Origin of the sequence: Brevibacterium sediminis, assembly GCF_013623905.1 — a bacterium.
Lineage (GTDB): Bacteria > Actinomycetota > Actinomycetes > Actinomycetales > Brevibacteriaceae > Brevibacterium > Brevibacterium sediminis.
Window position 1 is genome coordinate 1 of the sequence record NZ_JABKDD010000018.1, and the last position, 57,671, is coordinate 57,671.

General features: G+C 64.6%; 50 protein-coding genes (1 of these 50 running past the window's edge). 32 read left to right on the forward strand and 18 right to left on the reverse strand.

All coding sequences use genetic code 11. The annotated features are described in order from the left end of the window. Positions 1-413 precede the first annotated feature (413 nt). Positions 414-827, forward strand: a complete 414-nt coding sequence (locus tag HK108_RS16370) for a VOC family protein (protein WP_181272292.1) — start codon at positions 414-416, stop codon at positions 825-827. A gap of 26 nt (positions 828-853) precedes the next feature. Here HK108_RS16370 and HK108_RS18700 read toward each other — a convergent pair whose 3' ends face one another. Further along, positions 854-2,923, reverse strand: coding sequence for an MFS transporter (locus HK108_RS18700; protein WP_219922509.1), 2,070 nt, complete (start codon positions 2,921-2,923; stop codon positions 854-856). 459 nt (positions 2,924-3,382) lie between these two features. Between HK108_RS18700 and kdpA the strand changes: the two genes are divergently transcribed. The 6 genes from kdpA to HK108_RS16410 all read left to right on the forward strand — a co-directional run bounded on the left by kdpA (position 3,383) and on the right by HK108_RS16410 (position 11,917). Beyond that, on the forward strand, positions 3,383-5,143 hold the full coding sequence (gene kdpA / locus HK108_RS16385; RefSeq protein WP_181272293.1) for a potassium-transporting ATPase subunit KdpA: 1,761 nt from the start codon (positions 3,383-3,385) through the stop codon (positions 5,141-5,143). A 1-nt stretch (position 5,144) separates the two neighbouring features. Further along, positions 5,145-7,322: a potassium-transporting ATPase subunit KdpB gene (gene kdpB, locus HK108_RS16390; RefSeq protein WP_181272294.1), complete on the forward strand. Its 2,178-nt coding sequence runs from the start codon at positions 5,145-5,147 to the stop codon at positions 7,320-7,322. Between the two features lie 87 nt (positions 7,323-7,409). Further along, on the forward strand, positions 7,410-7,982 hold the full coding sequence (locus tag HK108_RS16395; RefSeq protein ID WP_181272295.1) for a potassium-transporting ATPase subunit C: 573 nt from the start codon (positions 7,410-7,412) through the stop codon (positions 7,980-7,982). After that, positions 7,982-10,774 (forward strand): DUF4118 domain-containing protein, encoded by a 2,793-nt coding sequence (locus HK108_RS16400; protein ID WP_181272296.1) that lies wholly within the window; start codon positions 7,982-7,984, stop codon positions 10,772-10,774. The genes HK108_RS16395 and HK108_RS16400 overlap by 1 nt, the downstream gene beginning before the upstream one ends. Beyond that, positions 10,771-11,451, forward strand: a complete 681-nt coding sequence (locus HK108_RS16405; RefSeq protein ID WP_139470444.1) for a response regulator — start codon at positions 10,771-10,773, stop codon at positions 11,449-11,451. Before HK108_RS16400 ends, HK108_RS16405 begins: the two co-directional genes overlap by 4 nt. Positions 11,452-11,461: 10 nt before the next feature. Next, positions 11,462-11,917, forward strand: coding sequence for an NUDIX hydrolase (locus tag HK108_RS16410; RefSeq protein ID WP_139470443.1), 456 nt, complete (start codon positions 11,462-11,464; stop codon positions 11,915-11,917). Positions 11,918-12,182: 265 nt separating this feature from the next. On the opposite strand, the gene HK108_RS16415 is transcribed toward HK108_RS16410, so the two are convergent. Genes HK108_RS16415 through HK108_RS16425 form a run of 3 tightly spaced genes read right to left on the reverse strand, consistent with a single transcriptional unit; the run spans position 12,183 to position 15,073 of the window. Further along, entirely contained in the window at positions 12,183-12,851 is a 669-nt protein-coding gene (locus HK108_RS16415; RefSeq protein ID WP_181272297.1) for a response regulator, read from the reverse strand. Continuing rightward, the gene (locus tag HK108_RS16420; protein WP_181272298.1) at positions 12,848-14,080 is read right to left on the reverse strand and encodes a sensor histidine kinase; all 1,233 of its coding nucleotides are present in this window, start codon (positions 14,078-14,080) and stop codon (positions 12,848-12,850) included. Before HK108_RS16420 ends, HK108_RS16415 begins: the two co-directional genes overlap by 4 nt. A 51-nt stretch (positions 14,081-14,131) precedes the next feature. Next, positions 14,132-15,073, reverse strand: a complete 942-nt coding sequence (locus HK108_RS16425) for a CPBP family intramembrane glutamic endopeptidase (RefSeq protein WP_139470440.1) — start codon at positions 15,071-15,073, stop codon at positions 14,132-14,134. 128 nt (positions 15,074-15,201) lie between these two features. Between HK108_RS16425 and HK108_RS16430 the strand changes: the two genes are divergently transcribed. Beyond that, positions 15,202-15,759 (forward strand): dihydroxy-acid dehydratase domain-containing protein, encoded by a 558-nt coding sequence (locus HK108_RS16430; RefSeq protein ID WP_180345704.1) that lies wholly within the window; start codon positions 15,202-15,204, stop codon positions 15,757-15,759. A 37-nt stretch (positions 15,760-15,796) separates the two neighbouring features. On the opposite strand, the gene HK108_RS16435 is transcribed toward HK108_RS16430, so the two are convergent. Further along, positions 15,797-16,534: a MerR family transcriptional regulator gene (locus HK108_RS16435; RefSeq protein WP_139470438.1), complete on the reverse strand. Its 738-nt coding sequence runs from the start codon at positions 16,532-16,534 to the stop codon at positions 15,797-15,799. Between the two features lie 140 nt (positions 16,535-16,674). On the opposite strand from HK108_RS16435, the gene HK108_RS16440 reads away from it, so the two are divergent. The 5 genes from HK108_RS16440 to HK108_RS16460 all read left to right on the forward strand — a co-directional run bounded on the left by HK108_RS16440 (position 16,675) and on the right by HK108_RS16460 (position 21,952). After that, a complete protein-coding gene (locus HK108_RS16440) occupies positions 16,675-17,712 on the forward strand; it encodes a hypothetical protein (RefSeq protein WP_139470437.1) in 1,038 nt (345 codons plus the stop codon). A 103-nt stretch (positions 17,713-17,815) separates the two neighbouring features. After that, positions 17,816-18,454 carry a TetR/AcrR family transcriptional regulator gene (locus tag HK108_RS16445; protein ID WP_139470436.1) on the forward strand — a complete coding sequence of 213 codons (639 nt, stop codon included), beginning with the start codon at positions 17,816-17,818 and terminating at the stop codon, positions 18,452-18,454. Next, a complete protein-coding gene (locus tag HK108_RS16450; protein ID WP_139470435.1) occupies positions 18,451-19,287 on the forward strand; it encodes an NAD(P)H-dependent oxidoreductase in 837 nt (278 codons plus the stop codon). The genes HK108_RS16445 and HK108_RS16450 overlap by 4 nt, the downstream gene beginning before the upstream one ends. A 245-nt stretch (positions 19,288-19,532) precedes the next feature. Continuing rightward, the gene (locus tag HK108_RS16455; RefSeq protein ID WP_139470434.1) at positions 19,533-20,933 is read left to right on the forward strand and encodes a hemolysin family protein; all 1,401 of its coding nucleotides are present in this window, start codon (positions 19,533-19,535) and stop codon (positions 20,931-20,933) included. Beyond that, a complete protein-coding gene (locus tag HK108_RS16460) occupies positions 20,930-21,952 on the forward strand; it encodes a CNNM domain-containing protein (protein ID WP_139470433.1) in 1,023 nt (340 codons plus the stop codon). The genes HK108_RS16455 and HK108_RS16460 overlap by 4 nt, the downstream gene beginning before the upstream one ends. A 51-nt stretch (positions 21,953-22,003) precedes the next feature. On the opposite strand, the gene HK108_RS16465 is transcribed toward HK108_RS16460, so the two are convergent. Further along, positions 22,004-23,479: an MFS transporter gene (locus tag HK108_RS16465; RefSeq protein ID WP_219922510.1), complete on the reverse strand. Its 1,476-nt coding sequence runs from the start codon at positions 23,477-23,479 to the stop codon at positions 22,004-22,006. A gap of 199 nt (positions 23,480-23,678) precedes the next feature. On the opposite strand from HK108_RS16465, the gene HK108_RS16470 reads away from it, so the two are divergent. Further along, positions 23,679-24,350, forward strand: coding sequence for a GntR family transcriptional regulator (locus HK108_RS16470; protein ID WP_181272299.1), 672 nt, complete (start codon positions 23,679-23,681; stop codon positions 24,348-24,350). Between the two features lie 8 nt (positions 24,351-24,358). Continuing rightward, positions 24,359-25,717, forward strand: a complete 1,359-nt coding sequence (locus HK108_RS16475) for an MFS transporter (RefSeq protein ID WP_229664239.1) — start codon at positions 24,359-24,361, stop codon at positions 25,715-25,717. Positions 25,718-25,814: 97 nt separating this feature from the next. On the opposite strand, the gene HK108_RS16480 is transcribed toward HK108_RS16475, so the two are convergent. Then, positions 25,815-26,582, reverse strand: coding sequence for an enoyl-CoA hydratase (locus HK108_RS16480; protein WP_181272300.1), 768 nt, complete (start codon positions 26,580-26,582; stop codon positions 25,815-25,817). Continuing rightward, on the reverse strand, positions 26,579-27,784 hold the full coding sequence (locus HK108_RS16485; RefSeq protein ID WP_308423789.1) for a CaiB/BaiF CoA transferase family protein: 1,206 nt from the start codon (positions 27,782-27,784) through the stop codon (positions 26,579-26,581). The genes HK108_RS16480 and HK108_RS16485 overlap by 4 nt, the downstream gene beginning before the upstream one ends. 55 nt (positions 27,785-27,839) lie before the next feature. Here HK108_RS16485 and HK108_RS16490 point away from each other — a divergent pair, with 55 nt between their 5' ends. From HK108_RS16490 to dld, 3 genes are all read left to right on the forward strand, one after another. Continuing rightward, positions 27,840-28,634 carry a GntR family transcriptional regulator gene (locus HK108_RS16490; protein WP_181272301.1) on the forward strand — a complete coding sequence of 265 codons (795 nt, stop codon included), beginning with the start codon at positions 27,840-27,842 and terminating at the stop codon, positions 28,632-28,634. A gap of 58 nt (positions 28,635-28,692) precedes the next feature. Then, entirely contained in the window at positions 28,693-30,057 is a 1,365-nt protein-coding gene (locus HK108_RS16495) for a GntP family permease (protein WP_181272302.1), read from the forward strand. A gap of 106 nt (positions 30,058-30,163) precedes the next feature. Then, positions 30,164-31,873, forward strand: a complete 1,710-nt coding sequence (gene dld, locus HK108_RS16500) for a D-lactate dehydrogenase (RefSeq protein WP_181272303.1) — start codon at positions 30,164-30,166, stop codon at positions 31,871-31,873. A gap of 58 nt (positions 31,874-31,931) precedes the next feature. Here the strand turns inward: dld and HK108_RS16505 are convergent, their stop codons facing one another. The 4 genes from HK108_RS16505 to HK108_RS16520 form a co-directional block, all read right to left on the reverse strand. After that, positions 31,932-32,675 (reverse strand): dienelactone hydrolase family protein, encoded by a 744-nt coding sequence (locus HK108_RS16505; RefSeq protein WP_181272304.1) that lies wholly within the window; start codon positions 32,673-32,675, stop codon positions 31,932-31,934. A gap of 274 nt (positions 32,676-32,949) precedes the next feature. After that, the gene (locus tag HK108_RS16510) at positions 32,950-33,525 is read right to left on the reverse strand and encodes a hypothetical protein (RefSeq protein ID WP_181272305.1); all 576 of its coding nucleotides are present in this window, start codon (positions 33,523-33,525) and stop codon (positions 32,950-32,952) included. Next, positions 33,522-33,734, reverse strand: a complete 213-nt coding sequence (locus HK108_RS16515) for a helix-turn-helix transcriptional regulator (protein ID WP_181272306.1) — start codon at positions 33,732-33,734, stop codon at positions 33,522-33,524. The genes HK108_RS16510 and HK108_RS16515 overlap by 4 nt, the downstream gene beginning before the upstream one ends. Positions 33,735-34,129: 395 nt before the next feature. Further along, positions 34,130-35,371 (reverse strand): MFS transporter, encoded by a 1,242-nt coding sequence (locus HK108_RS16520; RefSeq protein WP_181272307.1) that lies wholly within the window; start codon positions 35,369-35,371, stop codon positions 34,130-34,132. 323 nt (positions 35,372-35,694) lie between these two features. Here HK108_RS16520 and HK108_RS16525 point away from each other — a divergent pair, with 323 nt between their 5' ends. After that, positions 35,695-36,735: an LCP family protein gene (locus tag HK108_RS16525; protein WP_139469966.1), complete on the forward strand. Its 1,041-nt coding sequence runs from the start codon at positions 35,695-35,697 to the stop codon at positions 36,733-36,735. A 177-nt stretch (positions 36,736-36,912) separates the two neighbouring features. Here the strand turns inward: HK108_RS16525 and HK108_RS16530 are convergent, their stop codons facing one another. The 3 genes from HK108_RS16530 to HK108_RS16540 all read right to left on the reverse strand — a co-directional run bounded on the left by HK108_RS16530 (position 36,913) and on the right by HK108_RS16540 (position 39,861). Beyond that, on the reverse strand, positions 36,913-37,383 hold the full coding sequence (locus HK108_RS16530) for a hypothetical protein (protein WP_181272308.1): 471 nt from the start codon (positions 37,381-37,383) through the stop codon (positions 36,913-36,915). 421 nt (positions 37,384-37,804) lie between these two features. Next, positions 37,805-39,445 carry a phosphoglucomutase (alpha-D-glucose-1,6-bisphosphate-dependent) gene (pgm, locus tag HK108_RS16535; protein ID WP_181272309.1) on the reverse strand — a complete coding sequence of 547 codons (1,641 nt, stop codon included), beginning with the start codon at positions 39,443-39,445 and terminating at the stop codon, positions 37,805-37,807. Positions 39,446-39,564: 119 nt separating this feature from the next. Beyond that, positions 39,565-39,861 (reverse strand): hypothetical protein, encoded by a 297-nt coding sequence (locus HK108_RS16540; RefSeq protein WP_181272310.1) that lies wholly within the window; start codon positions 39,859-39,861, stop codon positions 39,565-39,567. 245 nt (positions 39,862-40,106) lie between these two features. Between HK108_RS16540 and glsA the strand changes: the two genes are divergently transcribed. Both glsA and HK108_RS16550 read left to right on the forward strand, forming a co-directional pair. Continuing rightward, positions 40,107-41,123: a glutaminase A gene (gene glsA, locus HK108_RS16545; RefSeq protein WP_229664240.1), complete on the forward strand. Its 1,017-nt coding sequence runs from the start codon at positions 40,107-40,109 to the stop codon at positions 41,121-41,123. Next, entirely contained in the window at positions 41,123-42,751 is a 1,629-nt protein-coding gene (locus HK108_RS16550; protein WP_229664241.1) for an MFS transporter, read from the forward strand. The genes glsA and HK108_RS16550 overlap by 1 nt, the downstream gene beginning before the upstream one ends. Positions 42,752-42,821: 70 nt before the next feature. Here the strand turns inward: HK108_RS16550 and HK108_RS16555 are convergent, their stop codons facing one another. Then, on the reverse strand, positions 42,822-43,151 hold the full coding sequence (locus HK108_RS16555; protein ID WP_181272312.1) for a rhodanese-like domain-containing protein: 330 nt from the start codon (positions 43,149-43,151) through the stop codon (positions 42,822-42,824). A gap of 287 nt (positions 43,152-43,438) precedes the next feature. On the opposite strand from HK108_RS16555, the gene HK108_RS19155 reads away from it, so the two are divergent. From HK108_RS19155 to HK108_RS16590, 7 genes are all read left to right on the forward strand, one after another. After that, entirely contained in the window at positions 43,439-44,563 is a 1,125-nt protein-coding gene (locus HK108_RS19155) for a pyridoxamine 5'-phosphate oxidase family protein (protein ID WP_308423790.1), read from the forward strand. Positions 44,564-44,753: 190 nt separating this feature from the next. After that, the gene (locus HK108_RS16565) at positions 44,754-45,044 is read left to right on the forward strand and encodes a DUF4287 domain-containing protein (RefSeq protein ID WP_181272313.1); all 291 of its coding nucleotides are present in this window, start codon (positions 44,754-44,756) and stop codon (positions 45,042-45,044) included. Next, complete coding sequence (locus tag HK108_RS16570; protein WP_219922511.1) at positions 45,041-45,385, forward strand: cupin domain-containing protein; 345 nt, start codon at positions 45,041-45,043, stop codon at positions 45,383-45,385. The genes HK108_RS16565 and HK108_RS16570 overlap by 4 nt, the downstream gene beginning before the upstream one ends. A gap of 62 nt (positions 45,386-45,447) precedes the next feature. Next, positions 45,448-46,761: an FAD-dependent oxidoreductase gene (locus tag HK108_RS16575; RefSeq protein WP_181272314.1), complete on the forward strand. Its 1,314-nt coding sequence runs from the start codon at positions 45,448-45,450 to the stop codon at positions 46,759-46,761. A gap of 71 nt (positions 46,762-46,832) precedes the next feature. After that, positions 46,833-47,690 carry an ABC transporter permease gene (locus HK108_RS16580; RefSeq protein ID WP_092009006.1) on the forward strand — a complete coding sequence of 286 codons (858 nt, stop codon included), beginning with the start codon at positions 46,833-46,835 and terminating at the stop codon, positions 47,688-47,690. Continuing rightward, positions 47,683-48,510: an ABC transporter ATP-binding protein gene (locus HK108_RS16585; RefSeq protein WP_181272315.1), complete on the forward strand. Its 828-nt coding sequence runs from the start codon at positions 47,683-47,685 to the stop codon at positions 48,508-48,510. The genes HK108_RS16580 and HK108_RS16585 overlap by 8 nt, the downstream gene beginning before the upstream one ends. A 50-nt stretch (positions 48,511-48,560) precedes the next feature. Continuing rightward, complete coding sequence (locus tag HK108_RS16590) at positions 48,561-48,905, forward strand: hypothetical protein (protein ID WP_101546405.1); 345 nt, start codon at positions 48,561-48,563, stop codon at positions 48,903-48,905. 51 nt (positions 48,906-48,956) lie between these two features. On the opposite strand, the gene HK108_RS16595 is transcribed toward HK108_RS16590, so the two are convergent. Beyond that, a complete protein-coding gene (locus HK108_RS16595) occupies positions 48,957-51,485 on the reverse strand; it encodes an excinuclease ABC subunit UvrA (RefSeq protein ID WP_181272316.1) in 2,529 nt (842 codons plus the stop codon). A gap of 256 nt (positions 51,486-51,741) precedes the next feature. Between HK108_RS16595 and HK108_RS16600 the strand changes: the two genes are divergently transcribed. Next, the gene (locus tag HK108_RS16600; RefSeq protein ID WP_139469992.1) at positions 51,742-53,013 is read left to right on the forward strand and encodes an MFS transporter; all 1,272 of its coding nucleotides are present in this window, start codon (positions 51,742-51,744) and stop codon (positions 53,011-53,013) included. 228 nt (positions 53,014-53,241) lie between these two features. Here the strand turns inward: HK108_RS16600 and HK108_RS16605 are convergent, their stop codons facing one another. Beyond that, positions 53,242-54,150, reverse strand: coding sequence for a sulfite exporter TauE/SafE family protein (locus tag HK108_RS16605; protein WP_181272317.1), 909 nt, complete (start codon positions 54,148-54,150; stop codon positions 53,242-53,244). A 396-nt stretch (positions 54,151-54,546) separates the two neighbouring features. Between HK108_RS16605 and HK108_RS16610 the strand changes: the two genes are divergently transcribed. From HK108_RS16610 to HK108_RS16620, 3 genes are all read left to right on the forward strand, one after another. Beyond that, complete coding sequence (locus HK108_RS16610; protein ID WP_181272318.1) at positions 54,547-55,422, forward strand: sirohydrochlorin chelatase; 876 nt, start codon at positions 54,547-54,549, stop codon at positions 55,420-55,422. Positions 55,423-55,550: 128 nt separating this feature from the next. Beyond that, complete coding sequence (locus tag HK108_RS16615; RefSeq protein WP_181272319.1) at positions 55,551-57,278, forward strand: nitrite/sulfite reductase; 1,728 nt, start codon at positions 55,551-55,553, stop codon at positions 57,276-57,278. Further along, positions 57,275-57,671: the 5' portion of a phosphoadenylyl-sulfate reductase gene (locus HK108_RS16620; RefSeq protein ID WP_181272320.1), read on the forward strand. Its footprint extends 326 nt past the window's final position; the window shows 397 of its 723 coding nt (coding positions 1-397); its start codon is at positions 57,275-57,277; the stop codon falls past the right edge of the window. The genes HK108_RS16615 and HK108_RS16620 overlap by 4 nt, the downstream gene beginning before the upstream one ends.

Genomic DNA, 57,671 nt, shown 5'->3' on the forward strand with positions numbered 1-57,671 from the left:
ACAATGGACATAGCGGTTCGAAGCTCCCTGTTTGACCGATAGGTTGTGCGGCCGCTTGCGGCCGGTACCGGTCCGGGATGAGGTCACTTCGGAACAACACTGTGATGAGTCACGCCCCCGGCAAGGGGCGGACAACCTTCTGATCAAGTTACCGAGGTGGGCCGAGTCGGTGCCGGCCGCACCACCCATGTGATCGGACAAATCGGCCCGAAGACACCACCAAAAGGGGGTGGGTCACCGCCAGGTTGAGTCACGACCACGGGATGGAGAGGCCAGCACCTACTCTGCCAGCCGGTCCCAGACCAGCCACTACCAAGACTCACAGCCGTCAGGTGTGTCTGAGGGGTGTCGCGCCGAGGCAACAGGCGGGCTGAGAGTTGTCGGCGGCATCGCGGCACCATACACTCCCGGTTATGGCCCTCAACGTGGAACGGATCGACCACATCGTGCTCAACTGCCGCGATGTGACGGCAACGGCGGAATGGTACGAACGAGTCCTGGGCATGCGCGCCGAACGGTTCGGCCCCGCACAGCGAGTCGCGCTCGCCTTCGGTGATCAGAAGATCAACCTCCGCCCGATCGGCGCGGCCGACGATGATCCGGACTGGGTGACGGGCAGCACCGAAGCTGCCGGGTCAGAGGATCTCTGCTTCATCACGACCACCACTCCCACCGCCGTCGCCGATCATCTCACCGACTGCGGAGTCGAGATCGTCAACGGACCGGTGACGAAGGTCGGTGCCCTCGGGCCGATGACCTCGCACTACTGCCGCGACCTCGACGGGAATCTCATCGAAATAGCGGTGTACCCCACTGCTGGGCCCTGAGCCGCCGACGGGCAGCAGAGCGAGGGTCACGCGAGTACGGACCCGACCGGCACCCGTTCACGCAGGTACCCCGCGACGGCCATCCGGTTGATCGCCGAGCGGCTGACGATGCCGACCATACGTCCCTCGGGGCCGTCCACCACCGGCACCTTCTTCAGCTTCGCATCGGAGAGGGCGGCGACGGCATAAGCGATCGAGGCGTCGACGTCGATGGTGACGACCTCACGGTTCGCCAGGCGCATGACCTCGAGATTCGCAAGATCGGCCATGGCCTGGCTCAGATCATCCTCGGCGCCGATTGCGAACGAGTAGATCGATGTCGACGAAGGGCGGGCAGCCGACAGATAGCGCATCACGTCACCGTCGGAGAGGAAGCCGACCAGGTCGCCGTCGGCGTCGACCACCGGTGCTCCCGAGATGCCGCGATCGGTGAAGGTCCGCAGCGCCTCGAGCACGCTCTGGTTCGCCGACAGAGTGAACACCTCGGACTTCATGATCGCCGCGACGGTGGTCGGATCGACCGATCCCACCGTGATGTTCGCCGAGGTGGCCGACCGGTCGACCGGAACCGCCGAGGCGGCCGATAGTTCCGTCGCGTCGCCCATGGAAGCTGCGCCCGGGCCGGGTACGCCCGGGTCGGCGTCATCCGCCGAGTCACCCTGACTGTTGCGACCCGCCCGACCGCCGCGGTCATGCCTCACCGAACGGTAGGCGAGGAACGCGAGCACGATGCCGATCACCGAGGTGGCCACCACAAATGCAACGGCACCGCGGAAACCCAGGAGCAGCGACGAGAGTTCGCTGCCGCCGGAGTTCAGGCGTGCCTTGCTCAGGGCACCGTAGACTCCGGCGGCCAGTGACGTACCGACGCAGCCGGCGATCTGGAAACTGATGGACACGACGGTGACACCATGCGGACTGGTCTCGTGATCGAGGTGGGACAAGGCGAAGGTCTGCGCGGGCCCGATGACGAACGCCGTCGCCAACACCGCCGGGACGTAGAGCGCGCCGAAGATCACGAGAGACGTCTGCCCTGCCGCCAGTCCGACCAGGCTGACGAAGACGGCCATGACGAGGAAGCCGATCGGGATCGACCACCGACCACTGTGGCGATCGAACAACCGTCCGGCTACGGGACCCAGAGCCACTGTGAGCAAGATGCCCGGGGCTAATGTCAGCGAGGCGCCCAGCGGCGGAACATCGCGTGCTGCCTGCAGAAACAGGGGGATGATGACGTTCATCGCGAAGACGAACACAAGTCCGAGCATCGTCATCACCACACCGAGCACGAACGGGGTGCTCGAGAACGGCCGCAGGTCGAGAAGCGGATGATCGATCCGCCGCTGGCGGGCGATGAACGCCCACAGTGCCAGCAGTCCGATCACTCCGGACGTCGCTGCCCACACGGCGGAGCCGCCGAATGCCGCGGTGACACCGTAGAGGATGCCGACGAGCGCCACGGCAACGAGCAGGAACGAGAGGGTGTCGAGGCGGGGTCGGCCGAGCTCGGCGACGGTGCGCAGGACGAGAGTTCCGGCGATGAGCACGATGAGACACAGACCGCCGAAGACCCACATGAGCGTCGTCCACGGGGCGACGGTGAGCAGAGCTCCGGAGAGGACGATGGCCAGCGACGGTCCCAAGGTGGTCATCGCCGCCATGATGCCCATGTTCATCCCGAGCTTCTCGCGCGGGGAGACAGCCAGGGTGGTGTTCATGCCGATAGGGGTGAGCAGGCCAGTGCCGATCGCCTGCAGCAGTCGTCCGATGAGGAGGACGCCGAAGTTCGGCGCGAAGGCTCCGACGAGCGACCCGATGACCATGACCGCGACGACGCTGACGAACAGACTGCGGGTGGGGAACCGGTGATAGAGGACATTGGCGACCGGGACGAAGACCGCGGCGACGAGAAGGTAGGCCGTGGTCAGCCACTGGACCGTGGTCACGGCGACGCCGAAGTCGGCCATGATCGGGGTGAATGCGACATTGAGGAAGGTTTCGTTGAACGTGGCAAGGAACGCTGCGGCGGCGGCAACCGCGATCATCGGTCCCACACGTTCGGTCGCGTGCGGACGGGAATGGGCAGGTGAGGTCATGGAATCTCCTGACAGTCGGCGGATGTCAGCTGCTTGACCGTGCCGTGTCAGAAGTTGCTCGAGTGAACCTCGCGTGTCGTGTCATCGAAGCGCTGTGGCCAATGGGCCGTGATCGAATGTAGCAGATTTCGCCGATCTTCGTAAGCCGAGCCGGACCGATCGCTCCCGCCCACTCCCCCAATTACTACCCGACGGCGGCCCAGCAACCTTGCGCAAGGTTGCTGGGCCGCCGTCGGGTAGTAATTGGGGTGTTGGGGTTGTGTTGGGAGGTGTGAAGATCGCGTTAAGATCGCCCGCCGACCGGCCCCTGCGGCGGTGGGATGGACGCATGTCATTCACTTCATCGCCGAGGCGGCCGACCGGACCGTCGCACGCTGCGTCCCGTACGGGGCAGGTCCGCTCAATGCGTTCTGAGCACTGCCCGTGCACCGAGTTCCGCTCCTCCCGGGAGGGCCGGTCATGAGCTGGTTCGCTGGCATCACGCAGATCCTGCTTGTCCTCGCTCTTCTGGCCGCGGCCCACGTTCCGCTCGGCAACTACATGGCCCGCGTGTTCCTCTCGGAGACCGACACCCGCGCCGAATCCGTCCTCTACCGCCTCACCGGCGTCGACTCGTCCTCGCAGCAGCGGTGGCGCACCTACTTCCTCTCGGTCCTCGGGTTCACGGCCGTCTCGCTTGTCGTCCTCTTCGGCTTGCTCCGCCTCCAACACGTCCTGCCACTGTCGAACGGCAAGTCGGATGTGCCCGTCGACCAGGCGATCAACACTGCGGTCTCCTTTGTCACGAACACGAACTGGCAGTCCTACTCCGGTGAGACGACGATGGGCTTCCTCGCCCAGATGGCCGGGCTCGCCGTCCAGAACTTCGTCTCCGCGGCCGTCGGCATCGCCGTAGCCGTCGCCCTCATCCGCGGGCTCATGCGCTCGAACTCCCTGTTCATCGGCAACTTCTGGGTCGACCTCACCCGCTCGACACTGCGTATTCTGCTTCCGCTCTCGGTGCTCTTCGCGATCATCTACATGGGACTCGGCGTCATCGACAATCTCACCCCTGACCAGGTCGTCCACACCGTCACCGGCGGCACCCACGCCGCCGACGCAGCCCAAGCCGGCAGCACCATCACCCAGACCATCCCCGGTGGTCCCGATGCCAGCCAGGAGGTCATCAAACACCTCGGCACGAACGGCGGCGGCTTCTTCAACGCGAACTCCGCGCACCCGCTCTCGGCTCCGAGCGCCCTGGTCAACCTCGCGAACATCTTCCTCATCCTCCTCATCCCCTCGGCACTGCCGCGCACCTTCGGCATCATGGTCGGCAGCCGCAAGCAGGGCTGGGCGATCCTTGTGGCCATGGCCACCTTCTTCGTCCTCTCACTCGCCGCCGTCATCGCCCTTGAAACGACGACCACCACCCCGGCTTCCCACGCAGCGGGAGCCGCAATGGAAGGCCGCGAAACCCGTTTCGGCGTCATCCCCTCGGCTTTCTTCGCCGTGGCCACGACTCTGACCTCGACGGGAGCGATCGACTCGGCCCACTCGAGCTACTCAGGACTCGGGGGAGCGGTGCTCATGATCAACATGATGATCGGAGAGATCGCCCCCGGCGGCGTCGGCTCCGGCCTCTACGGCATGCTCATCGTCGCAATCGTTGCCGTCTTCGTCTGCGGACTCATGGTCGGTCGCACTCCGGAGTTCCTCGGCAAGCGCATCGGCCGGACCGAGATCACCTTGGCGAGCACCTTCATCCTCGTCTCCCCGGCGCTGACCCTGATCGGCACCGCCGTGGCCACGCTGTGCCCGGGCACGCTCGACTCGGTCCTCAACACCACCTCGGCGATCCAATCCTCCGGCCACGCAACCGCGCAGACCGCACAAACCGCGACCCAACTCAACCCTCACGCCCTGTCCGAGATCCTCTACGCCTTCACCTCGGCGGCAAACAACAACGGATCCGCGTTCGCCGGCCTTGACGCGAACACCCCGTTCTTCAACATCGCCCTGGCGATCGCGATGCTGCTCGGCCGCCTCGTGCCGATCGGCGCCGTGCTCGCGCTCGCCGGAGCGTTGGCCAAACAGACCCCCGCCGAGGCGAGCCCGGGCACCCTGCCCACCCACCGACCCCTGTTCGTCGGGGTCGTCGTCGGCAGCGGCTTCGTCATCAGCGCCCTCACCTTCCTCCCCGTGCTCGCACTGGGACCGATCAACGAAGGACTCATGTGAGATGAGAACCATCACCGCTCCCGCCCTCCTCCAGGCAAGCCTGCTCGGGCTCAGAAAGCTCGACCCCCGCACCGCCTGGCGCAACCCCGTGATGTTCCTCGTCGAGATCGGCGCGGCCATCACCCTCATCCTCGCGATCGCCGATCCCAGCCGTTTCACCTGGGCGATCAGCATCTGGCTGTGGCTGACAGTCGTCTTCGCCAACACCGCCGAGGCGCTCGCCGAGGGCCGCGGCAAGGCCCAGGCCGACTCCCTTCGGGCCAGCCGGGTCAGCGTCGACGCAACCCGCGTGCTGCCGGGCGGGGGCACCGAAACCGTGCCCGCCTCCCAGCTGCAGGCCGGGGACCGGGTGCTCGTGACCGCAGGTGAGACGATCCCCGGCGACGGCGACGTCATCGAGGGTGCGGCCACCGTCGACGAGTCCGCCATCACCGGCGAATCCGCGCCCGTCATCCGTGAGGCCGGCGGCGACCGCTGCGCCGTCACAGGCGGGACGAAGGTGCTCTCCGACTCGATCACCGTGACCGTCACCGCGAGCCCCGGAGAGAGCTTCCTCGACCGGATGATCACGATGGTCGAGGGTGCGAACCGGCAGAAGACCCCCAACGAGGTGGCCCTCGGCGTCTTCCTCTCCGTGCTCACCCTCATCTTCATCCTGGTGGTGCTCAGCCTCGCCCCGATCGCCTCCTTCTCCGGCGCCCCGCAGTCGCTGACCGTGCTCATCGCCCTCCTCGTCTGCCTCATCCCGACGACGATCGGCGCGCTGCTCTCGGCAATCGGCATCGCCGGCATGGACCGGCTGGTCGCGGCGAACGTGCTCGCGAAGTCCGGCCGCGCCGTCGAGGCCGCCGGTGACGTGTCGACGCTGCTGCTCGACAAGACCGGCACGATCACGATGGGCGACCGGCAGGCCACCGACTTCGTGCCCTTGGGATCGACGACACCGGAACGGATCGCCGAGGCGGCCCGGCTGTCCTCGTTGGCCGACGACACCCCCGAGGGCAGGTCCGTCGTCACCCTCGCCGAGACGGAATTCCGCATCGACGCCGCCGGCCTCGAGGCCTATCCCGAGGCCGAATTCATCTCGTTCTCGGCGACGACCCGCCTGTCGGGGATCGTCCTGCCGGTTCGTGAGCAGGTCACTGAGCAGGATGGGGCGACTTCCCCCGCCGAGGTAGGCGCACATCGATCCGCGCGTACGCGGTCGACCGTCGTCGAGGTAGTCGGAAGGACTGGTGCGGGTGCGTCGTCATCCGCCGCGGTGGGGTTGGCCGCGGGAGTGGCACCGTTGCGTCGCACCGTGGTCAAGGGTGCGGCCAAGGAGGTCATCGCGTGGGCCCGCGACCGCGGGGCCGAGGTCCCCGAGGCCGCGACCGCCGAGGTCGAACGCATCAACACGGGGGGCGGCACGGCACTCCTCGTCGCTGAGGCTGTCGGGTCCTCCGCACGGGTGCTCGGGGTCATCGACCTGCGCGACATCGTCAAACCGGGCATGGCCGAGCGCTTCGCGACGCTGCGCGAGATGGGGATCCGGACGGTGATGATCACCGGCGACAACGAGCTCACGGCCCGCGCGATCGCCCGGGAAGCCGGGGTCGATGACTTCCTCTCCGAGGCCACGCCCGAGGACAAACTCGCCCTCATCAAGACCGAACAGGCCGGCGGTCGGATGGTCGCGATGACCGGGGACGGGACGAACGACGCGCCCGCGCTCGCGCAGGCCGACGTCGGGGTCGCAATGAACACGGGCACGACCGCGGCGAAGGAGGCCGGCAACCTCGTCGACCTCGATTCGGATCCGACGAAGCTCATCGACATCGTCGCGATCGGTAAGCAGCTGCTCATCACCCGTGGGGCGCTGACGACGTTCTCGATCGCCAACGATGTCGCGAAGTACTTCGCGATCATTCCGGCGATGTTCCTGCTCGCGTTCCCGGGGCTCGGGGCGCTCAACATCATGGGTCTGCACAGCCCCGCCTCGGCGATCCTGTCCGCGGTGATCTTCAATGCCCTCATCATCGTCGCCCTCATCCCGGTCGCGCTGCGCGGGGTGCGGTTCCGGGCGCGGACGGCCTCGTCGCTGCTGCGGATGAACCTGCTCGTGTTCGGCATCGGCGGACTCATCGTCCCGTTCATCGGCATCAAACTCATCGACCTCGTCATCGCGCCGCTGCTCTGAGCAATTCACCACTGCGGGTGGTGCACCGCTCTGAAGCGCCCGCCTGACCTCGTCGTTCACACTGACTACTCTGAAAGGACCCTCATCATGCTCCCCATCTTCGGCCGACAGCTCCTCACCGGGGCACGGATGCTTCTGGTGCTCACCCTCGTCGTCGGCCTCGCGTACCCGCTGGCGATGGTCGCGATCGGTCGTCTCATGCCCGCCCAAGACGCGTCGATTCGCAACAGTGCCGGCGAGGTCGTCGGCAACGCCCGCCTCGCCCAGCCCGTGAGCGGGGACGAATGGTTCTTTCCTCGGCCTTCGGCCGGTGACTATGACGGACTCGCCTCGGGGGCGTCGAACCTCGCGGCGAACAGTCCCGAACTGCTCAAACAGATCGCCGACCGTCGCTTCCAGATCGCTGAGCGAGAGCACGTCGACCCGGCGAGCATTCCTGCGGATGCGCTGAGCGCGTCCGCGTCCGGTCTCGATCCGGACATCAGCCCTGAGTATGCTCGACTCCAGATCCCTCGCGTCGCGCGGGAGACGGGACTGAGCAGGAAGGACGTGACCGCGATGGTTCAGGCGAACACGCAGGATCCGCTGTTCGGCTTCATCGGTGAGCCTCAGGTCAACGTCGTCACTCTCAACAACGACCTCGCGAACGGCGGGCGCTGATGGACTCACCTCGGCGGGGCACGCTCACGGTCTTCCTCGGCTACGCGCCCGGGGTGGGCAAGACCGTCGCGATGCTCGAGGCTGCGGCGACTGCGGCAGACAACGGCCGCGACGTCGTCATCGGCATCGTCGAGGACCACGGACGTGCCTTCACCCGGTCCCTGGCCGAGGGATTCGAGACCATCGCCCGGCGCCCGGCCGACTACCGCGGTCGGACGTTTCACGAACTCGACACCGAGGCGGTGCTCACCCGGGCGCCCGAACTCGTCATCATCGACGAACTCGCGCATACGAATGTGCCGAGCGATGATTCGGTCGGTGGCGACGGCACGGAGACCTACCTCGGCGGCGGAACCACGCCCACCCCGACCCGCACCAAACGTTGGGAGGACGTCGAGGCGATCCTCGCCGCCGGCATCGACGTGTTCACGACGGTGAACATCCAGCACCTCGAATCCCTCGGCGACGTCGTCGGTGCGATCATCGGCCGCAACCAGGCCGAACGCGTCCCCGACCCCTTCCTCCGCGCCGCCGACGAAGTCGAACTCATCGACATCAGCCCCGCCGCACTGCGCACCCGACTGGTCGACGGGCGGATCTATGCAGCGGAGAAGGTCGCTGCCGCGATGTCGAACTACTTCCGGCTCGGCAACCTCACCGCGCTGCGCGAACTCGCCCTCCTGTGGCTGGCCGACCGGGTGGACGAAGGCCTCGAGAAGTACCGCGACGAAAAGGGTATCCGCGCCACCTGGGCCGCCCGCGACCGGATCCTCGTCGCCGTCACCGGCGGCCCGGAATCGACGACGCTCATCCGCCGCGGACTGCGCATCGCCGGCCGAGTGGCCGGGCGCGAACTCCACGTCGTCCACGTCATCGAACCCGACGGCACCCGCCGCTCCGGTGCCCCGCACCTGCTGTCGGCCCGCGAACTCGCCGAGGCGAACCACGCCGTATGGCACACCGTGGTCGGTGGCGATGTCGCCAAGGCCCTCATCGAGTTCGCCCGCACCCTCAATGCCTCACAGATCGTCCTCGGGGTCTCGCGCACCCCGTGGTACCGGCGCATGTTCGGCCCCGGCGTGGCCAACCGCGTCATCAGCGCCGCCGCTGACATCGACGTGCACCTGGTCACCCACGCCCAGGCCGCCCGATTCTGGCGGCCGGATCGAGAACGCACCCGAGACAATCCCCTCTCGCGTCTTCGTCGCATCCTCGGCTGGATCATCGGTGCGCTCGCCCCGCTCGTGCTCACCGGCCTGTTCGTCGCGCTCGGCCCCGGGTCGACCTCGCTGGGCATGAACTTCCTCGCCTACATCACCGTCGTCGTGCTCGTCGCCCTCATCGGCGGGTTGTGGCCGGCGGTGATGACGGCCGTGTTCGGAGCCGGACTCATCAACTTCTTCTTCACCCATCCGGTGAATTCGTTGTCGGTGAGGCAGATTGAGAACATCCTCGCGCTCGTCATCTTCGTCGCGGTCGCCGTGGCCGTGGCCACCGTCGTCGACCAAGCCGCCCGCCGCTCGAGGCAGGCTCAGGCGGCCGAACACGAGGCGGGAGTGCTCAGTGAGCTCGCCGGATCGATGATCGCCGAGGGTGACAGCCCCGAGGCGATGGTCGCGGGCATCCGCACGAGCTTCGCCCTCGACGGGGTCACCCTCTTCGTCCGCGGGAACGGGGCGGGCGGCGAAGACCGCACCGACGCTGTCGGTCGTGCCGGTGACGGCGACCGGGCGGGCAATACGAACCGCGCGGGCGGCGGGGACGTGGCGGCCGCCTCGGCGGGGGAACCGATCAGGTCACGGGCCGAGGCGAGCGAGGTCATCGACCTCGACGAGGACACCTCACTGGCGCTGAAAGGGCGGCCGCTCAGTGCCGGAGAACAGCGGATCCTCGACGCTTATGCCGGCAGGCTGCTGCGGGTGCTCACGGAATCGGCCCTGCAGCGCAGCCGCACCGAGGCCAGGGAACTCTCGGCCGGCAACGCCGTGCGCACCGCCCTGCTCACCGCGGTCTCCCACGACCTGCGCACGCCGCTGGGCGCGATCACCACGGCGACCTCGACGCTGCTGCTCGACGAGATCGAGCTTTCGGATGCCGACCAGCGGCTCATGCTCGAGACCATCGAGCACGGAGCCCAGCGCCTCGAGAAGCTCATCGACAACCTCCTCGACATGAGCCGGATCCAGTCCGGGGCGGTGACGATCGCGACGGCACCGGTGCTCGTGGCCGATGTCGTCGCCTCGGCGCTGGATGAACTCGACGGGGATTCGGCGGGGATCGCGACCGGCGATGACGGGGGCCCGGCGGGGACCGCGGCCGGCGATGACGGGGACTCGGCGGGGATCGCGGCCGGCGATGACGGTCGCTCTTCACAGCCGAAGATCACCGTCGATGTCGACCCCGAGACGTGGATCGACGTCGATGCGGGGCTCGTCGAACGCGTGCTCGTCAACATCATCGAGAACTCCGTGAAGTACGGCGAGGGCGCACCGATCACGATCGATGCCTCCACCGGCGCCGAGGCGGTCCACCTCCGCGTCGCAGACTCCGGTCCCGGAGTGGCCGAGGAGGCACTCGAGTCCGTCTTCACCCCGTTCACCAGGCTCGATGAGTCCAACACGAAGGGTCTCGGGCTGGGGATGGCGGTCGCGTTGGGTCTGTGCCGGGCGATGGACATCGAGCTGAGCGCCGAGCCGACCCCGGGCGGCGGATTCACCGCGGTGCTGACGATTCCGCGCCGAGGTGGGGCGCCGGCAGCACCCGAGGAGACGAGGAAGGGCGACGCGTTGTGAAGCACGTGCTCATCGTCGAAGACGACACCGACATCGCCCGCGCCGTGAGTGTGGGGCTGCGGGGCAAGGGCCATGAGGTGACGATCACCGGCAGCGGGCGGCAGATGAATGAGGCGCTCGCCGAGGCGACCGTCGATGTCATCCTCCTCGACCTCGGACTGCCCGACGTCGACGGCATCGAACTCATCTCGCAGGTGCGCAAGTGGAGCCAGGTGCCCATCGTCGTCATCTCGGCCCGCCATGACGCGCGTGGCAAGATCGCCGCCCTCGACGCCGGGGCCGATGACTATGTGACGAAGCCGTTCTCCCTCGGCGAGGTCCTCGCCCGCCTGCGCGCGATCGAGCGGCGCTCGGGTACGGCGGCCGATTCGAGTGTTGTGCGCACCGGTGATGGGCGGGTCGTCATCGACCTTGCCGCTCATGTCCTTCAGGTCGAAGGTGCCGAGGTGCATCTCACGCCGATCGAATGGAACATGCTCGGCGTCTTCGCCAAGCATCGGGGTGCGCTCGTCGATGCGACGACCCTGCTCACCGAGGTGTGGGGCCCTGAGTATGCCGGGGAGCGCGGCTACCTGCGGGTCTATATGTCCCAGCTGCGGCAGAAACTCGAGGCCGACCCTGCCCGACCGCAGTACCTGCACACGCAGATGGGCATGGGCTACCGCTTCACCCCGTAGTGTGGGCGACATGCCCAACCCCACACGAGTCGCCGTCCGCATCGTCCTGCTCGATTCCGATTCTCGCGTCCTGCTCTTCGAAGGGCGCGACCTCGCCGATGCTCAGGACAGCATCCGCTTCTGGTTCACCGCCGGCGGTGGCAGCGAAGCCAGCGAAACCCTGCAGGAGACCGCGGAACGCGAGCTGGAAGAGGAGACAGGTCTGTCCGGCATCGATCTGGTCGGCCCGTTCCATCGTCGTGAATTCGACTTCCTCAACCACGGAGAACCTCAGCACCAGGTCGAGCATTTCTTCGCCGCACGGACGGATGTGACGGATCTGAGCGACTCGAACTGGACCGCGCTCGAGCGAACGGCCATGACCACATGGCGCTGGTGGAGCGCCGACGATCTCGAGGACGCACCGATCCGGTACTTCCCGGAGAACCTGTCGGAGCTGATCAGGGAAGCGGCCGACTTGGTCTAGACTGAATCGCCCCGGGAACAATGGAGACAGTGAAGCCACGGAAAGGACTTCCCTGTCATGCTCCAAAAGAAATACCCGCTCGAGCTTCGTGAACGAGCCGCTTCCTGTGTTGCGTGAGTGGTTTCTAGACAGCTCCACTCTCGCAACCGGAGGCCTTCACCCATACACAGATCAACTGCGATTCACGCAACAACTTCATGGCCAGCAACACCTAGTCCCATCTCGGACCCACTTTCCTCTGCGGTCTCAGTCTGCGTCCGAGACGCTAGGCGTCCTGCACGGTGACGAGGTGATTCTGGTACGCCCAGACGACGGCCTGGAGGCGGGAACGAACTCCCAGCTTCGGCAGCATCCGAGCGAGATGAGATTTGACCGTTGCCACCTCGATCACCAGTTGGTCCGCGATCTCACTGTTAGTCATTCCCTGCGCCAATAACATGAGAATCTCACGTTCACGGGTCGTGACGGCCGAAAGGGCGCGAGAGGCAACGACAGGCTGCAGTTGGCGGCGCTGGGTGTATTCGCTGACGATCCTCCGCGTCAGTTTCCGATCGATTGTCCCGTAGCCCTCCGCTATACTGCGCAGAGCGCTGAGGATCTCCTCGGGTTCGGAGTCCTTGAGAAGAAATCCGGAGACGCCGACCTCGAGAGCACGGAAGACATAGTCGTCGATGTCGAATGTCGTGAGTATGAGGACGGGGATCGGGTCATCGAGCTGCGGTGCCGATATTCGAGCCGCGACCTCGATGCCGTCCAGACCCGGCATTCGGATATCGAGGCAGGCGACATCTGGACGCAGTTCGAGGGCAAGGTCGAGTGCTTGGTCGCCGTCGGCAGCCGTTCCCACGACCTCGATGTCATCTTCGGCCCCGAGTAGTGCGGCCAGCCCGCCGCGGGCGAGCGGTTGGTCATCGGCGATCAGTGTGCGGATCATCGGTTTCCTCTGTCAGGATCGAAGGGGATTCTCATGTGTGTGACCCACCCATTGTCGTCGGTGGGGCCGAAATCGAGTGAACCCCCGACCAGCGCCGCGCGTTCGCTCATGCCGAGGATCCCGAGGCCGCTGCCCCCGGCGCCGGAATCGTGCCTCTGCGTCGGTGATGTGTTGCGGACGGTGAGATGAAGGGCATCGGAATCGCCGGCATCGACGATGACTGTGGAGTCGGCACCCGGCGCATGTCGCCCGACGTTGGTCAGGGATTCCTGAACCATGCGATATCCGGCCAGCTGCGCGAGCGGACTCAAGAGTCGTCCGGGATCGCGTTCGCCGTCGGGAAGGACGGTGAGGTCGACACGCCTCCCATTCCGGTTGGCGGTGTCGACGAGGCGTTCGATGCTGGCCAAGGTCTTGATCTGCTGATCGTCATCCTCACGCAGCAGTCCAACGAGTTGGCGCAGATCGTGGAGGACCGCGCGGCTCTGCTGTCGGATTTCGAGCGCACCGTCCTTTGCCGCCTCGGGATGACTCTCGCACTGCCGGGCAATGCTCGCGGCCATCAGTGAGATCCCCGAGAGATGATGTGCCGCAATGTCGTGGAGTTCACGTGCCATTGTCGATCGCTCGTGGGCGATGGCCTCGCTGATCTGTGCCTCTCGCTCTCGGGCGAGCGCGTTCAGCATCTCACGCTGGGCCGAGGTGGCCGCTCGATGGGAGGAGAGGACACAGGCGGGGAGGAGGGGGCCGATCACGACCACCAGTGCCTGAGCAAGAGCGGCGACCACCGTCTGAAGGACCTCGTCGTCACCGAGTCCAAGACGGTTGATCAGCTGTCCCAGAGCGACGCACGTGACGACGGCGATCGACCAGCGGATCGTTCGAGTGAGTGTGAAGTGCAGACCGGCGAGGAATACGGAGGCCGTGACCGGAATGATCGTGACAGTGAACGCAGAATTCGGTGCGAGCGCTGCCAGTGCCAGGGGGAGTGCAGAGACGATGAGCATGGAGCGAAACGGCCAGCGGTCCCTCCCCGCAAGCGCGCCGGCTTGGAGGAGGAGCGTTGCTGCGGTGAGGAGCCATGATGACGTTGTCATCGGTTCATCGAGCATTGTCGGGTCATGGGCGAAGAGTCCGGCGGTGATCGCCAGAAACGCCAGAGCCGCGCAACCAGTCGCCAACGGCACGGTCGGGTTCGCTCGCACTGTGGAGATGCTGTCTCTGGGCATGGCAGCCTCAATCGCGATCGTGCTGTCGGGCGCCGCCGTGCTCAGCGAACATCATCTGAGGTCCTGACCAGGGGCGTTTTCTACAGGATGGTATCCCAGTCGGCCTTTTGTTGTCACGACGATGAGTATGGCGGCGACAGTGGAGCCCATCGCCATGGCGGTCCACATCAGATCGCCGTCGCCTTCGAGAGTGGGGAAGATCTCCGACCACATGACAGAAGCGAAGTTGTTGGCGCTTACGTGCATGAGCATGGACAGCGGGAGGCTCTCTCCGGTGCGATTGAATACCCACGACATGACGATATTGAAGGAGCAGCAGAAGACGGAGAAGGCCGCAAGGCGGACCCACGAGGCATCAGGGTAGCCGCCCCATTCGGTGAGGAAGAGGGGCAGGTGCCACACGGTCCAGAGGGGACCGAGGATGAAGGCGGACTTAAGTGGGGAGTGGACCTTTTGAAGTCGGTGAAGGGCGAAATCGCGCCAACCCGGTTCTTCGGCGAGGCCGGTGGTGATGAACTGGAAGGCGAGCATGGGCAGGTAGGCAGCCAGGACGGCGACCGACGGTGCGATGATGTTTCCGGCTGAGAATGCCAAGCCTGTCAGCACCATGCCTGCCGGAACTGCCAGCACGGCGATGAGGTACCAGATAGGAGCGGCCCTCCATCGAAGCAGGCGCCCCATCCAGGCCTTCAGCCCCTGACGTCCGTCAATGACGGCAGTGAGCAGGAAAGCGGATCCGATCGGGCCGATGTAGGCTCCGGGCAGCACGCCCAGCAGTTGGCTGGTTCCCAAGATCTCCGGGAACCGGAAGCCCCATGCTCCCACACCGTTGAGCGACAGGATGTACGGGGTCCAGGTCACCCAACTGAGCAGATTGGCGAGAACGAAGAAACTCGTCAAGGGACGTTGCCGAAACAGGTTGACGAGTTTTCGGCGAGAGGGTGTCGTGTGGAGTTGTTGGGCGCCGGTGTGTGCGCTGTGCTGTGTTGTCATGATCCCAAATTAGTGACCGCGACGTGTCAGCCTCTAGGCCAGGAAGGGTGGACTCGTGCTCTGCATACTTTAGGTGCAAACCAACGGTGTCACGATTGATTCGTAGCCGGTCGGGCGAAGTGGCGGGCGTGACCAAATCCGTCGCCTATGACCACTTCGGGGACAGGTCTGGAGTCTTCTTCGAGTTGTATCGGGCTTTCGAACACTGGCGGCACGAGACCCTCGACGCGGCACTCGACGATGTGGCGCCCGTGCGCGCGGACGTCGCGGCCGTCGCTGCTGCGGCATATATCGACTGCCACGTGGTTGAGGGGCGAGAACTCTCCGACGTCATTCACGCCCTGTCCGCTTCGTCAGAGCTCGACAGCATCCTCCGCCGAACGGTGGACGAATACCTCGCCAGGTGCCGTGAGGTGCTGGCACCTTTCGGAGGCGATCTGGGTGTGGGCGGCCTGACTGCGATCGTCGGCGCCGGCGACATCATCGCCATCGGCATCCCGAATAGGTCGATCAGTCTCGAGGTCTCGGACGAGGAGCTCACGCGGCGGCGGGACCGTCTCGAGGCGCACGGCACCTATCGTCCCCGGCAACGCGAGCGCAGCGTCTCGACCGCGCTGCGCGCCTACGCCGCGTTCGAACAGTCCGCGGACAGGGGCGCGGTGCGGAAGGTGCCCGAGGTGGTGTGAGGGGGGCGGGCGAGGAGACCCAAGGCTTCGACCTTGCCTACCCGTGGTCTGCAGGATGCTCGCGCAGGATTGACCCTGTGCGCGCGAGGACTTCGAGCTGGGTCGAGTTGTAGAGCTCAGCGAGCGCGACATGAAACGCCTGCCGGCCGAAGCTCCGGCCCCGCTTGGAGGCGAATCGGGGCGCGCTGAGCTCAGGGATATCGGCTTGCAGATGGCGAACCGCAGCGGCGAGTCGCTCGGGCAGATGGCGGACGTCCGCGAGATCCATCTCCTCTGTCAGCTGGCCGAACTCCTGGAGAGCTGCATGATCCGCTGTCTTCGTGCGCACCTGATTCCAGGCTGCCATTGATTCTTCTGAGACGAGTCGTGACGCCACTGTCAGGAAGTCTTCGTCGGCTGATGACAGCGGCTCGGAGGAGTCGCTGTCCTTGTTCGTGAGCGCCGAGAGTTCTTGGGCGATCTGGGCGTTGATGGTCTGCAGGCGTCTGATCGCGGATGAGGTCTCGTCGGCCAATTCGCGCAGCTTGTCAACATAGGCGTCGGCGTCGCCGAGTCCGCCTCCGGCGAGGTCCATCTCGCGGATCTCCGAAAGTGGAGCGCCGAGATCGACGAGGCGTCTGATCCGCAGCAGCAGCGTCAGATGCGCGACCCCGTAGGACTTGTAGCCGTTCGCTCCTCGGGGCGGCACAGGCAACAAGCCGATGTCGTGGTAATGCCGAACTGTTCTCAGCGTCGTCCCTGCCAGATCAGCGAGTTCCTGCGTGCTCCAACTCATCGCCCACTCTTTTCGAAGAACGGCCTTGACTATGCCGTTACGGCCGACTTTAGCATCTCAATGATCGCTGCCGGCAGGATTCGAGCGCAAGACCACAGCTGCTCGTGACTGCCCGGAGAATGAGGAAGAGGAGACGGTCAATGTTTAAGGGAATTGCCTCGGCACCCCGCCGTGAGGACAGAAAGGCAGACTCGCCAGCGCGTAGACGCCTGCTGCTGTGGTGGCTGCATGGCGCCGTGAGGTTCGTGCTTGCCGCGCTGCTGATCTACAACGGCGTGATCAAACTCGGGCTCGGACAGTTCGGGGCACCGGACATCGGAGAATCTCTCATCACCTTGGGCGAGATGAGCCCGATGGGACTGCTGTCGCGCATGGTCGGATTCTCTCCGCTGTTTCAGGTGCTTGCCGGAGTCGCCGAGGTAGGTGCGGCCGCGGCGCTGATCTGGCGGCGCACCGCTCTGTTCGGGGGACTGGTGACCTTTGCATCGATGTCGTTCATCTTCGTGCTCAACCTCGGCTACGACATGCCGGGCAAACAGCTCTCCATTTTCATGCTGGTGCTGGCCCTCATCGTCATCGCCCCTTGGGGGCTGAGGACGGTGTCTGCGATCGTCGGCTCCGGTGGTCTCCAGGCGCCGCGTCGCCCTCGTCTCTTCCGCGGGGAGAGAGCGAACAAGATGGCAGGAATCGTCGCACCGATCGCCGGTTGGCTCGTCCTGCTTCTGTTCAGCGCGGCGATTGTCGCAACGCAACCGACGCATTCGACCGATTCTTCCGCACCGGCGGGAGTCTGGACGATCGAGACATCGGACTCGCAAGAGGAAGGCGCCGACGACCAGAGGTGGCAGACGATCGCGCTGGGTGATCGACTCACCGATGGGCGTGCCAAGGTCCAGGTCCGACAGGCGGACGGCACTCTGCTCACGGGAACCTATGCACGCCACTACGACACGCTCGACCTCGAGCTCAAACCCTTGCGGCAGCCGGGACAGACAGCGGTGGCGTATGCGAACGAACCGGCTCTGAGGCAGTCGGTGACCTATACCCTGAGCGGGTCGAGTCGGATGGCGATCGCCGGTGACCAGACCGCCTCGGCGCGCTTGGACCATGATGCCGCGGTGCTCTACGAGCGCGGCTTCAGCTGGGGGATGCGCTCGGACGACCCGTTCGAACGGTGATGAGCGCGGTGACGACCTCGGACTCTCGGTGCCGCCAAGAAGCGAACTGACAAACCTAAGCTACTTGGAGTAACCTACTAATAGTAGATTAGAGGTGGAGGGCATGGCAGCAGAGCGAGCCGCGCCAGAACGGAAGCGGCTGAACAGGGAAAACCGTCATGAGCAGCTGCTTGATGTCGCACGGGAGATGATCCGGTCCCAGGGGACTGAGAGCTTCACTCTGGCGCGTCTGGCTGAGGCGGCCGGAGTCACCAAGCCCGTGGCCTATGACCACTTCGGTGACAGATCGAGGGTCTTCGTCGAGCTGTACCTGGCCTTCGAGAAGCGTCGCCTGGAGACTCTCGATGAGGCTCTGGACGATGTATCGCCGACGCTCTCGGACGTCGCGGAGGTCGTTGCCGCTGCCTATATCGACTGCTACGTCATCGAAGGGCGGGAGCTGTCAGACGTGATCGCGGCACTGTCCGGTTCGCCCGAGCTGGACGCCATCCGACGGCGGACGGTGGAGGAGTACCTCATCAGGTGCCGTGAGGCGCTGACCCCCTTTGCGGGCACCCTCGGCGAGGCTTCGCTGTGGGCGATCGTCGGTGCTGGCGATGGTCTTGGCCGAGCAGTGACCGAACGACAGATCCGAGCCGCCGACGCCTGCCGGGTTCTCACGCGAGTCGTGACGGCTGTGGCGGCGCCGACCGCAGGTATTGAACAAGAGACCGCAGACATCGACAAGGAGAAGGACACATGACGATCAACCATCCACCGGTGCCGGGCAGCGCACTGTGGGTCCACGCGCACCCGAGACCAGATTCATTGAACGGTCAGCTCTTCACCGAGGGCGTGCGTGCCCTCGGCGAACAGTACCGAGTCGCGACCTCGGACCTGTATTCCCAGGACTTCGACCCGCGACTCTCACACCGAGACCTCGGCGGGAGCAGCCTGTCGGGGAGTGACGGGTCAGGAAACAGTCGATCAGGAAGCACCGTCGAGCTCAACGCCGAGGCCTTCAGCGCCGGTTCGCTGCCGCCCGATGTCACCGCTGAGCAAGAGAAGCTGGCCGCGGCGGAATTGCTGGTCGTCCAGTTTCCGCTGTGGTGGTACGGGCCACCGGCGATCCTCAAGGGATGGTTGGACCGAGTTCTGACAGCAGGTTTCGCGTTCGGCGATCTCGACCCCCGCCTCGGTGTTCCGCGTCGGTACGGCGACGGCGGACTCTCAGGGCGTCGTGCCCTGGTAGTCGTGACTGCCGGCGAAGACGAGCGGTCGATCGGGCATCGCGGCATCAGCGGAGACGTCGAATCCCTGCTGTTTCCTCTCACCCACGGGGCACTGTGGTACGTCGGAATCGACACGTTCGACCTGCACGTCATCCACGACGCCGACGTCCTCAGCCCGGAGCGGGTTCAGGAGGAGAAGGACCGGCTGACCGGTCGACTTCGCGCGCTCGATTCGGAGCAGACAAAGCCGTACCGACGGCTCAGTGACGGCGAGTACGCGGGCACGCGTGCCCTGAAGGACACCATCCTCCCCGGTCGGACCGATCTGGCCATCCATCGTCGAGATGAGGCCGCGACTGCGTGAGCTGAAATGGAGGGCGCGCGGCAGGTCCGGGCCCTGCCGCCGCCGTCCACAGCCTCTTGCCAGCTGATGCCTGGATAATTGATTCCAGCCGCCCACTTGATCACTTTCGGAAGGACCATGGACGACTATCGAAGTCCCGGCTGGGACATCACTTTCAGCACCTCTGACCAACTTCATATTGCGCGCACAGACGCTTCGCACGCCCATATCGATCGGGCACAGCGCACGCGAACAGGTGGTCGCCGTTGACCTGGCTGCTCTCGCTCCTCATCGGGCTCCTCGTCGTCCTCCTCATCACCGTGGCCACCGGCTACTTCGTGGCGCAGGAATTCGCGTACATGGCCGTCGACCGATCTCGTCTGGCCGCACGTTCGGCCTCCGGTGATCGAGCCGCGGACCGGGCCCTGTCCATCACCCGCCGCACCTCCTTCATGCTCTCCGGCGCGCAGCTGGGCATCACCGTCACAGGACTGCTCGTCGGCTACGTCGCCGAACCGCTCATCGGCACCGCCGTCGGTGAGGCACTGGGAGGCACCCCGATCCCTGCCGGCACAGGCGTGCTCATCGGCACCGTCCTCGCCCTGCTCGTCTCGACGCTCATCCAGATGCTCTTCGGCGAACTGTTCCCGAAGAACCTGGCCATCGCCCGCCCCGAGGCGCTCGCCACGTGGCTCGCCCGTTCGACCTCGATCTATCTCGCCGTCTTCGGCTGGCTCATCACGATCTTCGACAAAGCCTCGAACGCCCTGCTGCGCGTCCTCGGCATCGAACCGGTCCACGACGTCGACCACTCCGCCACCCGGCGCGACCTCAAGCACATCGTCGCCGAATCCCGGGAGGGCGGCGAGATCGTCGACGACGATTCGCTCATCCTCGACCGCATCCTCGACTTCCCGCAGCAGAGCGTCGCCCACGCCACAGTGCCGCGCTCCCGCGTCGACGTCATCGACATCGACACGCCCCTGGACGAGGTGCGCGAACTGATGAGCCGCGGCCACTCCCGCTACCCCGTGCTCGACGCCGATGATCAGGTGATCGGTACGATCGACCTCCTCGACGTCCTCGCCGAGGCGGGGTCGGGCACCACCGAAAACGTCGCCGCGGCGGCACCGGGCACCACCGACACCGTCACCGCGACCGGGGTCCGTTCCCTCCTGCGCGACCCGGTCTTCGTTCCGGAATCCCTCCCGTTGCCGGACGCGGTGGCCACGCTCCTCGAACGGCGGGAGCAGATGGCCTGCGTCGTCGACGAATACGGCGGCTTCGCCGGAATCGTGACGATGGAGGACCTCGGCGAGGAACTCGTCGGCGACATCGCCGACGAACACGACCACATCGTCGAAGAACTCATCGAGACCGGCGACGGCACCTGGACGGCGCCCGGGATCATCCCCCTCGACGAGGTGGCCCGCGTCCTCCAACGAGAACTGCCGACCACCTCGGCTCAGACCTTGTCGGGACTCGTCATCGAACACCTCCGCGGATTCCCCGAGGTGGGCGACCGGGTCTCGATCGAACTGCCGATCGACCCCGCCGACCTCGGCGGAGACGACACCCCGGAGACCGAGCGCCTCGTCATCCACGTCATCGAGGTGGCCACGCATGTGCCCGCGCGGCTGCGGATCGGAATCGAGGTGGCACGATGAGCAATCCCTGGGTCATCGCCGCGATCACGATCGCCATCATCGGCCTCAGCGCGTTCTTCGTCGCCGTCGAATTCGCGCTCATCGCCGCCAAACGGCACCGTCTCGAAGACGCGGCCGCGGACAGCCGATCGGCCCGAGCCGCCCTGCGCAGCTCGACCGAACTGTCGGTGCTGCTGGCGGGGTCGCAGCTGGGCATCACGGCCTGCACCCTGGCGCTCGGGGCGATCACGAAACCGGCCGTCCATCACTGGATCACCCCGGTCGCCGAGGCGCTGGGCCTGCCGCTGTGGATCGCCGACATCGTCGGCTTCGTCCTCGCCCTCATCATCGTCACCTTTCTCCACCTCGTCGTCGGCGAGATGGCGCCGAAGTCGTGGGCGGTGGCGCATCCGGAACGCTCGGCGATCATGCTCGCATTGCCGATGCGGGCGTTCATGTTCCTCACTCGCCCGCTGCTGCATGTGCTCAACAACGCTGCGAACGCGTGCCTCCGCCTGGTCAAGGTCGAACCCGTCGACGAGGTCGATCAGGCGCACACGCCCGAGGACCTGAGGCAGCTGCTGCAGCATTCGGCGCAGGCGGGAACCTTGGAGAAGGAGTCCTCGGAGGCTCTGCTCGGAGCCCTCGACCTCACCCGGCTCACACTTGACGAGCTCGTGGCCGGTCGCCCGGAGCCGACGGCCGTCGGTCCGGCAGCGACTGCAGGGGAGGTGCGCGAGGCGTCGCGCCACGACCGTCACCGTCGCATCCTCGTGCGCACCGAGGCTGGCGGCCCGCTGAGTCATGTGGTGCATGTCAGGGATGTCCTCGGACTCGCCGAGGATGCTCCCATCACCGAGGCGGCCCGACCCGTCACCGTCGTGGACGGATCGATGACCGTGGTGCGGGCGTTCGAGGCGATGCGGGAGGACAGCGTGCAGCTGGCCTTGGTGGAGAGGGCCGACGGCAGCCACGCGGTCGCCACCGTCACCGACGTACTCACCCACCTGCTGACTACCGGCCAAGTGCCCTCCCGATAATTACTACCTGACGGCGGCCCAGCAACCTCGCGCGAGGTTGCTGGGCCGCCGTCAGGTAGTAATTGGGGTCAGGCGCTGGCGCGGGCGGTGCGCACCGAACGGTTGGCGAGGAATGCCAAGATGATGCCGATCACCGAGGTGGCCACGACGAGTCCGACAGCACCGTGGAAGCCCAGCAGCAGGGAAGTCCGCCTCACCGCGACCGGCCGCGGCCCCCGCACCGCTGAGGGCGCCATAGATGCCGGCTGCCAGAGAGGTGCCGACGCAGCCGGCGATCTGGAAGCTCGTCGAGACCACGGTGACGCCGTGCGGGCTCGTCTCACGATCAAGGCTGGACAGCGCAAAGGTCTGGGCCGGGCCGATGACGAACGCCGTGGCCAGCACCGCCGGAATGTACAGCAGCGCGAAGACGAGTACGGAATCAAACCCGGCGGCGACTCCGACGAGAGTGACGAAGACAGCCATGACGAGGAAACCGAGCGGGATCGACCAGCGTCCGCCGTGTCGGTCGAAGAGTCGCCCGGCCACCGGGCCGAGAACCACGGTGAGCAGAATGCCCGGGGCCAACGCCAGAGAGGCGCCCATCGGAGCCAGGTCTTTCGCCGATTGCAGGAACAGGGGAATGACGACGTTCATGGCGAAGACGAACACGAGTCCGAGCATCGTCATGACCACGCCGAGGACGAAGGGGCGGCTGGCGAAAGGACGCAGATCGAGCAGCGGGTGCTCAATGCGACGCTGCCGGGCGATGAAACCCCAAAGCGCAAGCAGACCGGCAACTCCGGCACTGCCGGCGACGAGCGCCGAACCGCCGAAGGCTGCGGTGACTCCGTAGAGGATGCCAACCAGGGCGACCGCGACCAGCAGGAAAGACAGAGCGTCGAACCTCGGGCGCCCGAGCTCGGCGACAGTGCGCAGGAAGACCCCGCCGGCCAGAAGGACGACGAGGCAGAGTGCGCCGAAGACCCACATCAGAGTCGTCCACGGGGCGATGGTCAGCAGCATCCCCGAGGCGACGATGGCCAGCGACGGCCCGAGAGTCGTCATCGCGGCCATGATGCCCATGTTCATCCCAAGCTTCTCCCGCGGGGAGGCGGCCAGAGTGATATTCATGCCGATCGGGGTGAGCAGTCCGGTGCCGATGGCCTGGAGGAGACGGCCGATGAGGAGGACCGCAAAGCTCGGGGCCAGGGCACCGACGACGGACCCTAAGACCATGATCGCGGTGACGGACACGAACAGCGCCCGGGTCGGGATCCGGTGGTAGAGGACGTTGGCGATCGGCACGAAGATCGCCGCGACGAGGAGGTAGGCCGTGGTCAGCCACTGCACGGTGGCGACATCGACGCCGAGGTCGGCCATGATCGGTGTGAACGCGACGTTGAGGAAGGTCTCGTTGAAGGTGGCGAGGAAAGCCGCGGCCGCAGCGACGGCGATCATCCACCCGGTGCCGCGGGGCTTCGACGAGGCGGCTTGGCCAACGGACCCTTCGGCAGATCGCGGGCGGGCATTGACGGATGAGGTCATGAAGTCTCCTGACGTTCGGCGGTTGAATGCTCGATCGTGCCGTGTCAGAAGTTCCCTGTGACGTGGGTCTTCGCGTGTCGTTTCGTCGATGCGGTGCTGGTGGCCGGAAAGGGCCGTCAATGAATGTAGCAGTTTTCAGCTGTTTACATAAGCGAGATCAGATGCATGCATCAATGTATGCATCTGTTATTGTGGGCTCGTGAATGATTTGCTGACACTGCCCTGGCAGCGCATCGACGACTCTGCTCCGATCGCCGTTCGGATGGCCGCGGCGACCGCCCGGGAGATCATCGAAGGCCGACACGAACCCGGCGACCTCCTCATCGAGACCGACCTCGCCGCTGCGCACAACGCCAGTCGCACCCCCGCCCGGGAGGCGATGCTCCAGCTCGAGCGTTGGCGCCTCGTCCGCCTCGTCCCCAAGAAGGGCGCGCTCGTGACCACCGTGACGGGCAAGGAGCGCCGCGACCTACTCGCCGTGCGCTCGATGTTCGAGATCGACGCCGTGGAGACACTGGCCGACGGCGGCGACCTCACCGCTCTGGCCGCCGATCTGCGCACCCTGCTCGGCGAGCAGAGGAAGGCACTTGACGGGGGCGATCCGCTCGGCTTCGCCAGCGCCGACTATGCCTTCCACGCCCGCCTCATCCGCAGCGGCGACAACGCCATCGTCACCGAGATGCTCACGACCATGGGCCCGCGCCTGGCCCGCCTGACCTTCCAGGTCGCCATCGACGCGCCGCACACCCTCGACACGCTCCTGACCGAGCACGAAACGCTCACCGACCGCGCCGAGGCGGGCGACGCAGAAGGCTTCGCCCGCCTCGTCCGCGACCACATCGAAGGCTCCCACTTCCCGCAGTCCCGCTGAGGAGGACCATGACCGCTTACCCCTCGACCTCCACGACCGATACCGCCGCCGAGGCAGTGCCCACCGGGAATAGGAATATCCACACCGAGGCGGCCCCCGCCACGGACATCGAAGCGCCGGTTCCGAACCCTGCCAGGTCCCACCTCGGTGAGGTGGCTCCCGATCGTGGGCCGGAACGGCCACGGCGGGCACGGGCGTGGCTGATGGTGGCCCCGGCGATGTTCCTGCTCGCATGGGGCGGCAATCATTTCACCCCGCTCGTGCACATGTATGAGGAGGACGGCGGATACGCCATCTGGCAGGCGAACCTGCTGCTGGGGATGTACGTGGGCGGACTCATTCCGGGATTGTTGGTCGCCTCGGCGCTGTCGGATCGGCACGGACGCAAACCGGTCCTCATCGCCGGATCGCTCGCCGCGATCGCCGGCAGCCTCGGGCTCGGGCTCGGTTTCGATCTGTTCTGGCTGCTCTGCCTGGGCCGGGTGCTCGCGGGAATCGGCGTCGGAGTGGCGATGTCGGTGGGCACGAGCTGGATCAAGGAGCTCTCGGCCCCGCCGTTCGATCACACGGCCGGAATCACTGCCGGTGCCCGGCGGCCCTCACTGACGCTGACCTTGGGGTTTGCCATGGGTGCGGCGGTCACCGGATGCCTGGCCCAATGGGGGCCGGTGCCCGAAGTCGTGCCCTACGCCGTGCACGGAGTCCTCAACCTCGCCGCACTGATCCTGGTGATCTTCGCGCCGGAATCGATGCCGCGCGACCAACAGGCAGCAGGCCATTGGTGGCACGGTCTGCGCGTCCCGCTCGTCGCGCATCGGACGTTCCTGCGCCTGATCGTGCCGGCCGCGCCGTGGGTGTTCGGTGCCGCTGGGGTCGCCTATGCCGTGATGCCGGCAATCGTGCAGGGCGAGCTGGGGGAGTGGACGACGCTGTACGCCACGGTGCTCACCGTCGTCACGCTCGGAGCCGGTGCGCTGGTGCAGAACATCGTGCCGTGGATCAACCGGCTGACCGGCGGGCGCGCGCTCGTCGTCGGACTCGGGCTGATGACCGTGGGGATGGGGCTCGGTGCGGTGGCCGCACCCCTGGCGGACCCGATCCTCGCGTTCATCGTGGCGATCGTGCTCGGCGTCGCGTACGGAATCTGTGTGGTCTCCGGGCTCATCATCGTCCAGGCCATCGCCTCACCGCAGGAGCTCGCCGGCATCACCGGGGTCTACTATTCGCTGGCGTACTCCGGCTTCCTGCTGCCCACGGTGCTCGCCGCCCTGCTGCCCGCGCTGTCGTACACGGTGTCTTTAGCGGCGGTGGCGGTCATCTGCCTGACCTGCCTCACAGCAGTCGCCATATCCACCAAACACCCCTAATTGCTACCCGACGGCGGCCCAGCAACCTGGCGCCAGGTATCTGGGCCGTCGGGTGGTTCTGGGAGCTTGCGTGCCTAGACGAAATTGGACGCCATACTCATCGCCCACGCCACTCCATCGGCTTTTTCGCCAGGAATGATTCTACGGCCGCAGCGAAATCCTCACTGCCGTAAACTGCAGCGACGACATCGGAATCGTCAACAGGTTCTGAAGAATTTAGGCGGCGCAGATTCTCTTTGATGGACCACTGCGTGAGTGGTGCTCCGCTGGTAATGCTCGCGATGGTCCGACCAGCGGCAGTATCGAGATCCTCTTCGACGGAGGTGAGGAAACCGCTGGCGAGAGCCTCTTTCGCATCGACTCGCCTGGCAGTCAGCAACATCGAAGCCACACGGGGTTCGCCGAAGGCTCGTACGAGTCTGCGCAAGGTACTTGCCGAAAGGGTGTTTCCGAGCGTCTTCGCAATCGGAACCGAAAACGATGCGCCAGGGGAGGCGATCCGGACGTCTGCGCAGGCTGCAATCCCCAGCCCCCCTCCCACGCAGTGTCCGTCGATGACAGCGACGACAGGTTTGGCAACCGAGGCGAGCGCGCTGAGGACTTCGTCGATTCGCTTCTCATAGGCGACCCCGTTCTCACCGGTGAAGCCTCGGAATTGTGCGATGTCCGTCCCCGCGACGAATGCCCGCCCACCGGCTCCACGGAGGACGAGTACCCGGAGGCTCTCATTGTCATCGACTCTCGCCGCCGCCTCGGCGAGACCTTGGTACATCTCCCAGGTCATTGCGTTCCGAGCTTCGGGCCGATTGAAGGTGACATGGAGAGCGGAATCACGCACCTCGGTGAGAATTTCTGCTGTTGTCATCGCCGGTCTCCTTCCGCCTGCTCCATTAGTTCGTCAAGAACATTGTCCGTATCGGCTCCCAGAGAGGGGCCCGCTGTACCGCGAGTGAGTTGCGAGCGGGAGAAGCGCATCGGATTGCCCAGCTGTCTGACCGGTCCGAGAGTGGGGTGCTGTGAGTCCCAGAAGTAGTCGCGGGCCTTGAGGTGATCGTCATTGAATACCTGTTCGAAGTCATTGATCGGGGCTGCGGGAACCCCAACTCTGTTCATCTCTTCGAGGATTTCCTCAACCTCGCGCTCGGCGAACTCTTCTTCGATGATCGCGATGAGTGCTTCCCGGTTTTCCAGGCGCGTCGTGGGTTCGGAGAACAATTCGTTCTCTTCGAGAAAGGCGAGGTCGAAGGCCGAGCAGAAACGTAGCCAGGTGGCCTGTGTATTCGCCCCGATAGTCACATAACCGTCCTTGGCCGACACCGCTTGGTAGGGTGCTTGCGCCTGATGTGCCGACCCGTTGGGCCGCCCCACCTTGCCTGCGCCATAGTAACTACCGGCTTCCCAAACCGCGAGAGAGACGGCGGATTCGAAGAGCGATACATCGAGATGTTGGCCCCGCCCGGAAGTTCTGCGCTCGTAGAGTGCCGATACGATACCGAGGGCCATATAGAGTGCGGTGGTGAGATCGCAGATCGGGACTCCGACCTTGACCGGAGGCTGGTTGGGAAAGCCAGTGATGCTCATGAGCCCCGACCGCGCCTGGGCCATGATGTCGAGTCCGGCCAGTGGGGCAAGTGGGCCGTCCTGTCCCCAGCCGGATGCCGAAGCGTAGACCAGTCCCGGGTGGTCGTCTTTGAGATCGTCGTACCCGAAGCCCATCTTCTTGAGAGATCCGGGGCGCAGGTTCTCCACCAGTACGTCTGCTGTATTGAGGAGAGCCCTGAAAGAGGCTCGTCCTGCGTCTGATTTGAGGTCAAGGACGATGGACTCCTTGTTCCGGTTCAGGCGCATGAATGGGCTGGATTCTCCGCCTATGTGCGGCCCGGACGCTCGAGTCGAGTCTCCTGTGCCAGGGGTTTCGATCTTGATCACTCGTGCGCCCATATCAGCAAGCTGCATCGTTGCGAACGGTCCGGCGATAAAGACACCGACCTCGAGAACTGTGATTCCTGAGAGAGGGCCTGGGGGGTCCGTCGAGACGGTCATCGATTCATATGTCGTCTGGGTCATTGTGTCCACCTCACTGTGTTGCAAGTCACTGTCGATTGTCTACAATAGGCTATCAGTGGGCGAGTTGCACGTCATCGTTGAGGCACTCGCTCAAGAATGGAGGGACAAGCGGATGATGGCACCATCACGGGCGACGGATTCGATCATCGATAGTCCAAGCCTGGCCGAGCTGGCAGCGGACAAAATCAGCGAACTCGTGTTCCGCGGGGAACTTGGACCAGGCGACCGCATCGTCGAGGAGCATCTCTGTAGTCGACTAGGTGTCTCCCGAGCTCCAGTTCGTGAGGGACTGAGGATACTCGAAGGTTCTGGGTTGGTGATTCGCCGAGCGCGTGCTGGTGTACGCGTCGCGGATCTCAGCCAGAACGATGTATTCGAGATCCTCGCCTTTCGTGAGGGCCTCGAGCAGATGGCTGTCACCCATCTGTATCGATATTCCGACGACATCACCAAAATAGACACTCAGGACTTGGACGTTGCATTGGGTCGCCTGGCTCATGAGTTTGAGGACGGCGACGACGAGTTCGGTCGTATCCAAGCCAGTTATGCCTTTCACACTGAGCTGGTCAAACTATGTGGCAACTCTCGCATCGTTGCGAGCTACCGGCAGATAACTATGCAGGTGAAACTCTGTATGTCACTGAATCTCAGGCGTCTCAACATTGTCGAGACGCCGAGCGAGAATGTTGCCCGTCACCGGGAGCTGCGTGCTGCTGTTCTGTCTGGAGACATGACACGGGCACTCGAGGCAATCAGTGGACACGGCCACGACACCTTTGCTCGAGAATTCCTCGACACTCTCCCTGGGGGAACCGCGCGTTCCGCGCAATGGCTTGACTCGCGAACCTGAGCAGGGCACAGCGAAACAACACCGTCAAACTCGGACCCACTTGAAGGGTCCGGATTCAATGAAGAATCAGGAGTTTTCAACTATGGCCGAGTGGCTTACAGTACTGCACACACTCATCACGGTCGCCGGGGTCATCGTCTTGATTCTGGCGCTCAAGATCAACCCGCTTTTTGCGTTGCTCATCGGGGCCGGGTATCTCGGCCTCGCAACTGGTCAAGGGTTCGGCTCAACGACGGAGATCATCGCCACTGGGTTCGGCAACATTATGGCCGAGATCGGCTTGCTCATCGTTTTCGGCGTCCTTCTCGGTAAGCTGCTTGCGAAACTTGGCGCGATTGAAGGCCTGGTCGCCGCATTGATGGCGGTTTCCGGCAAGCGGTTCGCTCCCTATGCGCTGGGAATCACAAGCGGAACTGTGTTGCAGTCGATCTTCTCCGACGTGATCTTCGTAATCACTGCTCCTGTAGGACGTTCAGTTGCCCGTCGTATCGGACGGGCTGGAACGGGGATCATATCGGCGGCCATGTGCGCAGGCATTCTTTTCGGACTGACGATGATGATCCCCAGTGTTGGATCCTTGGCGCTGAGTTCACTGCTCGAGATCTCAATCCCTCGGTTCCTGGCCTTCGGCATCATCACCGCAGTGCTCGGCATTATCATCACAATCGCCATCATGAAGACTCTCTTCCTTCGCTTCGGCTTCTGGGACGCTGCAACTGATGAGGAGACCTACACCGGACCGGTCGACGACTCCGAGCCCGAAGATGATGCGCCCCGCCGACTCCCCCTGTGGTTGACGATCAGTCCGGTGTTCCTTGCTCTGGTCCTCATCGCTTCGGAGTCAATCCTGACCAACTTGTCGATCGACATACCGATCATGGACTTCTTCGGGGCTCCGACGATCGCCATGTTCTGCGCAACGTTTATGGCTTACATCCTGCTGCTCGTGCATAGGAATCAAGAATGCGTGTCTGCGACGCTTAAATCGGGGTTCGCCGCGAGCGGTGAGATCCTTGCACTTACCGGTTTGGGCGGCTCATTGGCAGAAATGGTGAAGTCGATAGGTCTTGGAGACATCCTTGGAAGCATGTTCGAAGCCGACGCTGCGTCGCCTATTCTCTTGGCCTGGTTGCTCGCAGTCGTCCTACACACGGCAATCGGATCTGTGTCGGTCGCCTCGATTACAGCCGCCGGGTTTCTTGCCCCTGTCGCCGCATCGACGGGAGTCGATCCGGTCCTTATCGCCATGGCGGCAGCCTCAGGTTCCCTGTTCCTCATGACCGTGCACAGCAACTTCTTCTGGATGGTCAAGACGATGCTTGGTCAGACAACGAAGGGTGCGGTGAAGTCTGTCAGCGTGACGACGAGCGTTGGGAGCGTCGTCGGTCTTGGTCTTGTCTATGCCTGGTCGGCATTCCTTTGAGGTTGTCACGTCTCGGACGTATCTAAAGGATCTGACCCGGTCGCAGCTGCAAACTAGGATCTAGGATGACAAGAAGAACGCAACCCCGTGAGAGAGGTCGAGAAACATGTTCGGACGTCAGCGTCAGCAGGAGTCCCCAGCCGTCAACGCGTTCATCGACATCATGGGGCCGCGCCACGTCCTCACCTCCGCGCGGGCGACCGCACCGTACGCCAAGGGCAACCGCTTCGGCGGCGGCAATGTGCTGGCCGTGCTGCGACCCGGCAGCCTCGTCGACATGTGGCGGGCCCTGCAGGTCTGCGTCGACAACGACCTCATCGTCATACCGCAGTCGGCCAACACCGGCCTGACCGGCGGCTCCGGCCCCGGCGCGCAGGACTACGACCGTCCGATCGTCATCATCTCGACCCTGCGAATCAACGAGATCTACCTCATCAACGACGCCCGCGAAGCGATCTGCCTGGCCGGATCCACACTGTACGAACTCGACGAGGCGCTCGCCCCGTTCCACCGCGAACCCCACTCGGTCATCGGCTCGTCCTCGATCGGCGCCTCCGTCATCGGCGGCATCGCCAACAACTCCGGCGGCTCCCAGATCCGCAAAGGTCCGGCGTTCACGAAACACGCGATCTTCGCCCGCGTCAACGAGGCGGGGCGACTCGAACTGGTCAACCACCTCGGCGTGGAGCTCGGCGACGACCCCGCCCACATCCTCGACAAACTCCAGCGCGGAGATTGGGACCCCGCCGGGGTCACGCCCGCCCCGGAGGACACGACGGAGACCGAATACGGCGAGCAGGTCCGCAGGATCGTCGACTCACCGGCTCGATTCAATTCGAACTCCGACTACCTGTACGAGGCCTCCGGTTCGGCCGGAAAACTCATGGTCTTCGCCGTGCGCACCCGTACCTTCCCGAAGGAAGAGGGAGCGACCACGTTCTACGTCGGCACGAATTCCCCGGCCGAACTCGAAGATCTGCGACGGGCGATACTGACCTCGGAGATGCCGCTGCCGATCTCGGGCGAATACATGGGCCGACCCTCGTTCGACCTCGCCGAGAAGTACGGCAAAGACACGTTCGTCTCGGTCAAGCACGCCGGCAGCCGCGAGCAGATCAAGCTGTTCGCGCTGAAGAACTGGGCCAACGGCGTGTTCGCGAAGCTGCCGTTCTTCGGCGAGACCGTCGCCGACACGATCGCGCAGAACGCGTTCGGCCTGCTCCCGCAGCAGCTGCCCAAGCGGATGCTCGAGTATCGCGACCGCTTCGAGCATCATCTTCTCCTCGTCGTCAGCGCCGAGGAGAAGAATCGGATGGGTGCGTTCCTCGATGACTTCTTCGCCGAGGCGGCCCACCAGGGTGACTATTTCGTGTGCAGTGCCGATGAGGCTCAGTCCGCGATGCTGCATCGTTTCGGTGCCGCGAGTGCGGCGACCCGGTACTTCAACCTCAACCGTGAGGACTCCTCGGACATGATCACCTTCGACGTGGCCCTGCGCCGCGATGATGAGGACTGGCTCGAGGTGCTGCCCGACGAGATCGCCGACCAGCTGCACATCAGCTCCTACTACGGACACTTCTTCTGCCACGTCTTCCACCAGGACCACGTGGCGAAGAAAGGCGTCGACACAGTGGCGCTGAAGCAGCAGATGACGGAGCTGCTCGAGGCCCGCGGTGCGGCCGTGCCCGCCGAGCACAACTACGGCCGGCTCTACCCTGTGCCGCCGGAGATGGAAGCGCACTTCAAGAACCTCGACCCGCACAACGTCTTCAACGCTGGAGTCGGCGAGACGTCGGCGAAGAAGGACTGGGCCTGACGCGGCGGGGCCGATGGAGTATCTCCTCGTCCCCAGGGCCCCCGCCGCAGCGGTCAGCTCATTTCAGGTGGCGGGCGAAGAACCGGGCGGCATCCTCGCCGGCGAATTCCGGGACTCCTGTGTGTCCGCCCATATTGGCGTAGAGCGTCTTCTCGGTTGAAGCGAAAGCATCGAAGAGTTCGAGGGCGGCCGCACGGTCGTTGCCTTCGTCATCCCACTGCAGGAGGACGTGCAGCGGAATGGTCACGCGCCGGGCTTCTTCCATGGTCGACTGGGGAATGAAGCTGCCGGCGAAGAGCCCGGCTGCCGCGATCCTGGAATCGATCGCAGCCAGCCGGACAGCGATCGCAATCACTCCGCCGGAGAAGCCGACACGGTCGGCAAGACCGGGAAGGCGCAGGAGTTCGTCGAGTAGCGACTGCCATTCGGGAACTGCCTGCTCGACGAGCGGCAAGATGAGCTCGTCGATGACATCAGCGGAGGGTGATTCGTCGGCGAGGATCGCAGAACGCAGCCGATTGCGTGCCTGATCCATGCCGGGGAGGCGTGGACGCTCACCCGAACCGGGCATCTCGAGGCAAGCGGATGCGAACCCGAGTGCCGCGGCGCTGCGGGCGCGTGCCATCAGTCGCGGGTACATCCGCTCCATGCCGATGCCGCCGGGCTGACCCATGAGAATGATCGGAACCGGCTCGGTTTCAGATGCGGAGGACGGAGTCCAAAGAATGCCCGGAGTATCGCCGAGGCGGAATTGACGTTCGACGAAATCCCCGTCGAAGTGCTGTTCGGAGGTGAAATGCATGGTCGTGCCTTTCGGGAGTGCGATGAATGATCGGCGCTCCCGGACGACCTACCGTCCGACCGTGACTCCATAGGGGAGCACCTTCGAAACTGCGTTCACTGGTACCACCTCCTCGGTCTCTTTCACGGAGTCTCAAGCGTATCAGTGGCAACTAGGTGGTATGTCGCACCGCAGACAGCAAAAACACCCCGCTGCAGCGGGGTGTTTTTGCGCCGAGGGTGATTGATGCTTGAGCGCCGAGCCTCTAGCACCAAACCTCAACAGTCGAGCGGAATCAGTCCTCGTCTTCGATCTCAGCGGCGGCGGCCGCCTCGGCGCGGGCCTGCTTGATTTTTCGTACCCGGGAGATCGTCATGATGGTCAGCGCGACGATGAAGCCGAACGCAGCGCCGATCGCGATGGAATAGGTGCTGGAGGGAGCACCTGGCATCGTTTGATTGCCCATTCCGACATCGATGAGCGGGTAGCCGTTGCTTATATGAAAGACGATTGCACCGACCCAAACGATGGCGAACAGGGCGCCGACGATATTGCCGACGATCAGCCGCCTCGGCGAGACGCGAGCCATCGACATGGAGAAGTCCACATTCTCACGCTGGCAGTATGCAGAGATGACGATGCTGGTCACCATGGAGCCGAAGACGATGAGCACACTCCACATTCCCGCGCCGAAGACGGCAAAGATGAGTGCAAGCGCGAAGAACACGTAGGTGGAGACGACGGCCCCCAAGGTATATGCCCGCAGAATGACGTCGCGTTCGCGTTCGTCTCCCATCGAGGGGTCGTCGAAGCCGGCGATTCTGTCGGCAAAGGCGTTGGGGCGGTTCTTGTTGCCGCTGATGTTGTTCATGACGATTCCTCCTGAAGTGAGAAGATCTCTTCGACTGTCGTGTCCAAGGCTCGGGCGATGCGCAGCGCCAGATAGACGCTGGGGGCGTAGGCGCCGCGTTCGGTCGCGATGATCGTCTGCCGCGACACCCCGGTGAGCTGGGCCAACTGTGCCTGCGTCAGTCCCGCAGCCTTGCGAACCTGCTTGAGGTCCGAGGTCTGAACTTCCATACCGTTCCTTGATGTCAACTTCTCTTTACATCAATAAGTAAAGCATGTTTGACATCTAGATGTCAATGATCTTTGACATCGCCGAGGCGGCCCCGCCGTTCCGTGTTCCCGTGGACTCGCGATCGGGCCACCACGGCCGGGCTGAGCCAGCGGGCCGTCGCCGCCTCCGTACATCACCTCCCGCAAACGCGAAAACACCCCGCCGCAACGGGGTGTTCTCTCGCTATGGGTGATGGATGCGCACCGGCCGGTGCGAAAAGAGACTCACGCGAGGGCGTGGCACTGACGACGACGGATGCTCGCCGAGGCGGTCGCCGGCAGGCGGCACTGCCGCCCATTGCACGTGACACCGGCGCGCGAGACAGCGATCGCGCAAGCGCTCGCCCCAGCGCGCTTTACGATTCCACAACTCGCTCGCGCCGCCGGTCCTTCTCCAGCCGCGCTTCGTGACTCGACCGCGAAGGGTTCAAAAGCTTCAGCAGCGACAGTGCGATGATCGCTCCCAGCACTGCGCAGCCGGCGGGCAGCAGCATCGCGGTCTTTGCATCGAAGGCGTCGATGATGTTGCCGGCGACGGCCGATCCGAAGGCGACGCCGAAGCCCAGCGAGGTGCCCAACCAGGCGAATGCCTCGGTGAGCCTGCGCGGGGGAGCGAGCTGCTCGATGACGGAGTTCGCGCCGATGAGGCTCGGTGCGATCGCGGATCCGACGACGATGAGGATGATGCCGTAGGTGATCATCGAGTTGGCCAGCAGCATCAGGCATGCGCCCACGGCCAGAGCGGACACGGCCACGCCGAAGCGGTGATGGACGGCGGCCTGCCAGTTGCGGGCCCCGTACAGCGCGCCGGAGATGAGCGATCCCAGCGCCAGGCACGACAGCAGCACACCGGCAGAGGACTTCACGCCGAGTTCGTCGGCGAAGGCGACGGCGATGACGTCGATGGCACCGAAGTTTACGCCGAGGAAAATGTTGACGATGATGATCGCGAAGATGCCCGGATTCGAGAACACGTGGCCCTTCGCCTCGGTGGTCCGCTCCACCGGTGGGGGTTCGGTCGACTTCTGGATGTAGAGCAGCAGCGAGCCGACGCCGACGGTGATCATCGAGAGGATGATTCCGGCCGGCGGCCACACGGCGGTGGCGAGCACCGTGGCCAGAACCGGCCCGGAGACGAACATCAGCTCATCGGCGACCGATTCCCACGAGAACGCGGTCTGCAGCTTCTTCGGGGTGTCGACGATATGCGACCAGCGTGAGCGCACGAGCGAACCGACGGAACCGACCGTGGCGCCGCCGATGCCGGCGAAGACGAAGACGAATCCCGTCCACCATTCCTCGTACACGGAGACGATGAGCAACGCCAACGCGATGAGGTGGGTGATGACGATGGGCACCATGACCTTCGCCTGGCCGAGGCGGTCGACGAGGCGAGCGATCCCGGGGCCCGCAAGCGCCTGGACGATCATGTAGACGGCGGAGACGATGCCCGCCATGCCGTACGACCCGGTCACGCCCTGGATGAAGAGGACGATTCCCAGCCCCAGCACTGCGATGGGCATTCGGGCGACGAGACCGGCCAAGGAGAACTTGAGAGCACCGGGAAGCGACAGAATTTCCCGATAGTTATTGAACACCAGGAAAGTCTACCGAGCGCCCTCAGCGACAGCCAGACGAATTGTGCGTTATTACTGGTGAGTCCCCTCACCTCGGCGCCGGAAGTCATGCACGGGTAACGAACCGGTATCAGTCCCGGTCCGCCCGGTCGAAACCGGGGGTCACTGCGTCTGACAAGGCAGAACACCTCGCCGAGGCGGCCCTGCCCTCCCGTTCGCCTCCGCAGTGCGGTACGGGGTGAGTCGCGTGGCTGAGAAATGGGTCACCTCGGTCGCTATACAATGAGCGGGATTGCCCAATGACCCCGGCGCCCGGCGCCGACCGCTCAAACCCCGGAGTGCCGATGACGGACAACACCACCTTCGACGATCTCTTCGACCACCAGAACGAGGAACAGCAGCGCCCGCGCAAGAAGAAGCGCGTCTGGCGCAAGGTGCTCGTCGCACTGCTGATCATCGTCATCCTCGGCGTGCTCGGCATCGGGCTCTACGTCTGGAGCGTCGGCCGGTCGTTCGACAAGAACGCGAACCAGCTCAGCGATGAGCAGGTCTTCGGCAAGTCCGGCGGCGGCAAGGACGGCGACGGCACGAACATCCTGCTGCTGGGCTCGGACGAGTCGATGAAAGATGTCGACGTCAACGATTCGCGCGGCCTGCGTTCGGACACGATCATGGTCATGCACCTGCCCGAAGACGGCGGCAACGTCCAGATCATGTCGATCCCGCGCGACACCTACGTCGATATCGAGGGCCACGGCAAGTCGAAGATCAACGCGGCACTGTCATACGGCGGTCTGCCGCTGGCCGTATCGACGGTTTCGGACTTCATCGGCACCGAACTCGATCACGTGGCGATCATCGACTTCGAAGGATTCAAGGCACTGACCGACAGCCTCGGCGGGGTGACTGTGAATTCCGAGCAGGCGTTCGAGAAGAACGGCCACACCTTCACCCAGGGCGAGAACGTGCTGAACGGTGACGAAGCGCTGACCTTCGTGCGCGAGCGCAAGCAGTTCAAGGACGGCGACTTCCAGCGTGCGCGCAATCAGCAGGCGTTCATCCGCGGTCTGACGAATGAGATGATCTCGGCCGATACGCTGTCGAACCCGAAGAAGATCCAGGACATGGTCAAGAACTTCGCGCCGTACATGTACGTCGACTCGGGCATGGACGCGAAGTACATCTCCGCGACCGCGTTCAACATGCGCGACGTCCGCCCCGGTGACATCGAGTTCTTCACCGCGCCCGTCGCCGGCGTCGGCACCTCCCCGGACGGTCAGTCGATCGTCAACGTCGACGAGGATGAGCTGAAGAAGGTCCGCGACGCGTTCAAGAACGACACCGTGGCCGACTACGTGCAGAACGCCCCGGAGGCCCACCTGTAGAACCTCGCCGAGGCGGCTCACCTTAGCCGCAGACGCCGAGGCCCAGCGTCGCTGAGTCACACACATCGAGCCCCGCTCCAGGAAATTCCTGGAGCGGGGCTCAGTGCATCTGGAGTGATAGCTACTCTCATCGGTGGCTCGTATCGGCAGGTGCTCTGCCGGGCTGGAGCTTCAGCTTCAGCCGTCGAAGTCGACCCTGTACACAGCGTGGGGTCCTGCACCCCACTCGTCCTGGTCGCCGATGGCCTGGTTGGAGACGCCGAGTGTCATCTTCTCGCCGGTCTCTGTATTCCGGTAGGTGATGTACGTTGTGCCTGCGGCGCCTTCTGCTCCGGAGTTCCTCCAATGAGTCCCGTCTTCATTGCCGTGGTCTGCCAGTTTCTTCGCGACGTCGTCGCTCGCAAACGCTTCGACGCGTCCGGTGTTGTCCTGGCCCCAGGCAATTACGAGTTCATCTGCATACTTGCCGGCTTCGATCGGATAGTAGATGGACTGCGTGTCGACGTCTGTGGCGGCCGACTGAGCCGATGAGTTGGCTGCGCCAGAGTCGGCGGCCATGGCTGGTCCTGTTGCGAGTCCGAGGCCGGCGAGTCCGGCGACGGTGGCGATTCCGATGGCTGCTGCGCGGTTGCGAATAGTTGACTTCATGGTGTTTCCCCTTCTGCTTCTGCGCCGCCGTGACGAGGCGACAGGTCGTTGTCGCAGATCAGTCTTGTCACCGATTCTGAGGGGGAGACAACGGTGGCTGAAAGCACAATCAAAGCGGATAACAGCGCGAAGACAGAAATATTGCAGTCCTGCGACAGGCGATGTCAAAGGGCCGTGAATGCCAGGTAAACGACAACAGATCCTGCCCGCGCGACCTGGCGGAACAGTAGACTGACTGCACTTCCTCCCGGTTCTGTGCGGGAGGCGTCGGAGGATTCGTTCTGCGACAATTCCGACTGGACAGCGATATCCGACCGTGATCAGTTGAGTGCTTACAAAATGAACAGAAGTCCGCGCAGAGTCGTGAACCTGCGATCAACGACTGAACCGGCCCGCACCTGAACGCGGACTAGCCTTGCGCCTACTCCAGCACACCGTCGACGAGAGTGCGGGCGTCATGCTGGACCTGGCGCAGGTGGTCCTCGTCGCGCAGGGATTCCGCGTAGATCTTGTAGACGTCTTCCGTACCCGACGGCCGCACGGCGAACCATGCGTTGTCCGTGGTGACCTTGAGCCCGCCGATGGGCGCATTGTTGCCCGACGCCGAGGTGAGCACCTCCTTGACGGGTTCACCGCCGACGGTCTTTGCACTCACCTGGGAGGCATCCAGGGAGCCCAGCCGTTCCTTCTGTGCGCGCGTCGCCGGAGCATCCTGACGCGCGTAGGAGCTGGTGCCGTGATTCGCAGCCAGCCCTGCGTAGCGCTGCGAGGGAGTCTGCCCGGTCTTCGCAGTCATTTCTGCCGCGAGCAGGGCGAGGATGATGCCGTCCTTGTCCGTCGACCACACCTTGCCGTCCCTCCGCAGGAACGATGCGCCGGCCGATTCCTCGCCTCCGAAGGCCAACGTCGAATCGAGCAGGCCGGGAACGAACCATTTGAAGCCGACGGGCACCTCGAAGAGGGTGCGATTATGCGCGGCGACGAGGCGGTCGACGATCGACGAGGTGACCAGAGTCTTGCCGATCCCCGCGTCCTTCGGCCAGTCGGTGCGGGAGTCGAGCAGGTAATCGATGGCCGCTGCCAGATAGTGGTTGGGATTCATCAGGCCGGCATCGGGGGTGACGATGCCGTGACGGTCGGCATCGGCGTCGTTGCCGGTGGCGATGTCGAAGTCGTTGCGCGAGGCGATGAGGCCGGCCATCGCATAGGGGGAGGAGCAGTCCATGCGGATGTTCTCGTCCCAATCCAGGGTCATGAACGACCAGGTGGGGTCGACGTCCGGGTGGACGACGTCGAGGTTGAGGTCGTAGTCCTCTGCAATCGCCGCCCAGTAGTCGACGCTGGCTCCGCCGAGCGGATCGGCGCCGATCTTCAGCCCGGAGCTGCGAATGACATCGAGGTCGATGACAGACTCGAGGTCGTCGACATAGTTCGAGACGTAGTCGAAGTTCTCGGTGTTCTCCAGATGGAATGCCCGCTGGAATGGGGTGCGCGGGATCTTCTCCCACCCCTCGGCCAGATACTGGTTCGCGCGTTCGGCGATCCAGGTCGTCGTCTCGGTTCCGGCGGGCCCGCCGTGGGGAGGGTTGTATTTGATGCCGCCATCGGCAGGCGGGTTGTGGCTGGGAGTGACGATGATGCCGTCGGCCTGCGCATCCTCGCGCGACTTCCCGGCATTGAAGCCGAGGATCGCGTGGGAGACGGCGGGGGTCGGGGTGAAACCGTCGCGCTCGTCGATGAGCGCCGGAACCTCAGCTGCGGCGAGCACCTCGAGGACGGTGAGGAATGCGGGCTCGCTCAGTGCGTGAGTGTCACGGCCGAGGAAGATCGGCCCGCGAATGCCTTTGTCTCGGCGGAAGTCGACGATCGCTGCGGTGATGGCCGCGATGTGCGCCTCGTTGAAGGAGCGGTTGAAGCTCGAACCGCGGTGGCCGGAGGTCCCGAAGCTCACTGCTTGCGAAGGCACCGAGGGGTCGGGAACCAAGTCGTGATAGGAATCGAGAAGGGCAGGGACGTCAACGAGATCCTTGTCCTGGGCCAACTGGCCGGCGCGTGTTGTCATTCTTCTACCTAACCAAATGACAGCGGTTGCGCACAGTTGTGTCCACGGAGTTCTTGCATCGTGGACTTCGCAGGCTCCTCGGAGCGAGAACCAGCGGCCTCGAACTCCGGGCCGCCGTCTCAGTCAGGCGGCTCCACGGAGTCGTCCTCCTCTTCCTTCGTGTCTCCACCGCTGATATCTCGGTCTTTCTCGGGGGAGGAGGACCCTTCAGCTTTGGCTTGGGCTTCCTCAGGATCCCGATCGATCGGAACATCGTGCTCAGATGCGATCCGCTCAAGCCTCTCTTCAGGAGTCTGGGAACTGCCTTCGGCGTCTGTTTCAGCGCCGACTCCGACGGCAGTGCTCTCGATGTTCTGCTCGTCTTCGGTCTGTTCTTCTGCTGAGTTCTCCGGCAGGTTCTTCTTCTCGTCACTCATGACTTCGCTCCTTTCGGAGTTGAACACGCTCTCGCCGTTCGACGGAGGAATGGGGATCACAAGAGGTATGGAAATGATCCGTGGTGCCGACGGTAGACCCATCGTGGTATGTGGGCAAGGGGTTTAAACCGACGGTCGGAGCCCTGTGCAAGGTGAGGTGCCGGAGATAGAGTGAAATCACTCTGCGGACAGGCGCTGAGCAGCTTGCCCGACGCGAACCCGCATGAATGGGACGAGGATCAGTTATGGTCGGGCCCGACGAGAATTCGGTCAGACAGCGAGCCTCCACCGGCGGCCTGCCCTCCGACCGCTTCATCGATTCGACCCTGGCAGATATCCACGCACGGTACGGCGGACTCGACGACGGTGAGGTCGCCGACTACATCCCGATCCTCGCCGAGGCGGATCCCCGATGGTTCGGACTCAGCCTCATCGAATCGGCCGGGACCGTGCATGAAGCCGGAGGCGTCGATATCGAGTTCTCCATCCAATCCATCTCCAAGGCCTTCGTCTTCGCACTCGTCTGTCAGGCCCGCAGCTCCGAACTCGTCCACGAGCGCGTCGGCGTCAACAACACCGGGCTCGCCTTCAACTCCGTGATGGCGATCGAACTCAACGACGGCAAACCGTTGAACTCGATGGTCAACGCCGGCGCCATCGCCACGACCGCACTCATGCCCAGGGCCACCTCGGCGGAGAAATGGGAGAACATCCGCTCCGGGCTCTCCCGCTTCGCCGGGCGGCAGCTTCGCCTCGACGGTCGGGTGTACGAATCGGAGATGAAGACGAATCAGCGCAACAAGGCCCTGGCTCGCCTGCTCGAGAGCTACGGGCGGATCATCACGGATCCGCTCGACACCGTCGACATCTACACCCAGCAGTGCTCGCTGCTGGTCACCGCGCACGATCTCGCGGTGATGGGAGCGACGCTGGCCGACGGAGGAATCAATCCACTGACCGGTCGGCAGGTCGTATCCGCCGAAGTGGCCCGCGACACGCTCGCGCTGCTCGCCTCGTGCGGAATGTACGAAAACAGCGGCGAATGGCTCTTCGAGATCGGACTGCCTGCCAAGTCCGGGGTCGCAGGCGGCATCGTCGCCATCGCCCCAGGCAAGGGAGCGCTGGGCACTTTTTCGCCGAGGTTGGACTCCGCGGGCAACAGCGTGCGCGGTCAACGCGCGTGCTTCCACATCTCCAGAGTCCTGGGCATGAATCTCTTCGCATCGAACGCGGCCGTCGAACGCCCACGGAAAGGACAATGATGAGCGCCGAAACCACACCGCACGACGTCGCCGAGGAGCGCCGGTCCTGGGCACCGATGATCGGGCTCTTCCTCGCCCAGGTGCTCATGTCGTTCAACGTCGCCGCCCTGCCGATCTCGCTCGGTGGAATGGTCGAGGACTTCGGTGTGCCGCCCACGGTCGCCTCGTCGACGATCGTTGTCTACGGCCTTGCTGTGGCCGCGCTCGTGATGACTGGCGCGAAGTTGGGACAGCGGATCGGGTGGGTGCTCATCTTCCGCGTCGTCCTCGTCGTCTTCGCGGCATCCTCGCTGCTGATGATCTTCTCCCGGACGGTCACCTGGGTCATCACCGGGCAGCTGCTCGCCGGTGCTGCCGCTGCGATCATCGTGCCCGCCCTGGTTGCGCTCATCGCGGAGAACTACCGGGGTGCGCAGCAGGCGGCGGCGGTCGGTTCCCTCGGTTCGGCGCGTGCCTTCTCCGGGATGAGCGCCTTCCTCATCGGCGGCACCCTGGGCACGTTCGTCGGGTGGCGGCCGATCTTCTTCATCACTCTGGGACTGGCCGTCATCGTCTTCGCGCTGACGTTCACGCTGAAGTCGGACAAGGGGGACGCTGCGATCCGGATCGACCTCGTCGCCTCGGCGCTCATCGGTGCTGCAGTCGTTCTGCTGACATTGGGGTTCAACAACCTCAACGGGTGGGGGATCATCCGCGCCGAGGATGGGGCACCGTTCTCGATCGCGGGGCTGTCACCGGCGCCGGTGTTCATCGTCGTCGGCGTGGTCCTCGGGCAGCTGTTCTTCGTCTGGACGAAGCGTCGGAAGGCCGCAGGAAAGGTTCCGTTCGTCGACATCAGCGTGCTCGGTCGTCCCAGTGAGAGGGCAGCGGTCTATGCGATGTTCGTCATCGTGGCCATGGAAGCGGCGGTGAACTTCACCGTGCCCACCTACATCCAGGTCGTGCAGGGGCGCACCCCTTTCGACACCTCGTTGGCGATGCTGCCGTTCAACCTCACGGTCTTCGTCACCGCCACCCTCATCGTCCGCTTCTACAAGCGCTACTCTCCTCGCACCATCGCCCTGTTCTCCTTCGGGCTGACGACGGCGGCACTCGTCTGGCTGGCCTTCGTTGTGACGAACAATTGGGAGACTCTGCCGACGATTCTCGGCCTCATCGTCTTCGGCATCGGTCAGGGTGCGCTGGTCACTCTGGTGTTCAATGTGTTGGTCACGGCCGCGCCGAAGCATCTGGCCGGTGATGTCGGTTCGATCCGCGGCACCGCGCAGAATCTTGCGTCGGCCGTCGGCACCGCGGTGATGGGAGCGCTGCTGGTCACGGTGCTTTCGGCCGGTCTGGCATCGGCCGCTGATGACCATCCCGACCTGCCGCCAGAACTCGTCGAACAGGTCGACCTCGACAATGCGAACTTCGTGAGCAACGACGAACTGCGCGACGTCCTCGCGGGGACGACGGCGACACCGGAGCAGGTCGAGCATGCCGTCGAGCTCAACTCCCAGCAGCGACTGCGCACGCTCAAGCTCGGCTTCCTCATCCTTGCCGGCATCAGCCTGATCGCGGCAGTGCCGGCCTCAAGGCTGCCGAAGTACCGGCCTGATGAGATCCCCGAACCCGCCGAGGCTGACTAGACCAGGCGGGTCAGCTTGATAACTTTATCAACGGCCTGAATCTAGCGGCTGAAAACGGCAGGGGAGAGAATCACTTCACCCAGGGCTCTTCGCCGGTCTCGGAGACGATCGGCTTGCCGTTGTCGAGGTTCCACGAACCCATGCCGCCGTCGACATTGAAGGCATCGAAGCCATTCTGGTTGAGCCAGGCGACCGCCCGGTTCGAGCGCCCGCCGGTGCGGCAGACGACGTACATGTCGTCATCGAGAGGAAGGTCGTCGAGGCGGCTCGGCAGTTCGCCCAGCGCCACGTGGATCGCGCCCTCGATGTGCCCGGCCTCCCATTCGTCGTCCTCGCGGACGTCGATGATGGCTGCCCCTTCGGGGATGTCGTTGACGGTGACGGTCGTTTCTTCATCCATGTCTTCAGTGTAGGCACGCACGTCGGGTGCTCGCACCCGGCTGCAGAGTCTGACTTGAACGCGCCGGTGATCGGGTGGGCGCCCGTGCCTGCATCCGTGTGCGCAGGTTGAACAGCTCCGTCGTTTCAGGTGTTCACCCAGTTCCAAGGGGGCTGTTGCCGGCCGGAGTGCCGTGTGAGAATGACCGTGTAGTCGTTGATGCGGCAGCCGATCACGGCCCGCAAGAACGAGCCACGGTCCGCGTCAGCTACTGCAGCGCCAGGAACCGTCTGCGAAGGGAAATGGTCATGAACAACAGAGACAAGAGTGACGAGTCGCCGGCCGAGGAGAAGGCCCGTGACATCGCATCAACACTGGACGAAGCGACGGAGCCGCTGGGCGGCACCTCGGACATGGAATCTCATGCCGAAGTCGGATACACCGAGAAGAACGTTGAGGAACGTGCCCAGAACACCGCAGCGGAAGAAGGTGTGACTCTGCACCGCAATCCCGATGGCTCGCACACGGCGATCGACGAATCGAAGGCCGCCGAGGTGACCCCGAGCTCCGGCTCCAAAGATTCCGGAGTCGCAAGCAGCACAGCTGCCGGCGGTGCTCCCTCCAGCACGGCGCCGGGTGCCGGCGCCGCAGTCGGAAGCACGACCGGTGCCGGTGATGACCCGCACAGGAACTCCGGCGCCTCCGTCGCTCCAGGTATGGGTGCTTCGGTCGGCACCACGTCCGAGCCCGGCGACATCTACAGCGCGCCAGGGATGGGCAACGCGGTCGGCAGCACGGCCGCAGCCGGAACCGCGAGCACGGCCGCCGCCGCTTCCGCCACCGGCAGCACCTCTGCCAGCAACGATTCGGCTCGCGACCACACCTCCGCCACCGACGACACGGAAGCCGGCCAGGTATCCGCCGCGGGTGATTGGCAGAAGCCCGCAGGAGAGGCGGCGACAGACGAGCTCGACCAGGCCGACGTCGTCAAGATCCTGCGCGGCGGTGATTCTGTCATGCTCGCGACCGCGCTCGCCGACGGCAAGATCCTCGCTCACCCTATGGCACCCCAGGAGGTCACCGAGGATGCCGACGTCTGGTTCTTCCTCGCCCTCGACGGCGACCAGGCGAAGGCGCTGCAGACGAACCCCGAGGTCAATATCAGCCTCGCTGAGGCGGGCAACTGGCTGTCGGTGGCCGGGCGCGTGAAGTTCGTCGACGACAAGGCCAAGGTCGATGAACTGTGGTCGGACTCCGCCAAGGCGTGGTTCGATGACCGCCGGGACCCGAACCTCGGACTCATCAAGGTCGTCACACACTCCGCACAGCACTGGGGCCTGCCCGGCGGCAAGGCATCGGGCCTGTTCCGCATGGTCAAGTCCAAGATCACCGGAGACCGCCCGTCCGGCGGCACGCAGACCACGGAGCTCTGAGCAGGTGAGTCATCTGAACGCATGGGGCGAGCAGCCGAGGTGCCTGCACGGTTTATTGGATCAGCCACTCACGTAACTGTGGAGCGGGCCCGCCGAAGAGACTATGGGCGGGTTCAGGCGGGCCCGGTGCGGGGCCGCGCGGTGTCGCGCAAGATCACCCGGCATCATCTTCTGCTAGAAGGGACCCACCATGTCGTTCCAGGCCTACCTCGACACCATCGAAGACAAGACCGGACTCACTCCTCGCCAGTTCATCGACCTGGCCAAGGGCAAGGGGCTCGACGACGACTCGGTCAAGGCCGGAGCCATCCTCGAGTGGCTCAAAACCGACTATGGACTTGGTCGCGGGCACGGCATGGCCCTCGTCCACATCATCAAGAAGGGCCCGCAGATCGACGCCAAACACGTCGGCACCGGCGGCACACACAACGATGAATCAGACATGCTCTGGCTCGACGGCAAGGCGAGCAGACCGGCATGATCACCGTCATGCAGCGCTCCGACCTGCTGCTGGCCGGATCGCCGACGGCCAAGTTTATCGGCGCCGAGCACGGTGCCGACGTCTCGTTCTTCTGGGTCGACACCGGACCGGGAAAGGGCCTCGATCTGCACTGGCATCCCTACACAGAGACATGGATCGTCCTGTCGGGGCAAGTGCGCATCGACGCAGATGACGAAACCGTCACTACCGGGGCCGGCGTCGTCGTTACCGTCGGAGCCGAAACGGTCCATCGTTTCCGCAACATCGGTGCCGAGAATCTCAAAATGGTGTGCATCCATGCCTCACCCGAAATCATCCAGGATTCCGTCACCGAGGGCTGACCAGGTCGGCTTCACACCCGCACCTCCCGCCGGGCCGCCTCGGCGAGGTTTAGCATGGAGACATGAGCAAGCGGATCGTCATCATCGGTGCGGGATTGGCCGGCACGACCGCGGCGCGGGAGCTGAACGCGCGCGGTCAGGCCGTCACCGTCATCGACCCCCAGGCCGGCGACACGTGTGAGCGGCCGCCGCTGTCGAAGCATCTCTTCGACGGCTCCCGCCACCACCTGCCGTACCACCTCGAATCGACCGAGCACATCACCTTCGTCTGTGACCGGGCAGAAGAGATCACCCTCGCCGAGGCGGCCGCAGAGTCCCGCTACACCGCCGAGACCCAGCGACACCCCCACCCGCTGGCGAACCACCACGCCACCGCCGGCACCATCCACCTGGGCTCGGGGGAGTCCGTCGACTTCACCCACTGCATCCTCGCCACCGGGATGGAGGCGAACCGCCCCGAAGTCCCCACCTACCCGGACGCCCTGCCGGTCTATGACCTCGCGGACGCCGAATGGATTCTTGAACGCGTGAATAGCGCAACCGAAGCCCTCAACGTCGGGGTGCTCGGCTCCGGTTATCTCGGAATGGAAGTGGCCACCTCGGCGGTGGCTGCGGGACACCACGCCACGGTCTATCTGCGCGGGGGCGAGCCCCTGCGCAAGCAGCTCTCTGCTCCGGTGCGGCAGGCTCTGTTCGACAAGCACAAGGCCGCCGGAGTCGAATTCGTCACCCACACCGCGAGCCCGGACGACATCCCGGCCGATGTCCACGATCTGTTCATCACCAGCGTCGGAGCCCGCCCCCGGCTGATCCCGATCGACGGCCACCGCCCCGCTCATGCATGGGATGTGGATGAGAGTTTGGCAACATCCCATCCGGGTGTCTTCGCCGCCGGCGACTGTGCCATCGTCACCGCCGGACCCTATGCACTCGACCACCCATGGGCCTGTGAACCGGTGGCCGAAAGCCATGGAAAATTCCTCGCTGAGCTCCTCGGCGAAGGGCAGATAACGGGTTTAATCGATGGTGTGAACGACACGGAATCTGCTTCAGGTTCTGGGTCGGAAGACGGTCCCAAAGTCTGGTCCGACGTCCCCTGGCATTGGAGCTTCCAAGGCCCCGAGAAGGTGTTCACAGCGGGCCTGACGAGCCCCGACGCCGACGACACGATCACCCGACACGACCCCAGCGGAGCGAAGTTCCAGGTCTTCCACTTCGACGGATCCGACCCGGAGTCGGCGCTCATCGGCGTCGAGACGTTCAACTGGCCCCCGATGCAGGCAGCCGCCCGGCGGGTACTCGGCGGTAACAATATTCCGACGAGAGCCCAGATCGCGGACCCCGACTTCGACTTCAAGGCTCACAGCCGACTGTGAGTCTGCGCTAGTCTCATCCCGTAGACTCATTCTGTTCTATCCCCAGTCGCCGACGAGAGAATTTTCTGTTCATGGATATGGCCAGGCTTGCTGCCGAGCACGGACTCGAGAGAGTGGGTGGACGGCCGTCTCTGCCCCAGTACGTCAAACAGCTTCTCAACCGAAGCGACTTCACGTACACATTGGCGAAGTACCGGATGCAGTCCGAGAACGAACGCAACCGCCTCGGCATGGCTTGGGTGCTCCTGCGCCCATCGTTCTCGGCTCTGATCTACGGCACGGTCTTCGGCGTCATCATGCAGGGAGCGACTGCTCGACCGCCGGACTTCGCGCCCTTCGTCGTCATCGGCGTCTTCATCCTCGAATTCTTCAACACCTCGATGAACGGCGGCGCGAAGTCGATCATCTCGAATGCCTCGCTCGTCCAATCGCTGCCGTTTCCGCGCATCGTTCTGCCGATCGCCAAGGTGTTCCAGAACCTGCTCGACTTCATCCCCACCCTCCTCTTCATGGCGCTCATCGTCATCATCTTCGGCGCGCGTCCTGATTGGGATTGGTTCCTCTTCATCCCATTGGTCTTCCTGTTCTGGGTCTTCAACCAGGGTGTGGCGTTCATCTTCGCCCGCGCAACTGTTCACTTCCGTGACCTCTCCCAGGTGACTCCGTTCATCTCCCGAATGATCTTCTACACCTCTGGTGTTTTCTTCGACCTCAAGGTCATGGTCGACAAGATCGACCCGTCCCTGCAGCCCTTCGCCGATTGGCAGCCGATCAACAATGTCCTGTCCATCGCTCGCGGCATCCTCATGAAGGACGGAGTCGTTCCCTACGACTACTTCTGGCACCTGGCTATTTGGGCATTCGGCATCTTCATCATCGGCTTTGTGTTCTTCTGGCAGGCCGAGGAAAGGTTTGGTCGTGATGAGTGAGACGAACGAAGACGATACCTTCGACACCGGCAGCCTCCCCGAGGTGACCCGGAACAACCCGCCCGTCGTCGTCTGCGACAACGTCCACGTCCGCTACAAGACCCTGGCCACGGGCAAGAAGCTCAAGCTGGGAAGCAAAGATGTGATGACGAAAAAGCGGGAACTGAGGGAGGTCCACGCCCTCAAAGGCATCAGCTTCGTCGCCCACAAGAACGAATCCATCGGCATCATCGGCAGCAACGGCTCCGGCAAGTCCACGCTCATGCGGTCGATCACCGGGCTGACCCCGACCTCCGAGGGTGCGATCTATGCGACGTCACGGCCGAACCTCCTCGGCGTCGGTGCCGCCCTGATCCCGGACCTCTCCGGTGCTCGCAACATCATCCTCGGTTCTCTGGCTCTGGGGCTCACCCGCGACGAAATCGATGCGAAGTTCGACGACATCGTCGAGTTCACCGGGCTTGAGGACTTCATCGACCTGCCGATGCGCACGTACTCATCGGGTATGTCCCAGCGTCTGAAGTTCGCGATCGCGACCTCGGTGCAGCACGAGATCCTCATCGTCGACGAGGCGCTCAACGTCGGTGACAAGAAGTTCCGTGACCGTTCCGAAGGCCGTATCCGCTCCATCCGTGAGAACGCCGGTACCGTCTTCCTCGTCTCGCACTCGATGCGCACGATCAAGGACACGTGCAACCGTGCGCTGTGGATCGAGAAGGGCGAACTGCTCGCCGACGGCCCGGCGCTTGAAGTCATTCGGAAGTACCAGGCCTTCACCAAGGCCGAGAAGGCGAAGGAAACCGAGGAAGAGCCGGGCTGAGGCACCGCATCCCCTAGCCGAGTCACAGTTCGCTCGCTAGATTCGACGGCATGGACAACAGTTCACGCGAGCCGATCGAGTCACGTCGCATCAGTGACCAGCCTGCGCTGCGCAGCTCGTCCGGCACCATCTGGATCGTGGCCGGAGGGATCTTCCTCGTCGTCATTGCGGGTGTGCTCACAGCGATCATCGTCTCCGGCACCACGGCGGTGCCCACAGCGATCACCACGATCGTGATAGCGGCAGTGCTCTACCTGATCCTGCTCATCGCCCGCTTCGCCTTTCGACCGGGCCGAGTGCGTCTGTGGGTCATGGCCGCAGCGATGATCGGCATGGCCGTTGCCTCGCTCGTCGGACTCGTCCTCTGCGTGGGCGCTGCCGCAAGCGGAGCCTGAGACCGCTCAGGCGAGGAGCACAGTGTGCTCGAGCGAATGTCGGCTCAATCGCTATCCGGCAGAGTTCGGCTGCACATGCCCCTTGAGGTACTCACCAGTCACGCTGTTCGAAGCATCCGCGATCTGCTGCGGGGTTCCCGTCGCGATGATCTGCCCGCCATCCTGACCTCCACCGGGGCCGAGGTCGATGATCCAATCGGCGTTGACGATCATGTCGAGATCGTGTTCGATGACCAGGACCGTTCCGCCCTGGTCGAGAAGCTGTTGGAAGACGCGCACGAGCACGCGCACATCCTCGGGGTGCAGGCCCACGGTCGGTTCGTCGAAGACGAAGAGTGTGTGCTGCTGTGACTTCCCGAGCTCGGTGGCGAGCTTGAGCCGCTGTGCCTCGCCGCCGGACAGTGCAGGGGTTGCCTCGTGGAGGGTGAGGTATCCGAGTCCCACATCGGCCAGTGCCCTCAGCCGGGCGTGGACCTTGCGCATCTCGGCGAGGTGGGGGAGCGCCTCGGCGACGGTCATCGCCAACAGTTCCGGCAGCGACAGCGGCTGGCCATCGGCGTCCGAGACACGGCGATACTCATCCGCATCCGGACTGTACCGGCGGCCCCCGCAGTCGGGGCAGGGAATGTCGACATCGGGGAGGAACTGCACATCGAGGGTGATCTCGCCGGTGCCTTCGCATTTCGGGCACCGCAGCGAACCCGTGTTGTACGAGAAGTCCCCGGCCGTGAGCCCGGCGTCCTTGGCCGAGTCGAGGCGGGCGTACGCCCGTCGGAGGTCGTCGAGGACTCCGGAATAGGTGGCCACGGTCGAGCGGACGTTGATGCCGATCGGGGTGGCGTCGACGACGTTGACTCGATCGATCCCGTCGGCGTCGATGTCACGCACATGAACGGGCCGCGAACGTTTATCGGCGGCATTGAGCGCGGGGACGAGGCTGTCGAGGACGAGGGTGGTCTTGCCCGATCCGGACACACCCGTGACGACGGTCAGTCGCTGCCGCGGTATCTCCGCTTCGAGGGCGTGGACCGTGTGAATCGGCGCGGTGCGCAGCCGGATCCGTCCGTGATCGAAGGTCGCCGAGGCGGCCGCGGGCTCGCGCACGAGTGTTTCGGCGCGGCCGGTGAGGTAGGGGCCGATGCGGGAAGCGGGGTGGCTGTCGAGGTCTGCGACAGTGCCGGTGGCCACGACCGTTCCGCCATCGCGACCGGATCCGGGTCCGATCTCGATGAGGTGGTCGGCTTCGCGGAGGACGAGTGGGTCGTGGTCGACCATGACGACGGAGTTGCCCTCGTCGAGGAGGTCGGTGATGACGCCCTGTAGGCCCGTGATGTTCGAGGGGTGGAGACCGATCGAGGGTTCGTCGAGGACGTAGAGGACGCCGGTGGTCTCATTGCGCACGGCGCGAGCGAGTTGGACACGTTGGCGTTCACCCGTCGACAGGGACGAACCAGCCCGGTCGAGGGCGAGGTAGCCGAGCCCCAGGTCGAGCAGCCGGCGTGCCATGCCGAGCAAGGCATCCACCAACGACCTGGCCATGGACTGCATCGATGCGGGGAGCCCGGCAGGAACGTCCGTGGCCCAGTCGACGAGTTCGTCGAGGGTCATCGCGGTCGCCTCGGCGAGGCCGATTTCGCCGATACGCGGTGCTCGAGCGGCGGGGGAGAGGCGGGTGCCTTCGCAGTCGGGGCAGACCTGTTCGGAGAGGAACCGGCTGACCCTGGCGAAGCGCTTCTCGGTGTCCGCGCGTTTGAGTTCTTCGGTCACGGTCAGGCGGGCGTTGCGGAAGGTGAAATCGAGGTCGTGCAGTCCCTTCTTCGAGGTGACCGTGATGTGCTTCTTCTCCTCGGGACCAGAGAAGACGATCTCGCGTTCCCAGTCCTTGAGGTCGCGCCAGGGCACGTCGGTGCGGACTCCGAATTCGCGGGCGATCTGCGGTTGGACGTTGAAACCGAACATCTGCCAGGGGATGACGGTGCCGTCGTCGATCGACATGTCGAGGTCGCGGATGAGGGCGGCATCGTCGACTTCTCTGATGGTGCCGATGCCCTCGCAGCGGGGACAGGCTCCACCGGAATTGAAGGCCAGCTCCTCGGCGCCGGGCGCGTGGACGGTCTCACCGCATTCGGGGCAGTCGAACGGCTCCTCGGCAGCGACGTTGAGAGTCGGTTCCTGCCGGTGCCCGTTCGGGCAGAGGTGGGAGGCCAGCCGAGAGAACATCAGGCGGATGACGTTGAGCAGCTCGGTCGAGGTGCCGAAAGTCGAGCGGACCCCGGGGACTCCGGGTCGTTGCCGCAGAGCAAGGGCGGCGGGGATATGGCGGACGGTGTCGACGTCGGCGCGGGCGGCTTGAGCCATGCGTCGACGGGTGTACGTCGACAGAGCTTCGATATAGCGGCGGGAGCCTTCGGCGTAGAGGACTCCAATAGCCAGCGAGGATTTGCCCGAACCGGAGACGCCGGCGATGGCGACGAGGGTATTCAGAGGCACGTCGACGTCGATATTCTGCAGGTTGTGCACGCGGGCGCCGCGCACCTCGACCGCTGTGGCAGGGGCAGTGTTCCGGGCTTCGGTCGACATATCGTGATCGTAACAACCGACACTGACGTGACTCGTCACCTGCTGAGACTGCCTTTGCAGCCGGATACTACGGGACTACAATCGTCTCGCTGACGAGAACAGGGGCATACTGGTCAGATCAGAGACTCCAACTAGGTCTGTGAATAAGCAACATCCGCCCCGGGTGACGAGCAACGGTGCCTGCATCCTGCAAGCCCACGATCCACCACCGGCTTCGCCAACCACGGCATCCGGCACCTACAAGAAGAGGCACACGATGACTGAGACACCCGTCGAGTCCCGCGAAGACAAGTCGCGGGCCCGCAAGGCCGTAGTCGCGGCCGGACTGGGCAACGCCCTCGAATGGTATGACATCATCCTGTTCGGGTTCATGGCCACCTCGATCACCGCGGTCTTCTACCCGGGCGAAGGTCTGTCCGCGCAGCTGATGACCTGGGCGACCTTCGCCATCACCTTCGTCGTCCGTCCCCTCGGCGCGATCATCATCGGCCGCTACTCGGACAAACACGGCCGCAAATCGGCCTTGTCGCTGACGATCGGGCTGATGACCCTCGGTGTGTTCATCATCGTCATCCTGCCCGGCGAAGCGACCATCGGCATCTGGGGCGCGATCGGCCTCATCATCGCCCGCATCATCCAGGGCATCTCCGCCGGTGGCGAATTCGGGTCGGCCACAGCCTTCCTCACCGAGAACGCCAAGCGCGGCAAGGCCTACTACGCCTCTTTCCAGACCGCTACCCAGGGTATCTCGATGTTCCTGGCCGCCGGAATCTCGTGGATCCTCAGCTCGGCACTGAGCGAAGAGGCCCTGCACTCCTGGGGCTGGCGAGTGGCCTTCGCCCTCGGCCTGCTCATCGGACCCGTCGGCTGGTACATCCGCTCGAAGATGGATGACACTCCTGAGTTCAAGGCCGCCGAGAAGACCGACAACCCGCTTCGCGTCCTCCTCAGTGAGAACTTCGGTCGCCTGTTCTCCGCGTTCCTCATCATCGCGATGGCCACGATCTCGGTCTACCTCATCACCTTCCTGCCGCAGTTCGCCGTCACCAACCTCGGCCTCGACGCGTGGGCATCATTCCCCGGTGCCGTCGTCGCCGGTGTCATCACACTCATCGGCGCTCCGTTCGCCGGCCGCCTGGCCGACCGGGTGGGACCGACGACCGTGATGATCCCGACGACCATCGTCGGCATCATCGTCGCCTGGCCGATGTTCATCCTCTTGACCGCGAACCCCTCGATCGGAGTCCTCACCCTGTGCGAGGCGATCGTCGGCCTGTTCATGGTCTTCTACTTCGGTCCGATGCCGGCGCTGCTGTCCGAGCTGTTCCCCGTCAAGGTGCGCAGCTCCGGCATGACCATCGCCTACAGCTTCGGTGTCGCGATCTTCGGCGGCTTCGCCCCGCTCATCCTCACCGCGCTGCTCGGCGCGACCGGTCTGCTGACCGTGCCCGGCTTCTACTACGCGGGCCTGTCGCTGCTGTCCCTCATCGGCGTGATCATGGCCCGGAAGCTCTACAGCCAGCGCTGACCGCACCGCAGACCCGAACAGACCCGACCCCGCGATTGTGCGGGGCCGGGTCTGTTCGCGTGTTCCTGCCGGCTTATCGGTCTTCGCCCGCAGGAATCGTGTGCTTGACGGGGTTTCCTCGCCTCGTTCAAGTCGGCCCGCGAAAATAGGTGCGTGTACCTCGCGATAAGCGAGCTTGGCCTTGAACGACGGTATGGAAGAGGGAAGGAACGCCCTCGCCGAGGCGGTTCACCCGCCGACCGGCACCTCGACGCCAGCCTCCTCGGCCTTCCGGACCTTCGCTGCCGCACGCTCGATGCGCACGATGTGAGCGAGCAGGGCGAACCACACAAGAGCCAGGCCGCCGAGCGTCAGCCACACAGCCGACGAACCGAGGCCGATGGCGAGCAGGATGGTGCGGACGTTCGTGAGAACGATGATTCCACCTGCGGCGACCGCAAGCACCCTGGCCGGCAGCAGCTTCACCAGCCATGCGGCGAAGGGTGCGGCGATGACGCCGCCGACGAGCAGCGCCGCCACGATCTGCCATTCGAAGCCCTGTGATCCGAGTGCAATGAGGAATCCGAGCGAACCGCCGACCGCGACGATGAACTCGCTCGTGTCGATCGAGCCGACGACCTTGCGCGGCTCCAAGCGTCCCGAGGACAGCAGCGTCGTCGTTCCGACTGGTCCCCAGCCGCCCCCGCCGATCGAGTCGAGTGTGCCGCCGATGAGCCCGACCGGGACGAGCATCTTCGCGCTCGGCCGTGACTTGAACGTCGGACGCGCACCGCCGAGTGCCAGGAACCGCCAGATGACGTAGACGCCGAGCGCCAGCAGGATCCCTGAAATCCATGGGGTCGCCGCTTCCCCGTCCAGACTGGCGAGGAACGTCGACCCTGCGATCGCCCCGACGAACCCCGGACCGGCCAGAATCGCGACGGTCCGCCAGTCGACATTGCCGAATTTGTGGTGCGAGATCCCCGACACCAACGTCGTCCCCAATTCAGAGAAGTGCACCGCCGCCGAGGCGGCCGCCGGTGCCGTACCCGCCGCGAGCAGCAGCGTGGTTGAGGTGACCCCATAGGCCATGCCCAGGGAACCGTCGATGAGCTGCGCGATGAGCCCGACTATTCCCAGGATGATGAGCTGACGCATGTGCTTGCCTTTCGTGGATGACGCGGAGGATGTGGAGGCGCAGAAGATTGGTGAGGCGTCGAAGATGCGGACGGTGCCAGCGACGCAAAGACGCGTTGACAACACACACTAGCGAAACTGTTGAGCAGAAAGGAAGATCGGCAGCAATCCTACGAACTCGGTCGCCGTATGTCGAAAGATGACGTCGAATGTCGATATTTCGCTGATGAGCAGCCTGTATGCGACGCCGAGGCGGATGGGTTACGCTATGCGAATGCATTCAATCCAAACGATCACTGCTCGCCCTGGTTGCTCAGTCGTTGAGCAATCAGCCTGTCCGGTGACCTCGACGGCCCCGGGGCAGGTGCGGGAACGGGTGCAGAGTCTCGCGCAGAGAAGCGCTGAGGAGCGGGCGCAATGACAGGGTTGCCGTCGGTGGGCCTGATCTCCCATGGAACCTCATCGCCCACCGGGCAGGTCTTCATCGAAGTGCTCGCGACAGAGATCGCCACGGACCTGCGTATTCGCGGGATTGCCGACGAGGTCATGCTCGGCCATGTGGACGTCCAAAAACCCGACGTCGACGAGGTGATCGCCCGACTGCCCGCCGACCGTCCGGTCGTCCTCGTGCCGCTCCTGCTCTCGGCGGGGTATCACGTCCATGTCGACCTCGCTGAGGCGGTCGACCGTGCCGCTGAATCGGGCCGTGACGTTCGACGAACGCCCACGCTCGGGCCCGACCCGAGGCTTGCAGAGATCCTCGCCGACCGCCTCCCGGCGCTTAGCGACAACGACGACGTCATCCTCGCCGCTGCCGGTTCGAGCGACGAGCGGGCCAACGAATCCTGCCGCGAGATGGGCAGGCTGCTGGCCGCAGAACTCGAGCGCCCCGTCGAGGTCGGCTTCCTCGCCGGCGGAGGAGTACCGTTGAAAGACCTCGTCGGACAGAACCGCAGTCGCGGTGCCCGACCCGTGCTCGCGAACTACCTGCTGGCTCCCGGTTTCTTCGACGACCTCGCCCGCAAGCACGTAGAGGGCGGCACTGACTCGACCGGCCTCCTCGCCCCGCCGCTTCTCACCGGAGGCGGCACCACGTCCGCCGTCCCGCCGAAACTCGTTGACATCGTCCGCGACCGAGTCCGAGAGGGCATCCGCGGCCAAGTTCGCGACGGTGTTCTCGCGACCGGCCGCAACAGCGGCCCCGGTGGCGCCCATGTCGAAGGCGGCTGTTCTGCCTACGTCCAACCTCACACCCAACCCCACAACTTCACCCCGCAGATGCTCAATGCCTGACCGCATACACGGCAGGCCGTGACGCCATATGTCACTTCGTGACACAAACCCTTCGGTAATTGGTTGAGCAATTCGGCATTCATGTAGCGTGATTCATCACTGGTTCCCCTCAGCGTTTGGAGACAGCAATGTCCACTCAGGTGGAAGAGAACAAGGAAACGGCAGGTAAACGGGCCGCAAAGCGGCCCGCCCGCCCGAAGAAGTCCAATGGGCAGTGGAAGATTGACGGCCATGAACCGTTGAACAAAAACGAGATCGACAAGGCCGAAGACAACGGCCTCAACGTTCGCGCCCGAATTGAGACCATCTACTCCAAACGTGGATTCTCGTCGATCGACTCCGACGACCTGCACGGCCGCTTCCGCTGGTGGGGCCTGTACACGCAGCGCAAACCCGGAATCGATGGCGGCCGCACCGCGAAGCTCGAGCCGCATGAGCTCGAGGACGAGTACTTCATGCTGCGTGTCCGCATCGACGGCGGAAAGCTCACCACCGAGCAGCTGCGCACGATCGCCGACATCTCCACCGAATTCGCCCGCGACAGCGCCGACCTCACCGACCGCCAGAACATCCAGCTGCACTGGATCGAGATCGAGAACGTCCCCGAGATCTGGCGCCGCCTAGAAGCCGTCGGCCTGCAGACCACCGAAGCCTGCGGCGACGTCCCCCGCGTCATCCTCGGCTCACCCGTCGCCGGCATCGCCGCCGACGAGCTCATCGACCCGACACCGGCGATCGAAGAGATCTCACGCCGCTACATCGGCGACCAGAGCCTGTCGAACCTGCCCCGCAAATACAAGACCGCGATCACCGGCCACCCCAGCCAGGACGTCGTCCACGAGATCAACGACTGCTCCTTCGTCGCCGTCGAACACCCCGAACACGGCATCGGCTACGACCTGTGGGTCGGCGGCGCCCTGTCCGTCGTCCCCCGCTTCGCCGAACGCCTCGGTGCCTGGGTCGCCCCCGACCAGGTCGTCGAGACCTGGCTGGGAGTGACCTCGATCTTCCGCGACTACGGCTTCCGCCGCCTGCGCAACAAGGCCCGACTGAAGTTCCTGCTCGCCGATTGGGGTCCGGAGAAGTTCCGCGAGATCCTCGAGACCGAATACCTCGGATTCAAACTCGCCGACGGTCCGGCGCCGGCCAAGCCGATCACCGCCGGCGACCACGTCGGCGTGCACAAGCAGACCGACGGCCGCTACTACATCGGGGTCAGCCCCGTCGTCGGCCGCGTCTCGGGCACCCTGCTCAGCCAGGTCGCCGACCTTGCCGACAAGTACGGCTCTACCCGCCTGTGCACCACCCCGCACCAGAAGTTCCTCCTCCTCGACATCGAGGAGAAGGACGTCGAAGCCGTCGTCGCCGAGCTTGACGCCTTGGGCCTCTCCAGCCGCAAGGACCTCTTCCGCCGCTCGACGATCGCGTGCACCGGCATCGAATACTGCAAACTCGCCATCGTCGAGACCAAGCAGACCGCAGCCGACACCATCACGAAGCTCGAAGAGCGCCTCGCCGACATCGAGGAGCTGCCCCACCCGATCAGCTTCCACCTCAACGGCTGCCCGAACTCCTGCGCCCGCATCCAGACCGCCGACATCGGGCTCAAAGGCCAGATCGTCACCACCGACGAAGGCGAACAGGTCCCCGGATTCCAGGTCCACGTCGGCGGAGGCCTGGCCTCGAAAGACCGCGACGAGGCCGGACTCGGCCGCACCGTCCGTGGACTCAAGGTCACCGCCGAGAACCTCAGCGACTACGTCGAGAAACTCGTCCGTCGCTTCCTCGCCGGGCGTGGGGAGACCGAGACTTTCTCCGAATGGGCCCACCGCGTTGACGAGGAGGAACTGGTATGACCCGCCCCATCGAGGAACTCAAGGCCCTCGCCGAGGCGGGTGCCCGTGAACTCGCCGGTGACCCGGAGAACGGTGTTCCCGAGGCCAACCCCGCCGACGTCATCCGCTGGGTGTCCCGGAACTTCGACACCGCGGCCTGCGCCGTGGCCTGCTCGATGGCCGACGCGGCACTGCCGCACTACGTCGCCCAGTACCAGCCCGGCGTCGATGTCCTCTTCCTCGACACCGGCTACCACTTCTCCGAGACCTATGACACCCGCAACGAGGTGGCCCGCCGTGTCGACGTCCACATCGTCGACGTCCTCCCGGAGCAGACCGTGGAAGAGCAGAACGCCGAATTCGGCAAGGACCTCTTCGCCCGCGACCCGGGCCTGTGCTGCGCCCGCCGCAAGG

Excerpts from the sequence above, each read along its gene's own strand:
- HK108_RS16370 (WP_181272292.1), top strand. The coding sequence starts at position 414 with ATGGCCCTCAACGTGGAACGGATCGACCACATCGTGCTCAACTGCCGC.
- HK108_RS18700 (WP_219922509.1), bottom strand. The coding sequence starts at position 2,923 with ATGACCTCACCTGCCCATTCCCGTCCGCACGCGACCGAACGTGTGGGA.
- kdpA (WP_181272293.1), top strand. The coding sequence starts at position 3,383 with ATGAGCTGGTTCGCTGGCATCACGCAGATCCTGCTTGTCCTCGCTCTT.
- kdpB (WP_181272294.1), top strand. The coding sequence starts at position 5,145 with ATGAGAACCATCACCGCTCCCGCCCTCCTCCAGGCAAGCCTGCTCGGG.
- HK108_RS16395 (WP_181272295.1), top strand. The coding sequence starts at position 7,410 with ATGCTCCCCATCTTCGGCCGACAGCTCCTCACCGGGGCACGGATGCTT.
- HK108_RS16400 (WP_181272296.1), top strand. The coding sequence starts at position 7,982 with ATGGACTCACCTCGGCGGGGCACGCTCACGGTCTTCCTCGGCTACGCG.
- HK108_RS16410 (WP_139470443.1), top strand. The coding sequence starts at position 11,462 with ATGCCCAACCCCACACGAGTCGCCGTCCGCATCGTCCTGCTCGATTCC.
- HK108_RS16415 (WP_181272297.1), bottom strand. The coding sequence starts at position 12,851 with ATGATCCGCACACTGATCGCCGATGACCAACCGCTCGCCCGCGGCGGG.
- HK108_RS16420 (WP_181272298.1), bottom strand. The coding sequence starts at position 14,080 with ATGCCCAGAGACAGCATCTCCACAGTGCGAGCGAACCCGACCGTGCCG.
- HK108_RS16425 (WP_139470440.1), bottom strand. The coding sequence starts at position 15,073 with ATGACAACACAGCACAGCGCACACACCGGCGCCCAACAACTCCACACG.
- HK108_RS16435 (WP_139470438.1), bottom strand. The coding sequence starts at position 16,534 with ATGAGTTGGAGCACGCAGGAACTCGCTGATCTGGCAGGGACGACGCTG.
- HK108_RS16440 (WP_139470437.1), top strand. The coding sequence starts at position 16,675 with ATGTTTAAGGGAATTGCCTCGGCACCCCGCCGTGAGGACAGAAAGGCA.
- HK108_RS16445 (WP_139470436.1), top strand. The coding sequence starts at position 17,816 with ATGGCAGCAGAGCGAGCCGCGCCAGAACGGAAGCGGCTGAACAGGGAA.
- HK108_RS16450 (WP_139470435.1), top strand. The coding sequence starts at position 18,451 with ATGACGATCAACCATCCACCGGTGCCGGGCAGCGCACTGTGGGTCCAC.
- HK108_RS16460 (WP_139470433.1), top strand. The coding sequence starts at position 20,930 with ATGAGCAATCCCTGGGTCATCGCCGCGATCACGATCGCCATCATCGGC.
- HK108_RS16465 (WP_219922510.1), bottom strand. The coding sequence starts at position 23,479 with ATGACCTCATCCGTCAATGCCCGCCCGCGATCTGCCGAAGGGTCCGTT.
- HK108_RS16475 (WP_229664239.1), top strand. The coding sequence starts at position 24,359 with ATGACCGCTTACCCCTCGACCTCCACGACCGATACCGCCGCCGAGGCA.
- HK108_RS16480 (WP_181272300.1), bottom strand. The coding sequence starts at position 26,582 with ATGACAACAGCAGAAATTCTCACCGAGGTGCGTGATTCCGCTCTCCAT.
- HK108_RS16485 (WP_308423789.1), bottom strand. The coding sequence starts at position 27,784 with ATGACCCAGACGACATATGAATCGATGACCGTCTCGACGGACCCCCCA.
- HK108_RS16495 (WP_181272302.1), top strand. The coding sequence starts at position 28,693 with ATGAAGAATCAGGAGTTTTCAACTATGGCCGAGTGGCTTACAGTACTG.
- dld (WP_181272303.1), top strand. The coding sequence starts at position 30,164 with ATGTTCGGACGTCAGCGTCAGCAGGAGTCCCCAGCCGTCAACGCGTTC.
- HK108_RS16505 (WP_181272304.1), bottom strand. The coding sequence starts at position 32,675 with ATGCATTTCACCTCCGAACAGCACTTCGACGGGGATTTCGTCGAACGT.
- HK108_RS16510 (WP_181272305.1), bottom strand. The coding sequence starts at position 33,525 with ATGAACAACATCAGCGGCAACAAGAACCGCCCCAACGCCTTTGCCGAC.
- HK108_RS16515 (WP_181272306.1), bottom strand. The coding sequence starts at position 33,734 with ATGGAAGTTCAGACCTCGGACCTCAAGCAGGTTCGCAAGGCTGCGGGA.
- HK108_RS16525 (WP_139469966.1), top strand. The coding sequence starts at position 35,695 with ATGACGGACAACACCACCTTCGACGATCTCTTCGACCACCAGAACGAG.
- HK108_RS16530 (WP_181272308.1), bottom strand. The coding sequence starts at position 37,383 with ATGAAGTCAACTATTCGCAACCGCGCAGCAGCCATCGGAATCGCCACC.
- pgm (WP_181272309.1), bottom strand. The coding sequence starts at position 39,445 with ATGACAACACGCGCCGGCCAGTTGGCCCAGGACAAGGATCTCGTTGAC.
- HK108_RS16540 (WP_181272310.1), bottom strand. The coding sequence starts at position 39,861 with ATGAGTGACGAGAAGAAGAACCTGCCGGAGAACTCAGCAGAAGAACAG.
- glsA (WP_229664240.1), top strand. The coding sequence starts at position 40,107 with ATGGTCGGGCCCGACGAGAATTCGGTCAGACAGCGAGCCTCCACCGGC.
- HK108_RS16550 (WP_229664241.1), top strand. The coding sequence starts at position 41,123 with ATGAGCGCCGAAACCACACCGCACGACGTCGCCGAGGAGCGCCGGTCC.
- HK108_RS16555 (WP_181272312.1), bottom strand. The coding sequence starts at position 43,151 with ATGGATGAAGAAACGACCGTCACCGTCAACGACATCCCCGAAGGGGCA.
- HK108_RS19155 (WP_308423790.1), top strand. The coding sequence starts at position 43,439 with ATGAACAACAGAGACAAGAGTGACGAGTCGCCGGCCGAGGAGAAGGCC.
- HK108_RS16565 (WP_181272313.1), top strand. The coding sequence starts at position 44,754 with ATGTCGTTCCAGGCCTACCTCGACACCATCGAAGACAAGACCGGACTC.
- HK108_RS16570 (WP_219922511.1), top strand. The coding sequence starts at position 45,041 with ATGATCACCGTCATGCAGCGCTCCGACCTGCTGCTGGCCGGATCGCCG.
- HK108_RS16575 (WP_181272314.1), top strand. The coding sequence starts at position 45,448 with ATGAGCAAGCGGATCGTCATCATCGGTGCGGGATTGGCCGGCACGACC.
- HK108_RS16580 (WP_092009006.1), top strand. The coding sequence starts at position 46,833 with ATGGATATGGCCAGGCTTGCTGCCGAGCACGGACTCGAGAGAGTGGGT.
- HK108_RS16585 (WP_181272315.1), top strand. The coding sequence starts at position 47,683 with ATGAGTGAGACGAACGAAGACGATACCTTCGACACCGGCAGCCTCCCC.
- HK108_RS16590 (WP_101546405.1), top strand. The coding sequence starts at position 48,561 with ATGGACAACAGTTCACGCGAGCCGATCGAGTCACGTCGCATCAGTGAC.
- HK108_RS16595 (WP_181272316.1), bottom strand. The coding sequence starts at position 51,485 with ATGTCGACCGAAGCCCGGAACACTGCCCCTGCCACAGCGGTCGAGGTG.
- HK108_RS16600 (WP_139469992.1), top strand. The coding sequence starts at position 51,742 with ATGACTGAGACACCCGTCGAGTCCCGCGAAGACAAGTCGCGGGCCCGC.
- HK108_RS16605 (WP_181272317.1), bottom strand. The coding sequence starts at position 54,150 with ATGCGTCAGCTCATCATCCTGGGAATAGTCGGGCTCATCGCGCAGCTC.
- HK108_RS16610 (WP_181272318.1), top strand. The coding sequence starts at position 54,547 with ATGACAGGGTTGCCGTCGGTGGGCCTGATCTCCCATGGAACCTCATCG.
- HK108_RS16615 (WP_181272319.1), top strand. The coding sequence starts at position 55,551 with ATGTCCACTCAGGTGGAAGAGAACAAGGAAACGGCAGGTAAACGGGCC.